Annotated in this window: 37 protein-coding genes and 1 tRNA gene; 21 read left to right on the top strand and 17 right to left on the bottom strand. The window is 66.7% G+C overall.

From position 1 onward, the window contains the following. Nucleotides 1-115: 115 nt before the first annotated feature. Entirely contained in the window at nt 116-625 is a 510-nt protein-coding gene (locus ACFFN1_RS12215; RefSeq protein ID WP_446680477.1) for a heme-binding beta-barrel domain-containing protein, read from the top strand. Between the two features lie 26 nt (nt 626-651). On the opposite strand, the gene ACFFN1_RS12220 is transcribed toward ACFFN1_RS12215, so the two are convergent. From ACFFN1_RS12220 to ACFFN1_RS12250, 7 genes are all read right to left on the bottom strand, one after another. Continuing rightward, nucleotides 652-2,634: an oxidoreductase gene (locus tag ACFFN1_RS12220; RefSeq protein WP_376841057.1), complete on the bottom strand. Its 1,983-nt coding sequence runs from the start codon at nt 2,632-2,634 to the stop codon at nt 652-654. Between the two features lie 26 nt (nt 2,635-2,660). Next, entirely contained in the window at nt 2,661-4,268 is a 1,608-nt protein-coding gene (locus ACFFN1_RS12225; protein WP_376841058.1) for a sodium:solute symporter family protein, read from the bottom strand. Between the two features lie 222 nt (nt 4,269-4,490). Further along, complete coding sequence (locus ACFFN1_RS12230) at nt 4,491-5,123, bottom strand: TetR/AcrR family transcriptional regulator (protein ID WP_376841059.1); 633 nt, start codon at nt 5,121-5,123, stop codon at nt 4,491-4,493. 155 nt (nt 5,124-5,278) lie between these two features. Next, the gene (locus tag ACFFN1_RS12235; RefSeq protein ID WP_376841060.1) at nt 5,279-5,971 is read right to left on the bottom strand and encodes an MBL fold metallo-hydrolase; all 693 of its coding nucleotides are present in this window, start codon (nt 5,969-5,971) and stop codon (nt 5,279-5,281) included. Beyond that, nucleotides 5,968-7,062 carry an S-(hydroxymethyl)mycothiol dehydrogenase gene (locus tag ACFFN1_RS12240; RefSeq protein ID WP_376841062.1) on the bottom strand — a complete coding sequence of 365 codons (1,095 nt, stop codon included), beginning with the start codon at nt 7,060-7,062 and terminating at the stop codon, nt 5,968-5,970. The genes ACFFN1_RS12235 and ACFFN1_RS12240 overlap by 4 nt, the downstream gene beginning before the upstream one ends. Nucleotides 7,063-7,305: 243 nt before the next feature. Then, a complete protein-coding gene (locus ACFFN1_RS12245) occupies nt 7,306-7,428 on the bottom strand; it encodes a methionine/alanine import family NSS transporter small subunit (protein ID WP_376841063.1) in 123 nt (40 codons plus the stop codon). After that, entirely contained in the window at nt 7,425-9,065 is a 1,641-nt protein-coding gene (locus ACFFN1_RS12250; protein WP_376841064.1) for a sodium-dependent transporter, read from the bottom strand. The genes ACFFN1_RS12245 and ACFFN1_RS12250 overlap by 4 nt, the downstream gene beginning before the upstream one ends. A gap of 315 nt (nt 9,066-9,380) precedes the next feature. On the opposite strand from ACFFN1_RS12250, the gene cysS reads away from it, so the two are divergent. Further along, nucleotides 9,381-10,835, top strand: coding sequence for a cysteine--tRNA ligase (gene cysS / locus ACFFN1_RS12255; RefSeq protein WP_376841065.1), 1,455 nt, complete (start codon nt 9,381-9,383; stop codon nt 10,833-10,835). A 28-nt stretch (nt 10,836-10,863) separates the two neighbouring features. After that, entirely contained in the window at nt 10,864-11,796 is a 933-nt protein-coding gene (gene rlmB / locus ACFFN1_RS12260; protein WP_376841066.1) for a 23S rRNA (guanosine(2251)-2'-O)-methyltransferase RlmB, read from the top strand. A 464-nt stretch (nt 11,797-12,260) separates the two neighbouring features. Here rlmB and ACFFN1_RS12265 read toward each other — a convergent pair whose 3' ends face one another. The 3 genes from ACFFN1_RS12265 to ACFFN1_RS12275 form a co-directional block, all read right to left on the bottom strand. Further along, on the bottom strand, nt 12,261-13,667 hold the full coding sequence (locus ACFFN1_RS12265; RefSeq protein WP_376841068.1) for an MFS transporter: 1,407 nt from the start codon (nt 13,665-13,667) through the stop codon (nt 12,261-12,263). A gap of 179 nt (nt 13,668-13,846) precedes the next feature. Then, nucleotides 13,847-14,641: an SDR family NAD(P)-dependent oxidoreductase gene (locus ACFFN1_RS12270; protein ID WP_376841069.1), complete on the bottom strand. Its 795-nt coding sequence runs from the start codon at nt 14,639-14,641 to the stop codon at nt 13,847-13,849. Further along, nucleotides 14,638-16,023 (bottom strand): DUF4032 domain-containing protein, encoded by a 1,386-nt coding sequence (locus ACFFN1_RS12275; protein WP_376841070.1) that lies wholly within the window; start codon nt 16,021-16,023, stop codon nt 14,638-14,640. The genes ACFFN1_RS12270 and ACFFN1_RS12275 overlap by 4 nt, the downstream gene beginning before the upstream one ends. A 97-nt stretch (nt 16,024-16,120) precedes the next feature. Here ACFFN1_RS12275 and ACFFN1_RS12280 point away from each other — a divergent pair, with 97 nt between their 5' ends. Next, nucleotides 16,121-17,167, top strand: coding sequence for a LacI family DNA-binding transcriptional regulator (locus ACFFN1_RS12280; protein ID WP_376841071.1), 1,047 nt, complete (start codon nt 16,121-16,123; stop codon nt 17,165-17,167). Then, entirely contained in the window at nt 17,167-18,225 is a 1,059-nt protein-coding gene (locus ACFFN1_RS12285) for a substrate-binding domain-containing protein (protein ID WP_376841072.1), read from the top strand. Before ACFFN1_RS12280 ends, ACFFN1_RS12285 begins: the two co-directional genes overlap by 1 nt. Nucleotides 18,226-18,293: 68 nt before the next feature. Here the strand turns inward: ACFFN1_RS12285 and ACFFN1_RS12290 are convergent, their stop codons facing one another. Continuing rightward, on the bottom strand, nt 18,294-20,750 hold the full coding sequence (locus ACFFN1_RS12290; RefSeq protein ID WP_376841073.1) for a trehalose-6-phosphate synthase: 2,457 nt from the start codon (nt 20,748-20,750) through the stop codon (nt 18,294-18,296). A 162-nt stretch (nt 20,751-20,912) separates the two neighbouring features. Between ACFFN1_RS12290 and ACFFN1_RS12295 the strand changes: the two genes are divergently transcribed. The 5 genes from ACFFN1_RS12295 (at nt 20,913) to ACFFN1_RS12315 (ending at nt 26,289) form a co-directional block, all read left to right on the top strand. Then, on the top strand, nt 20,913-22,883 hold the full coding sequence (locus tag ACFFN1_RS12295) for a serine/threonine-protein kinase (RefSeq protein ID WP_376841074.1): 1,971 nt from the start codon (nt 20,913-20,915) through the stop codon (nt 22,881-22,883). A gap of 183 nt (nt 22,884-23,066) precedes the next feature. Continuing rightward, a complete protein-coding gene (locus ACFFN1_RS12300) occupies nt 23,067-23,948 on the top strand; it encodes a DsbA family protein (RefSeq protein ID WP_376841075.1) in 882 nt (293 codons plus the stop codon). 160 nt (nt 23,949-24,108) lie between these two features. Beyond that, nucleotides 24,109-24,181 (top strand) — tRNA-Thr (locus ACFFN1_RS12305). A 483-nt stretch (nt 24,182-24,664) separates the two neighbouring features. After that, nucleotides 24,665-25,588, top strand: coding sequence for a hypothetical protein (locus ACFFN1_RS12310; RefSeq protein WP_376841076.1), 924 nt, complete (start codon nt 24,665-24,667; stop codon nt 25,586-25,588). A gap of 92 nt (nt 25,589-25,680) precedes the next feature. Then, nucleotides 25,681-26,289 carry a hypothetical protein gene (locus ACFFN1_RS12315; protein ID WP_376841077.1) on the top strand — a complete coding sequence of 203 codons (609 nt, stop codon included), beginning with the start codon at nt 25,681-25,683 and terminating at the stop codon, nt 26,287-26,289. Between the two features lie 52 nt (nt 26,290-26,341). Here ACFFN1_RS12315 and ACFFN1_RS12320 read toward each other — a convergent pair whose 3' ends face one another. Then, on the bottom strand, nt 26,342-27,673 hold the full coding sequence (locus ACFFN1_RS12320; protein ID WP_376841078.1) for an ISL3 family transposase: 1,332 nt from the start codon (nt 27,671-27,673) through the stop codon (nt 26,342-26,344). Between the two features lie 1,018 nt (nt 27,674-28,691). Then, the gene (locus ACFFN1_RS12325; protein ID WP_376841079.1) at nt 28,692-30,062 is read right to left on the bottom strand and encodes a PTS transporter subunit EIIC; all 1,371 of its coding nucleotides are present in this window, start codon (nt 30,060-30,062) and stop codon (nt 28,692-28,694) included. A 154-nt stretch (nt 30,063-30,216) separates the two neighbouring features. On the opposite strand from ACFFN1_RS12325, the gene ACFFN1_RS12330 reads away from it, so the two are divergent. Continuing rightward, the gene (locus ACFFN1_RS12330; RefSeq protein ID WP_376841080.1) at nt 30,217-30,480 is read left to right on the top strand and encodes a PTS sugar transporter subunit IIB; all 264 of its coding nucleotides are present in this window, start codon (nt 30,217-30,219) and stop codon (nt 30,478-30,480) included. A gap of 49 nt (nt 30,481-30,529) precedes the next feature. Here the strand turns inward: ACFFN1_RS12330 and ptsP are convergent, their stop codons facing one another. Continuing rightward, nucleotides 30,530-32,569: a phosphoenolpyruvate--protein phosphotransferase gene (gene ptsP, locus ACFFN1_RS12335; protein ID WP_376841081.1), complete on the bottom strand. Its 2,040-nt coding sequence runs from the start codon at nt 32,567-32,569 to the stop codon at nt 30,530-30,532. 184 nt (nt 32,570-32,753) lie between these two features. On the opposite strand from ptsP, the gene ACFFN1_RS12340 reads away from it, so the two are divergent. Genes ACFFN1_RS12340 through ACFFN1_RS12370 form a run of 7 tightly spaced genes read left to right on the top strand, consistent with a single transcriptional unit; the run spans nt 32,754 to nt 39,347 of the window. Then, entirely contained in the window at nt 32,754-33,680 is a 927-nt protein-coding gene (locus ACFFN1_RS12340; protein WP_376841082.1) for a MurR/RpiR family transcriptional regulator, read from the top strand. Next, nucleotides 33,677-34,633, top strand: a complete 957-nt coding sequence (murQ, locus tag ACFFN1_RS12345) for an N-acetylmuramic acid 6-phosphate etherase (protein ID WP_376841083.1) — start codon at nt 33,677-33,679, stop codon at nt 34,631-34,633. The genes ACFFN1_RS12340 and murQ overlap by 4 nt, the downstream gene beginning before the upstream one ends. Beyond that, the gene (locus tag ACFFN1_RS12350; RefSeq protein WP_376841084.1) at nt 34,630-36,216 is read left to right on the top strand and encodes a PTS transporter subunit EIIC; all 1,587 of its coding nucleotides are present in this window, start codon (nt 34,630-34,632) and stop codon (nt 36,214-36,216) included. The genes murQ and ACFFN1_RS12350 overlap by 4 nt, the downstream gene beginning before the upstream one ends. Continuing rightward, the gene (locus ACFFN1_RS12355; protein WP_376841085.1) at nt 36,213-36,665 is read left to right on the top strand and encodes a PTS sugar transporter subunit IIA; all 453 of its coding nucleotides are present in this window, start codon (nt 36,213-36,215) and stop codon (nt 36,663-36,665) included. The genes ACFFN1_RS12350 and ACFFN1_RS12355 overlap by 4 nt, the downstream gene beginning before the upstream one ends. Next, nucleotides 36,662-37,936 (top strand): N-acetylglucosamine-6-phosphate deacetylase, encoded by a 1,275-nt coding sequence (gene nagA, locus ACFFN1_RS12360; protein WP_376841086.1) that lies wholly within the window; start codon nt 36,662-36,664, stop codon nt 37,934-37,936. Before ACFFN1_RS12355 ends, nagA begins: the two co-directional genes overlap by 4 nt. Continuing rightward, a complete protein-coding gene (locus tag ACFFN1_RS12365) occupies nt 37,924-38,670 on the top strand; it encodes a glucosamine-6-phosphate deaminase (protein WP_376841087.1) in 747 nt (248 codons plus the stop codon). Before nagA ends, ACFFN1_RS12365 begins: the two co-directional genes overlap by 13 nt. 23 nt (nt 38,671-38,693) lie before the next feature. Continuing rightward, on the top strand, nt 38,694-39,347 hold the full coding sequence (locus tag ACFFN1_RS12370; RefSeq protein WP_376841088.1) for an HAD-IA family hydrolase: 654 nt from the start codon (nt 38,694-38,696) through the stop codon (nt 39,345-39,347). Nucleotides 39,348-39,403: 56 nt separating this feature from the next. Here ACFFN1_RS12370 and ACFFN1_RS12375 read toward each other — a convergent pair whose 3' ends face one another. From ACFFN1_RS12375 to ACFFN1_RS12385, 3 genes are all read right to left on the bottom strand, one after another. Beyond that, entirely contained in the window at nt 39,404-40,225 is an 822-nt protein-coding gene (locus ACFFN1_RS12375; RefSeq protein ID WP_376841089.1) for a pirin family protein, read from the bottom strand. Between the two features lie 80 nt (nt 40,226-40,305). After that, nucleotides 40,306-40,443: a hypothetical protein gene (locus tag ACFFN1_RS12380; RefSeq protein ID WP_376841090.1), complete on the bottom strand. Its 138-nt coding sequence runs from the start codon at nt 40,441-40,443 to the stop codon at nt 40,306-40,308. Between the two features lie 154 nt (nt 40,444-40,597). After that, complete coding sequence (locus ACFFN1_RS12385) at nt 40,598-41,137, bottom strand: YceI family protein (protein WP_376841091.1); 540 nt, start codon at nt 41,135-41,137, stop codon at nt 40,598-40,600. A 332-nt stretch (nt 41,138-41,469) separates the two neighbouring features. Between ACFFN1_RS12385 and ACFFN1_RS12390 the strand changes: the two genes are divergently transcribed. The 3 genes from ACFFN1_RS12390 (at nt 41,470) to fabG (ending at nt 43,461) form a co-directional block, all read left to right on the top strand. Beyond that, nucleotides 41,470-42,102 (top strand): fluoride efflux transporter FluC, encoded by a 633-nt coding sequence (locus ACFFN1_RS12390; protein ID WP_376841092.1) that lies wholly within the window; start codon nt 41,470-41,472, stop codon nt 42,100-42,102. Beyond that, a complete protein-coding gene (locus tag ACFFN1_RS12395; protein ID WP_376841093.1) occupies nt 42,099-42,476 on the top strand; it encodes a fluoride efflux transporter FluC in 378 nt (125 codons plus the stop codon). Before ACFFN1_RS12390 ends, ACFFN1_RS12395 begins: the two co-directional genes overlap by 4 nt. A 223-nt stretch (nt 42,477-42,699) precedes the next feature. After that, nucleotides 42,700-43,461 carry a 3-oxoacyl-ACP reductase FabG gene (fabG, locus tag ACFFN1_RS12400; protein WP_376841094.1) on the top strand — a complete coding sequence of 254 codons (762 nt, stop codon included), beginning with the start codon at nt 42,700-42,702 and terminating at the stop codon, nt 43,459-43,461. Nucleotides 43,462-43,727: the final 266 nt, after the last annotated feature.

The raw sequence follows: 43,727 nt of genomic DNA on the forward strand, positions 1-43,727 counted from the left end.
ACCCCAACCACCCGATTAGTCAGGAATTCCAGCACTTCACAACCCAAACCCGCAGGTCATAGTGTCAATATGATCTACATCACACCAATTTGAGCCAAGTCAGGACGATTCAGCTATGACCTCACACCCCGCCTTCGAACGGATCGCCGGCACCTGGAGCGGCAGCGGCTTCGGCGAGTACCCGACGATCGACGACTTCGAGTACCGCGAGGAGACAGAGTTCCGTGACATCGGCAAACCGTTTCTCGTCTACTCACAGCGCACCTGGTCACCAGATGGGAAGCCGATGCACGTCGAGACCGGCTACCTGCGGTTCATCGGCGACTCGGCGGAGTTCACCATCGCCCAGCCGACCGGTCAGACAGAGCTGCTCGAAGGCCGGCTCGACGCTACCGACGAGCGCATCGTGGTGCAGCTGACCGGGCAGGTGCTCAACACCTCGACAGCCAAAAAACGTCGAGGCGACCAAACGCCGCTTCGTCTTCGTCGGCAACGACCTGGCCGTCAACTTCTCTATGGCCGCCGTCGGCTGCGAGATGACCCGTCACCTAACCGCGCAGCTCATGCGCAGCCAGCCGGGGCAGGGTGGTCAGCCGCACGGCTAACACCCAGATCAGATCGGTGAGGACGAATAGTGGCGAATGATCGAGTTCACGCGCTCTCTGCCAATGCCTCGTCTCGAACGAACCTAGTCGCAGCTGTCAGCCCTTCATAGACGGCCTCCTCCACTGTGCGCGGCGCTTTGCAGTCTCCGATACGGATAACCGGACAAGCCCCGAAGTCAACCGGAGGCACAACGGACCTAGGAGCAAAGCTGACGATCGTTGTAGAGACGTTGTCGACAGTGAGAACCTCGTAACTCAACGTTGACTGAAGGTAAGCGGAATCTGCATCGAGACCTACCAAGCGAACATCATTGATAAATGTGACACCGCGTCGGATTGCCTCGCCCATCATTGCGGTGCGCGTGTACTGCTGCATCGCTGCTCCTGGGAAGCTTGCTGCAGTCGCGAGAGTGACCTTCCGCTTCTCAGCGATCTTTACGGCTGTACCGAGACCAGCCCAGTCGCCTTTCCAATCGAAGACGAGGACTCCACCGCGTTCGAGGTTTGGCTCACCCGACAAATAGCTCCGCGCCGTGAAGATGGTCGGGTCATCCACGAGCTCCAGCGCCATCTCCCGGTCCTGTGATCCGGTGGCAAGAATCACAGACTCAGGCGCGAAGTCATCGACAATTTCGGTACTGATTCCTGTATTCGTCATAATCTGCACACCAGACCTACGTGCCTCACCCTCCAAGTTGGTCGCGGCTCCGCCGAACTCGGCTCGGAAGGGAAGCTTCTCCGCAAGATGTACTTGACCGCCGACGCGCTTTTCCTTCTCGACAAGCAGTACTGCAGCTCCCGCGTCAGCGGCAACTGCAGCAGCCTTGAGACCCGCAGGACCTCCACCGACAACGAGCAGACGCCGTGGTGTTCTCACGCGCGGTTGCGGCAGGAACACTGTTTCGCGACCGGACTCGGGGTACTGAATGCACGAGATTCCAACTCCCTGCTGAAAATGACCGATGCAAGCCTGATTGCACCCGATGCATGCGCGTATCGAGTCGAGGTCGCCGCGCGCAGCTTTGTTTGCAACTTCAGGATCACAGATCATGGCTCTCGTCATGATGCACAGATCAGTTTTGCCTTGGGCTAGGATCATTTCTGCTTCCTGCGGCTGGTTGATTCGACCAGCAACCATGACCGGCAGATCTGTCACCTTCTTGGCTGCAGCCGATAAGTCGGAGACGTAAGCAGCGCCGTACTGCATAGAAGGAACGATGTGCTGAGCACCTTGGAGCGTGGACGAATCCCCCGCAGTTACCGATATGTAGTCGGCATACCCTTGTGCGTCGACAGCTTTGATGATCTCCATGAACTCAGATTCGATCATGCCGTCCGCAGTCAGGTCGTCACCCGAAATGCGTAGACCGACAACGCAACCTGGGGCCACAGATTCGCGGGCAGCCTGGATGGACTCCAGGAGGAACCGCATACGATTAGCAGCAGAACCGCCGTACTCGTCCTGTCGATCGTTGATCCGGGGGTTGCAGAATTGGATGGGGAGGTATCCGTGACTCGCAACGATTTCGACCCCGTCTATCCCGGCCTGGGTGACGCGAGCTGCTGAGTCGCCGTAACCCTTGATGATTTCTTTAATTGTCGAGGTTGAAAGTCGCTGGGGCACCACATGGAATCGCTCCTGTGGGCTGTCAGATGGAGCAACAGCTTGTGGCGCCATGCCCCCTTCTCCATCCATGACCTCGCGACCGGGGTGAAACAGCTGGGCGATGATCTTGCAGTCATAGGCGTGTACCGCCTCGGCGACCGCGGAATAACCGGAAGTCGTCGAATCATCGGTGGCCATAAGGACATGGTTCGTATACCGGGCTGTTTCATGGACTCCCGATACTTGAAGAACGATGAGCCCGGCACCGCCCGCGGCTCGTGCTTTGTGATACGCCACGAGTTCGGGCCCGATGTGCCCGTCCTCAGCGAGCATTGTGTCGTGGCCGGATGAGACGATTCGGTTCTTGAGTTCAAGCGAGCCGAGCTTCATCGGGCTGAAGAGGTTCGGAAATGTCGTGGACAATGGAGATCTTCCTTCCTACTCGCAGATCAGAAAGTTGGGAGGGCGTAGAAGACAAGCATCAACGCGCTGCAAAGTATGAGCGTCGCAACCGTGACAATGACCCATATTCCGGTTCGGCGAGTTTCCAAGCGAGACTTATTCTCAGGTGGCACCTCGCGCAATGAGTGGAGGAACGCCACCACCTTCGGGTCGTGAGGCTGGCCGACGTTGCCGAGGATGATCGCGATGATGCTCGCTGAGATGCCAAGAAGAACGGGATTTGCGAGTGTCGGCAGTGTGATGCCCCCGAACTTCTGAATGCCTTCGAGGAATCCGACGGCCAGAAAGCCGACGATGATGCCCCACGTGGCGCCCCTACGGGTGATCTTCGAACTCTGAATTGACCACAGCGCCACTGGCCCCCAGCTTGCGGCGAAGAGCGTTGCGGCAAAGTATCCGATTGTCAGCACTGCAGGCGGCGCCACCAGCGTAATGAGCAGAACTGCGACTGCAACTGATGCCATGGCGATCCGCGTGAGGCGGATGCCGCCGTGCTTTGGTTGAACCGCTGGCCGGCGCGAAGCGATCCACGGCATGACATCGTTGTCGAGGCTGAACCCGATCAGGGAGAGGAACGCCGCGGCCGACGAGAGCCCGGCCGCGACGATGCCAGTCACAGCGATAACCCCCAAGACCGGCGGCATGAGATTTTGAGCTGCCCAGATGAATGCCACTTCGGAAGGTTCGATACCGGGGTTGAATAGGCTGATCGCAAGACCTCCGAATGTGAGGAAGACATAGATCAACGCAAGGGAAGCGGTTGCCATGAGACCAGAGCGAAGTGATACGTGTTCGTTCTTGGCCATGAGATACCGGCTGGATTGCCACGGGCTGATCGCGACGACAAGCATCCAGACGATGCCCAGCGTGATCGCGTAGATGAAAACCTGTAGCGGGGAGCCCATATAAGCGTCGGGGCCTGTGAGCCCATGCCATGTGAGTGCATCTGGCCTGTCAGGTAGGGACCACATCTTCTCGACCGCAGCGCTGGGACCGCCTGCACGGTAGAAAATCCAGGACATTCCTCCGACAGCAGCTGCGGTAAAGAAGAAATACATGATTGTGTCGTTGATGAGGATGCCTCGCGCCCCAGACATCATCGTGAAGATTGTGTAACCGGCCCAGACCAGCAGGAGCGACTGCCACTCGTTCAGGCCGGTCAACTGCCCGATGATGAGCATGAGCCCCTGGGTGACAGCGATGAGGTAGAAGCCGATACCGATGATCACCGTCAGACCGGCGATGGCCTGGATGCCTTTTGAGTTGAAGCGGAGGCCGAAGAACTCTGGCACGGTGAGTGCCTGTGAGCGTCGGAGGTAGCGGCCGAAAAGGGCTACTCCGATGACGTATCCGCAGATATTAATGGGAGTTAGCACGAGCATGACCGTTGCATACCCGTCGTAGGAGAATCCCAGCTCTCCCATGAATGAAACGGTCGAGAGGAACGAGGCAACCAGAGTGCCCCCGACGAGAACAGTCGGTGCGTTGCGCCCTGAGACGTAGTAGTCGTCCTTGTTCTTAATGGTTCGGCTGACAACTGCGCCGATGACGAGGTAGAGCAGGAACGAGCCGAGAATCGCGAGTGAGAAGATCATGAGTCGTCCTCTCGGTACTGCTTGCGGATGGCGAACCAGCTGGTGACGACGACGGCAGCGGGGAGTACGCCGTAGTAGATGCTGAGGATGAGGACGCTGACCACAGTAACTCCTTTGTTGTGAGGTGCGACACTCAATATACAATACATAGGTATTATTAATAAACCCCCAGTTCGCTGCTCACGGCCATTCGGTGCTGGACGGGAGGTTGGCTGACGGCGGTCAGTCGCGTGGTCCCAACAGCGCGCGGGTGTGCAGCTCGAGTCGACGACGCACGGTAGCAACGGAGAGCTCATTGCCTTTGATCGTGACAGCTGCTTCGAAGCCATCGATGAGTGCGATGAGACCTGCCACCACATCGTCGATTCTGCCGGCCAGCCTGAACTCACCTGCAGTGACGCCGTCTGAGACGACTTCGGTCAAGACTGTTGTCCAGTTGTCGAAGACGGTTCTGACCTCGCGTGCAAGGAGTGGATCTCGTGTGCCAGCTGCGATGAACTCCATCCACAGAAGAGAGCGAGACGGCACTTTTTCGTAGTCGACAAAACTCCACATGACGTGAAGGACACGGGCCCAGTGAGAAGCTTCCTTCGGCGCGCGAAGTCGTTCGACGACGTTCGTCGAGTGTTCGATGAGTGCTTGCCGGACAAGATCGTCGCGCTTGCGGAAGTAGTGCTGGATCGCGCCCACCGAGATACCGGCTCGTTTGCTGATCTGCTTGAGACTCACGTTGTCCGCGCCGACTTCTATGATGAGCTCGAGCGTTGCGGAGAAAATCTGCTCGCGGCGCTGATCGACCTGAGCGTCCGAATAGGCCGGGCGGCCCGGTCCAGCTGATCCGTTCTCGCGTGTCATTATGGCTTCATCATACTGACGCAACGTGAAAGCTGTGCCCAGACCAGCCAGTCCTGAGCGCACAGACGTCTGAGGGCGGACGTGTCCGAACACGTCCGCCCTCGGCGTCTGCTGGTGCGAGCCCGCTGCCTCAGCTCAGGGCGCGGGCTCGCGGATCACTCGCCGCGGTCGATCCACTCCTGCAGATGCGGCTTCTCCAGCCCGATCGCCGTGGCCGGCCCGTGACCGGTGAGCACGACGGTCTCGGCCGGCAGCTGGAACAGCCGGGTCGAGATCGAGTCGATGATCGTCTCGAAGCTCGAATACGACCGGCCCGTCGCGCCCGGTCCGCCCTGGAACAGGGTGTCACCGGAGATGAGGATCGGGTTCGTGGCACCGGCCCCGACCTTCCCGGCGGCCTCAGCGGCCACCTCGGGAACGGCGACCCCGTCAGCGATGTAGAAGCACGTCGAGCCGGGAGAGTGGCCCGGGGTGTGGATCGCCGTCAGGGTGATGCTGCCGGCGGTGATCGTCCCACCGTCTTCGAGGTCCTCATCGGGCTTCCGGTCCGGGTAGACCATGTTCCACAGCACCATGTCATCAGGGTTGAGGTGCACCGGCGGATCGCCGAGCAGCCCCTGGGTCTCAGCCACGGCGCGGATGTGGTCATCGTGCCCGTGGGTCAGCAGGATCGCCCTGACCTCCCGGTCGCCGACAGCCTTGACGATCTCAGCCGGCGAATGGGCCGGGTCGATGACGACGACCTCGGAGTCATCGCCGACGATCCAGACGTTGTTGTCGACATCCCAGGTGCCTCCGTCGAGGGAGAACGTGCCGGATGTCTCGATGTGATCAATGCGTGCGCTCATGAAAACTCCACTACCGATCGAAGGACTTCTCCTCGTCCCATCTTGTCAAAGGCCTCCTCGACCTGGTCAACGGTGATCCGTTCTGAGACGAACTTCTCCAGCGGCAGGCGGCCCTGCTTGTACAGCTCGGTGAGCATCGGGAAGTCGCGCTCCGGCAGGCAGTCGCCGTACCAGGAGGACGTGAGCTTGCCGCCGCGGCCGAACACATCGAGCAGCGGAACAGTGAGCTCCATCTCCGGGGTCGGCACGCCCACGAGCACGACCGCGCCGGCCAGATCGCGGGCGTAGAAGGCCTGCCGCCAGGTCTCGGGACGGCCGACGGCGTCGATGACAACATCGGCGCCGAATCCGCCGGTGAGCTTCTGCACGGCAGCGACGACTTCGTCTTCGCTCATGCCCTTTGAGCAGATCGTGTCAGTCGCGCCGAGCTCACGTGCGGCATCGAGCTTGCGCTCATCGAAGTCGATGGCGATGATCGGGCTGGCTCCAGCCAGGTTGGCACCGGCGACGGCTGCCGAGCCGACGCCGCCGCAGCCGATGACGGCCACCGAGTCGCCGCGGGTGACCTCGCCGGTGTTGATGGCTGCGCCGATGCCGGTCATGATGCCGCAGCCGAGCAGCCCGACGACAGCCGGATCGGCCTCATCGACCTTGGTGCACTGGCCGGCGGCCACGAGCGTCTTCTCGGCAAACGACCCGATTCCCAAGGCGGCCTCGAGTTCGGTGCCGTCGGCCAGGGTCATCTTCTGGGAGGCATTGTGGGTGTCGAAGCAGTACCACGGTTCGCCGCGCTTGCAGGCCCGGCACTCACCGCAGATCGCCCGCCAGTTGAGGATGACGAAGTCGCCGACCTCGACGTTGGTGACACCCTCGCCGACCTCGGAGACGATGCCGGCGGACTCGTGACCGAGCAGGTACGGGAAGTCATCGCCGATCCCGCCTTCGCGGTAGTGGAAGTCAGTGTGGCAGACACCGCAGGACTTCACATCGACGATCACCTCGCCGGGGCCGGGATCGGGGATGACGATGTCGGTCAGCTCGACCGGCTGTCCCTTGGCCATGGCGACGATTCCCTTGACGGTGGTGGGCATGATGCCTCCTTCTCAGCAGAGATCAACACGTGCTCATGCGTACATCCGTCAGTCTACGGAACCCGTCTGCGGCACGCAGGAATATCCGCGTGCGTTCTCACCTGGCAGGAAACCCCTGTCCACGCCCGAGGCGCCGGGAACCATGGCAGGAACCCCTGTCCACGCCCGAGGCGCCGGGAACCATGGCAGGTTCCCGGCGCCTCGGCAGCGGTGGCGGCTGGTGCCGCGCTCAGGGTGTGCGGATCAGATGATGTCGTCGTGGCCCATCTCGTCCGGGTGTCCCTTGAGGTGGACGAAGGAGGCGACGAGGCCGCCCCAGACGATGAACAGGGCCAGGACCATCATGATGATTGCTTCAGGTGTCATCGGTTGTCTCCTTCCGTGCGGCGGGCCGCATCGGCACTGGTGGTGCCGGTGGTGGGGTTGTCGTCGAAACCGGTCATATGCGCAGGCGTGTACAGCTCCGGGTGCGCCTTGGTGTCAGCATCGTTGGCCTCCACGGCCCGGTCGGTGAACTCCTGCGAGGCGCGCGGCCACGGCAGCACGGAGAGCACCACCGCTGCGATGATGAGGACGGCGATGATCACCCAGCCGATGATGTCGGCTGAGGTCTCGGTGTAGCCGGTCGTCGCGTAGGTCCAGATCTGCTGGACGAGCATGAAGCCCAACACGATCGGTGTGATGATCGTCAGCGCGATCGTCCACATCTTGCCGATGCGGAATGAGGAGATCGCGTTGAGGTGATCGCGCAGCAGCGGGGTGGACCGCTTGATCCAGGCCACGGCGATGATCGCCAGCAGCGCACCGCCGACGATGCCGATGTTGTTGGCGAAGGCGTCAGCGACATCGAGCACGGTCAGACCGGTGGCCGTCGGCATGGTCAGCAGCGAGACGAGCGCCATGCCGCCGCCGACGATCGCCAGCGAGGTGCGGTTGGAGATGCCCAGTTTCTCCGCGACCGCCTGCACCGGCACCTGGATGATCGAGATGAGCGATGACAGGCCGGCGAAGACGAGGCTGAGGAAGAACAGCACACCGAAGATCGGCCCGCCGGGCATCTGCGAGATCAGCGTCGGGAAGCCGACGAAGGCCAGTCCGACACCGCCGGCTGCGACTTCATCGACACCGGTGCCGGCAGCGTGGGCCATGAAGCCCAGCGCTGCGAAGACGCCGACGCCGGCGAGGATCTCGAAGCTGGAGTTCGAGAACGCCACGATGAGGCCCGAACCGGTGAGGTTCGTGCGACGGCGCAGGTAGGCGGCGTAGGTGATCATGATGCCGAAGCCGACCGAGAGCGAGAGGAAGATCTGACCGTAGGCGGCCACCCACACATCGGCCTTCGCCAGAGCGGAGAAGTCCGGGGTGAAGAGGGCGTTGAGGCCGTCGACGGCACCGGGCAGGAACAGCGAGCGGACGACGAGGGCGAGGAACAGCACGACGAGCACCGGGATGAAGATCTTCGAGAACCGCGCGATGCCGCCCTGCACGCCCAGGAACAGCACGCCGAGCACGATCACCCACACGATGATGAGCGGGATGAGGATGCCGGGCACGAAGCTGAAGGCATTGCCCAGCGACAGCTCACCGGCGTGCAGGTAGGTCGCCTCGAAGAAGGTGCCGGCATCATCGCCCCACGCCTCGGTGATCGAGAACACCGTGTAGCTCAGCGCCCAGCCGATGATGACGGCGTAGTAGATGCCGATGACCGTGGCGACACCGGTCTGGAACCAGCCCAGCGGCTCGAAAGACTTCGACACGACCCGGAACGACATCGGTGCCGAGGACCGCGAGCGGTGGCCGAGCACGTAGTCGAAGAACAGGATCGGGATACCTGCCGTCAGAAGCGCGACGAGGTATGGGATGAGGAAGGCTCCGCCTCCGTTTTCGAAGGCGACGTATGGAAAGCGCCAGATGTTTCCCAGGCCGATGGCAGAACCGATGGCTGCCAGGATGAACGCCATCCGTGTCGGGAAGACTTCGCGCTGCAGCGACTTAGTCGACATGATGTCCTTTCGGATCCAGGTGAGGGGCACGGCAGTGTGCACTCGGGGGCCTCATGTCAGGCATGACCCTCACAGTCCAGAAGTTCGTAGGGATCCCCGCGAAACTCACAGCTGAGATTGACCTCACACTAAAGGTAGTCCGCAGGCGTGGTGCTTGTCACCTCTGGAGCCTGGGCACAGCTCCTTTGGTCCCGAAAAGTTATAACCGGAGGTCAGCCCGACCAACACCGGACCGGGGAGCGCCGCCTCGTGGCCAGGGCATGCGCTGTGGGCGGCCGTGGCCGCCGCTTGCGGCCAATCGCTAGACTGAGCCCTGTGACCATACAGCTCTTCAACACCGCCACGCGCCGCCTCGAACCCTTCGCACCCGTCTCCGCCGGTCAGGCCAGCCTCTACGTCTGTGGTGCCACCGTGCAGGGATCTCCGCACCTGGGCCACATGCGCACTGCGGTCGTGTTCGACCAGCTGCGCCGCTGGCTGCTCTACCGCGGCTACGAGGTCACCTTCGTCCGCAACATCACCGACATCGACGACAAGATCCTGGCGAAGTCGGTCGAGGAGTCCCGCCCCTGGTGGGCGCACGCCTACCACTACTCGCAGGAATTCACCGCCGCCTATGACGCCCTCGGCGTGCTGCGGCCCACCTATGAGCCGCTGGCCACCGGGCACATGACGGAGATGATCGAGCTCATTGAGCGCCTCATCGCCGCCGGCCACGCCTATCAGGCCCTCGACGGCTCCGCTGATGTCTACTTCGATGCGCGGTCCTGGCCGGACTACGGTTCGCTGACGAACCAACAGCTCGACGATATGGCCGCCGCCGATGACGCCCCGCTGCGCGGCAAGAAGGATCCCCGGGACTTCGCGCTGTGGAAGGCACGCAAGGACGGCGATCCGCTCACCGCCTCGTGGCCGTCGCCGTGGGGACGCGGCCGGCCCGGCTGGCACATCGAATGCTCGGCGATGTCGACGAAGTACCTCGGGGCTGAGTTCGACATCCACGGCGGCGGACTCGACCTGCGCTTCCCCCATCACGAGAACGAGCGCGCCCAGTCGAATGCCGCCGGCGACCCCTTCGCCCGCATCTGGATGCACTCCGGGCTGCTCAACGTCGGCGGGGACAAGATGTCGAAGTCACTGGGCAACTCGATCTTCGCCCGCGATCTGCTGAGCGCCTTCGACCCGATCGTGATCCGCTATGCGCTCTCGACGGCCCACTACCGTTCGGTGCTGGAGTTCTCCGAGTCGCTCGTGACCGCCCAGGCGACGGCGCTGGAGCGCTTCGAGAACTTCCTCACCCGGGCCCGGGAGATCCTCGGCGAGGATGCTCCTGCCGCGCCCGAGGTGGCAGACGGCTACCGTGACCGCGTCGCCGAGGTGCCCGCGGACTTCGCTGCGGCGATGGACGATGACCTGTCGGTGCCCAAGGCGCTGTCGGTGGCGTTCAGCACTGTCGGCGAGGGCTACCGGCAGCTGGAGGCCGGAAGCGTCGACCGCACCCAGCTGGCCCGCACCGTCGCCGAGCTCGAACTCATGCTCGATGTGCTGGGAATCAACCCGCTGGCCGGCAGCTGGGCGACCGCCTCGGGAGCGGACAGCGGTGCCGAGGCCGGGCTGCGCGCGCTCGTCGAGGAGCTCGCCACCGAGCGCCTGGCCGCCAAGCAGGCCAAGGACTACGGCCGTGCTGATGAGATCCGCGATCTGCTCAGCCGCGCCGGCGTGCAGCTGGAGGACACCCCCGGCGGCTACCGCTACAGCCTCAAGGGCTGAGCGGCCGAACCGAACGTAAGGAGTCGCAATGGCGACGAAGAAGGGCCCGACGAAGGGCACCGGCGGCCACGGCCGCCGCAGACTGGCTGGCAAGGGGCCGACCCCCAAGGCCGAGGACCGCGTCTACCACAAGGCGTACAAGGCCAAGCAGGCCCGGCTCCGCCGTGAGGCCGCGCAGCCCAAGCGCCGCCGCAGGGACCCGGGCTCCGATGTCATCGCCGGACGCAACTCCGTCGTCGAGGCGCTGCGCGAGGCGGTGCCGGCCACCGCGCTGTACATCTCGCACAAGGCCGATTCCGATGACCGGGTGCGCGAGGCGATCGCGCTGGCAGCCGACCGCGGCATCCCGATGCTCGAAGCCGGCAAGATGGATCTCGACCGGCTCACCGACGGTGCCGTCCACCAGGGCATCGCCCTGCAGGTGCCGCCCTATGAGTACGCCCACCCCGATGACCTCATGGAGGCAGCCGCCGAGGCTGTCGAGACGCCGCTGCTCGTCGCCCTGGACGGGATCACCGATCCGCGCAACCTCGGCGCCATCGTGCGCTCAACCGCGGCCTTCGGCGGCCACGGGGTGATCATCCCCGAACGTCGATCTGCCGGCATGACCGCCTCGGCGTGGAAGACCGCCGCCGGTGCCGCCGGCCGCATCCGGGTCGCCCAGGTCGTCAACCTCGCCCGTGCGCTGCAGGAGCTGAAGAAGCAGGGCGTGTTCGTCCTCGGCCTCGACATGGACGGCGACGTCGAACTGCCCGAGGTGACACTCGCCCAAGAGCCGGTGTGCATCGTCGTCGGGTCCGAGGGCAAGGGACTCTCCCGGCTCATCAGCGACATCTGCGATCAGATCGTCTCGATCCCGATGGCCGGGCAGATGGAGTCCCTCAACGCCGGCATCGCCGCGGCCGTGAGCCTCTACGAGGTCGCCCGCGCCCGCCGGACCGAGGGGCTCGCCGGGGGGTAACGCCGACGGCTTGACCTGCACGGTGACGTGAGTGTGTCGTTCGTGTGGAACCGACGCCTCTCGAGTCGACACGAAATGCACGGGTTCGGCGCTTGGAGCGTGCTTCTCGTGTGGAATCGACGGTGCTCGAGTCGACACGAACTGCACACTCACGTACTGTGCCGGCCGGGGCTTGAGCGTCCGCCATTTCAGCGGATCGCGTTGAGTGCTGAACCGACGACACTCGATATGGCACTCAACGACTATGAAATGGCCGAAACATAGTCGTTGAGTGCAGAATCCACGATCGAGGATTCTGCACTCAACGACTGTCGGTCCGATCGCACGGACCAGAGCCATCATGGGTGGGCTGGCCAGCGCCGGCCGTCAGCCAGCGCCGGCCGTCAGCCAGCGCCGGCCGTCAGCCAGCGCCGGCCGTCAGCCAGCCACGGCGCACCGCCGACGATCCCCAGCCCGCCGACAGCTCAGCTGACGTCGACGTGGCGCGGGTCGACCGCCGGCTGCGTGCGACCAGTCGAACTCTTCGGCAGCGCCCCGAGGGAGATCGTGATGCTCGCAGCGATGACCATCGCCACGCTGATCGCCCACATGCCGGCAGACTGCGAACCGGTCGTGTCGGCGAGGAAGCCGGTGATGTAGGGGGCGAAGAAGCCGGACATATTGCCGATCGAGTTGATCAGGGCGACACCGGCAGCTGCGGCGGCACCGGAGAGGAACGCGGTGGGCAGCGGCCAGAAGGTCGCGAGGGCGCACATCACGCCGCAGGCGAAGATCGACACGCACAGCATCGCCAGGAACGGCGAGTTGACGAACGAGGTCACCGGGATGACGGCGGCGGCCACGAGGGTCGGCAGGGCGACGTGCCAGACGCGCTCGCCGGTCTTGTCGCCGTGGCGGGCCCAGAAGATCATCGCGACAGCAGCGAAGGCGAACGGCACGGCGGTGAGCAGGCCGCGCTCCATGAGCGAGTACTCCACCCCGAAGCGCTCCTGGAAGCCGCTGATGATCGTCGGCAGGAAGAAGCTGATGGCGTACAGGCCGTAGACCACACCGAAGTACACGAACGCCAGCGCCCACACCCGGCCGCTCGTCAGCGAGGTACGCAGCGGCACGTGGTAGGTCGTCGCGGTCTCCTCTTCCTCGCGGTCCATCTCGGCCTTGAGCCAGGCGCGTTCGTCATCGGCCAGCCACTTCGCATCGTGCGGGCGGTCGGTGAGGAAGAACCAGCAGATGAAGCCGAGCAGCACTGCCGGCAGGCCTTCGATGAGGAACATGAACCGCCAGCCGGTCATGCCCCACAGCAGGCCCTCGCCGTGCTCGATGAGCCAGGCCGACAGTGGCGCGCCGAGCACCGAGGAGGCGGGGATGGCGAGCATGAAGAACGAGATCGCCTTCGCCCGCTCCCGCTTGGGGAACCAGAAGGTCAGGTACAGGATGATGCCGGGGAAGAACCCGGCCTCGGCGATGCCGAGCAGCACCCGCAGGATGACAAGCCACCACTCACCGCCGATGCCCAGCCAGGTGCCGGCCGGGATGAACGCCATGAGGGCTGCGATGATGCCCCAGGTGACGAGGATGCGGGCGATCCAGCGCCGGGCCCCGAACTTGTGCAGCGCGAGGTTCGAGGGGATCTCCAGCAGCAGGTAACCGATGAAGAACACGCCGGAGGCCAGGCCGAACATCGTCTGCGTCAGGCCGAGTTCGTCGTTCATCCCGTTGGGTCCAGCGAAGCCGATGTTCGTCCGGTCGAGGTAGTTAATGAAGTACAGCAGCCCGAGGAACGGGGTGAGCCGGAGGGCGACTTTGCGCAGGGTTCGCCTGCGCAGCTCGGCGTGGGCTGCGGTCGGTGCGGGGTGGTGGGACGTCGTCATCGCGGGCGGTCCTTGTCGGCAGAAGTGCGCGGCCCGGCGGTGAGTGCAGATCGTGCCCTCGCCCGCCGTCCGCGGTGGCTTCGGTCAGGTATATCGCCGCCGGCTTCCTGCCGCCGCCCGTGTCCCATTAAATGAGACGTGGGTCATAGTCGCCGGTCGCACTCACCGGTCCCGAGGTGTCACACGCGTGGGGTGAAGCGTCCGTCCTGGGCCATCCAGCCGCCGTCGACGAGCAGTGAGTGCCCGGTGACGTAGCTGGAGGCATCCGAGGCGAGGAACAGCACCGGTCCTGCGATCTCGTGCAGCAGACCCCAGCGGCCGAGCGCGGCCTTCTGTGCGTAGGCGTCCCACCACTCCTCATCGGATTTGATCTGCTCGGTCAGCGGAGTCTCGAACGGTCCGGGCAGGATCGAGTTGACCCGCACGCCTGCGGTGCCGAGCTCGCTGGCCAGCGTCTTCGTCAGCTGCACGACTCCGGCCTTGGCGGCGGCGTAGATCCCCTGTCCGGGTTCGACGACGATCGCGCGGAAAGAGGCGAATGTGATGATTGAACCGCGCTGCTGGCTGGCCATCTCACGGCCGAAACTGCGCATGAGCCGGTACGTGCCCTTGAGGTTGATGTCGATGACCCGGTCGAATTCGTCATCGGTCGTCTCGGTCATCCTCTTGCGCACATTCATGCCCGGGGTCATGACGAGCACCTCGGCAGCGGGGAAGCGCTCAACGAGGGCGTCGACGGCTGCAGTCGAGGTGATATCGAGTTCGACTGCCGTGGCCGCACTCCCGGTGCGCTGCTCGATGACCGTGGCGGTCGCCTTGGCGCCGGTGAGGTCGAGGTCAGCGCACACGACGTGGGCACCGGCATCGGCCAGCCCGAACGCCGATGCCTGCCCTAGGCCCGAGGCGGCGCCGACGACAACGGCGGTGCGCCCGGCCAGGTCGAACAGGTCGGGAATGCGGGGAGATGCGCTCATCGGGGTCCTTCTCTCGTCTCATCCGCCGCAGCCGGCGGTTCCGGTGTCTCCGGTTGCATATGCCCGGACTCTGCCGGTTCAGGGTCTGCCGGTTCAGGGCCGGCCTGCGCTGGTTCTGCCAGCTCAGGGTCTGCTTGCGACAATTCTGCCTCCGCCAGCTCCCGGAGCACCGCGGTGTCCGGATCGCGGAGCAGATGCGCCTCCCGCGGATAGTGGGCGAGCTTCTCATCTCGATAGGCGGCCACCGTCTCGGGCGTGGTGACGTCCCGGCCGGCCGCCGCCGACATCTCCGCCCGGTGGTCGAGGAACTCATGGAAGATCTGCGGGAGCTCGAGCCGGTCGCTGTACTCATCGGTGATCGCCTCGAGCACCGGCCGGTAGACATCGGCCAGCCAGCGCTCGGCGACGACCGACTCGTCCTCGCCTTCGAGCCCCTTGGCCGCCCGGTAGACATCGAGGTCGTTGAGCATCCGGCGCGCCTGCTGCTTCTCCGCCTCGATTCCGGTCAGCCGCCTGAGCCGGCGCTGGAAGTGCCCCGGTGCCACGACTTTGGGTTCGATGCGGGTGGTGACGCCGTCGAGGTCGGTCGTGACCGTCAGTTCGCCTAAGTCGAAGCCGAGCTCGTTGAGCCGCTCGATGCGCTGGTCGATGCGCCAGCGCTCGTACATGTTGAACGCCTCAGCAGCAGTGAGCTCGGCCCACAGCTCGTCATAGCGCTCGCACAGCCGGTCGCTCTTGGCCATCGGATCGACATCCGGGTCGGCCAGGCCGCCGGCCTGCAGGTCGAGGAACTCCCCGGCGATGTTCGTGCGCGCCAGCTCCAGATCATGGCTGCGCTGCCCGTCGGAGAGCGCATCGTGCAGCTCCCCGGTCTCCGCATCGACGAGATAGGCGGCCAGCTCATCGGCATCGCGGCGGAACAGCGTGTTCGACAGCGACACATCGCCCCAGAAGAACCCGACGAGGTGCAGCCGGACGATGAGCACCGCCAGCGCATCGACGAGCAGATCGGCCATATGCGGAGGCACCGACGTGCCGCACAGATCGCGGAACGGCAGCGAATACGACAGATGTGGAGTCAGCAGCGCGCCGGGCAGCCGCCGCCCCTGCTCATCGGTGCGGCCGGTGACATAGCCCAGCGGCCGCACCGCCGGGGCATCGAGATCGGCCAGCGCGGTGAGCAGCTCGTATTCGCGCACCGCGATCGGATCCTCGGTCTCCTTGACTGCCAGGATCGTGCCCTCGAACTCCACGAAGCGCACCACATGCCGGGAGATGCCGCGCGGCAGCCCGATGAGCAGCTCCGGACCCCACAGCCGCAGGGGTGTGTGCCACGGCAGCGTCTCGACGAGTTCGGCGAAGCGGTCGACATGGATCCTCATGTGTCCTCCTTCGGGGGCCGCACCGCCGGCGGCACACCGACGCGGCGGCCGTTCCATCGTAGCGGAGCACCGGCGCGCACAGCCGTAGACTGCGGGTATGAGAGTTCGGCTGGAGGACGTCGCCGCGGCGGCAGGCGTGTCGGTGACGACCGTCTCGCGGGTGCTCGGCGGCCGCGGCACCGTCGCCGAGGCGACCCGCAGCCGCGTGCTCGACGCGGTGCGCGCCCTCGGCTACGACCGTTCGACGCTGCTGCACCGGCAGGCGGCCCGGCTCGTCGCCGTGTGCGCCCCTGCCCATCCGGAGCACTGGCAGATCGAGGTGTGCCGCTCCGTGGCGATGCAGCTGCAGGCCGCCGGCGTCATCGCCGCCACCCCGTTTCTCGGCGCGGACCTCGCGGAGGTCCGCTCCTGCATCGACGCCGGTGCCGCCGTCATCGTCACCCCCACCTTCACCCCGCTCGACGTCGACGTCCCGGTCGTCCGGTTCGCCGAGGCGACCGCCGCCTGGCCGCCGGAGGCCGCTGCCGAGGCGGGCCCCGCCGCGGGCACGGAAGCCGCCCCCGAGGTGAGCCCCGCCTCGGCGGTGGGGGCGGAGCGGATCGCTGCCCGCGTCGACCTGGCCGGCGGCATGAGCCTGGCCTTCGAGCACCTCCATGCACTCGGCCACCGGCGCATCGGGCTCGTGTGCAATGAGTCCGGTGCGCTCGCCGAACAGCTCAAGCACCGGTTCCGCCGCGAGCACCCGATGCGCGATGTCACCGACCGGCTCGATGAGTGGATCGCCCCGGTGCCCAAGTCCTATTCCGGTGGCATCGCCGCGGCGATCCAGCTGCGCGACGCCACCTGCACCGCGGTCATCGTGCAGTCGGCGCTGCAGCTGCACGGCGTCTATGCGGCGGTCAACCGCCGGCGGCTCGTGATTCCGCGCGATCTGTCGGTGGTGGGCTTCGGTGACTTCTCGACGATGCGCTACACCAATCCGCCGGCCACGGTGCTGCGGCTCGACAACCAGGATCTCGCCGCCTTCCTCGCCGCCGGTGTGCGCAGCGTCCTCGACCTGCCCGGCCGGCAGCTTGCCTCAGTGCCCCCGACGCTGCGGCTCCGGCTCGTGGCGCGGCAGTCGACAGCGGCGGCGAGGACCTGATGCGCTCGGACATCACGCTCAAGCAGATCGCCGCCGCCTCCGGGCTGTCGGTCTCCACGGTCTCCCGGGTGCTGCGCGAACAGCCGGGCACCTCGGCTGCCGCCCGCCGGGCCGTCGAGGTGGCGCTCGGCACGCTGGGCGTGCGGCATGAGGACGAGGCCCGCACCTCCGGCACGGTCATCGCTGTCGTCCACGCCGCGCCGATCGCCGGCGACGTCGACCCCTTCGAGAGCCTCCACCTGGAGATCGTCGAGCGGATCTTCGCCCTCGGCTGGGTGGCCGTGTGTGTGCAGACCGGCCCGGACCTCGCCTCGGCCGCCGAGGTGCTCGAGTCCTTCGGCGTCGCCGGCGCGGTGGTGCTCGGCGGCGGTTCGGCCGGGCCCGAGGCCGAACGCCTGGCCGCGCTCGGCGTGCCGGTCATCCGCGTCTCGAACGCCGGGCACGCCGGGTTCGCGCAGCTCGTGCTCGACTCCAGGGAGGGCATCCGGCTGGCCGTCCGCCACCTCATCCACCTCGGCCACCGGCGCATCGGGCTCGTCGTGCCGGAGGACTCCGCGGCCTCAACGCGGGTAGGTGCCTTCCGCCGGGCGATGGCCGAGGTGCTGCACATCCCCGCCACCCGCGACCAGGCCCCGGTCGTCGTCGCTGGGCCGGGGATCCTGGCCGGTTCGCAGGCCGCTGATGAGCTGCTGGAGGCGCAGTGCTCAGCGGCGATCAGCTGCGCGCCCTCGATCACCTTCGGGTTCCTCGAATCGACCCGCCGGCTGCGGCTGTCGGTGCCGCAGGACCTCTCGCTGCTGACGGTCGGGGACATGCCCGATGCCGAGCTGGTCCACCCGCCGATGTCACAGGTGACCTTCGACTGGGCTGCCCTGGCGGAGGCGGCGCTGCGGGAGCTGGAGCGGCTCATGCGCGCCGACAGCCGCGGACAGCAGACCGGCGGAGGCAGCAGCGGGAGCACTGGTGAGAGCAGGGGCCGCAGCCCGCAGCTGCCGGACTACAAGGTCAGCCCCGATCTGGTGCTGCGGGCCTCCGAACGCGCCCTCGACCGCCGCTGAGCCAGCGGCTCAGTGCCGCGCAGCGGCAGGCGGTTCAGCGCGTCAGCCAGCCAGCGGCGGTCAGCGGCTCAGTGCCGTGCGTTGCGGGCGGCGGCGAGGCGACCGAGGAACACGGCGACATCCTCCGGGGAGTGGAGGCGCACCTCGGCGGCGGTGCCGGCGGGCCCGACCTTGATCGACAGGTGCGGGAACTCCTCCGGATAGGTGCGCAGCTTCTTGAACGCGTCCTCATCGGTGCGGTCATCGCCGATGTAGAGCGCGGCCGTTGCGCCGGTCCGGCGGATCATATGCTCCAGCCCATTGCCCTTCGTCTGATGCCGCAGCGCGAACTCGAAGGTGTCGTGGCCGGTGAGGAACCGCAGCTGGCCGAGCCGCTTGGCCAGCGCCTCGAGCTCGGTGGCGTAGAAGGCGGTGCGGTCCTCGCTGCAGCCGCGGGTGTGGAAGGTGCGTCCGAGCGGCTTGCGCTCGATGCGCAGCAGCCCATGCCCGGCCGACGGGGTGCGGGTGCGGATATCCGTGTAGGCGGCGTCGAGCTCATCGAGCAGCGCCTGCTCCTCAGCGCTCGGGCCGCTCGCGTAGGTGCCCGGGCCGTGGTCTGCGCCGGTCGCCTCCGCCGAGGTGCCGGCTGCCGCCGCCGAGGTGCCGGTCGCCGGGGCGATCTCCTCGCCGCCGACAGCGGTGAAGTCGGTCTCCACGCCGTGGGAGCCGATGAACACGGTGCCCTCCGGGGCGGCGGAGAGCTGCTTGAGGACCGCGAGATTCCGGCCGGAGATATAGCCGACGACCGTGTTCGGCTCGCCTGCCAGCGCCTCGACCGCAGCGGCCGAGGCCGGCAGGGGAGCGGCATCCATCGGATTGTCGACGAGCGGAGCGATGACCCCGTCGAAGTCGAGGCCGACGAGCAGCCGGTCCGCAGCTGCCAGCGCCGTGATGTCGACGTCCTCCGAGCTGGAGTAGTCAGGAGCCGAATCCGGCTGCGCATCAGCATCGGTCGGGTGCGCATCCGAGCGCATCGTCGCCGCCGCTGCGACGCGGCCCTGCAGATCGGTCTGCTGCAGCCGTGAGAGGAACGCATCCGACCAGGCGCGCACATCCTCCTCCGCCAGGCTTTCGCGCATCTTCCGCATGCGGCTGCGCCGCTCATCCGGATCCATCGCCACGGCCGCGGCGATGCGGGATTTGAGGCCGGCGATGTCATGCGGATTCACCATCACCGCCTGGGTCAGCTGTTCGGCAGCGCCGGTGAACTCCGAGAGCACGAGCACGCCATCGTCATCGGCCTGGCAGGCGACGTACTCCTTGGCGACGAGGTTCATGCCATCGCGCAGGGCGGTCACGAGCATGACATCGGCGGCCAGATACAGCGCCGTCATCTCATCGCGCGGATAGGAGTGGTGGAAGTAGTGGATGACCGGATGCCCCAGATCGGAGTGCTCGCCGTTGATCCGGCCGACGGCCAGCTCCACATCGGTGCGGATCTGCTGATACTGGTCGATGCGTTCGCGGCTCGGGGTCGCGATCTGCACAAGGGTCACCGTGCCGGGGTCGAGCACCCCGTCGTCGAACAGCTCGCCATAGGCCTTGAGCCGGTGGCGGATGCCCTTGGTGTAGTCCATCCGGTCGACGCCGAGCAGGATCGTGTCCGGGTTGCCGAGCTCGGCGCGAATCTCCTTGGCACGGGCGCAGATCTGCGGGTCGCGGGCAAGCTCAGCCAGATGCTCGGTGTCGATCGAGATGGGGAAGGCGCTCGCCTCGGCGGTGCGGGTGATCGTCATCGTATCGCCCAGCTCGCTGGCCGGGTCCTCGGCAGCCGGGATCTTCACGAGGTTGCCCGAGCTCGGCAGGCCCAGGCAGATGCGCACGGCACGGCGGAAGTTCTGGGCATCGGCCGGACGCTGGAAGCCGATGAGGTCGGCACCGAGCAGCCCGCGCAGGATCTGCGCACGCCACGGCAGCTGCGCGAAGATCTCCCACGGCGGGAACGGGATGTGGTTGAAGAAGCCGATCCGCACGTCCGGGCGCATGCCGCGCAGCAGATAGGGCACCAGCTGCAGCTGGTAGTCGTGCACCCACACCGTCGCCGCTTCCGAGGCGGTGCGCGCCACCGCCTCGGCGAAGCGCCGGTTGACCGTCCGGTAGCTGTTCCACCAGGTGCGGTGGAACTCCGGGGGCACGATGACATCGTGGTAGAGCGGCCACAGCGTGGCATTGGAGAAGCCTTCGTAGTAGCGGCGGACTTCCTCCGAGCTCAGCGGCACCGGCACGAGGTGCATGCCGTCGATGTCGAACGGATCGAATTCCTCATCTGCCACTCCGGCCCAGCCGATCCAGGCACCCTTGTGGGTCTGCATGACCGGGGCCACGCCGGTCACCAGACCTCCTGGTGAGGTGCGCCAGCAGGGGGTCTCTCCGGAGGTGTCGCGGTCGACGGGCAGGCGGTTGGCGACAACGACGAAGTCGGCGCCATCAGCAGGTGGGGCGACCGGAGTTGAACGAGCTTCCAATGGTGCAGAGGTGTGAATCACGGTACTCCTAATTCAGCACGCGGTCCTCACGAAGCACTCTACCGTCTCAGCCGGCCGACGGTGAGCGACAGCACTGTCCTCGGCTGCTGTCTCGACCGCTCTGCAGCCTGTCAGCACGTGACTCTCATGAGAAACTCCACCGCCTCCGCTAACCTGGGTTGAGTGGCAGTACAGGAACTCGGCGGCTATCGGCTGCTGAACGAACTCGGTTCCGGCGGCATGGGTGTCGTCCACCTCGGCGTGGATGCGGAGAACAACCCAGTCGCCGTCAAAGTGCTGCACCCGCACATCGCCAATGACGAGACCGCGCGCAAGCGCCTCGCACGTGAGGTGCGGACGCTCAGGCGGATCCAGCATCCGCGGATCGCTGCGGTCCTCGACGCAGAGCTCGACTCCGCTCAGCCGTTCATCATCACCGAATTCGTCGACGGGCAGACGCTGTCCGACGATGTGCGCGACAACGGCCCGTTCGCAGAGGACGAGCTCGTCCACTTCGGCCATGCGCTGCTCGATGCCCTCAACGCCGTCCACGCCGCCGGCGTCATCCACCGCGACCTCAAACCGGCCAATGTCATGATCATGGACGGCGAGCCGATGGTCATCGACTTCGGCATCGCGCAGGCCGCCGATGAGGTCAAAGTCACCGCCACCGGCCTCGTCATGGGCACCCCCGGCTACCTCAGCCCCGAGATCGCCGATGGCCGTGAGGCCAGTGAGAAGACCGACTGGTGGGGCTGGGCTGCGACGATGGCCTTCGCTGCCACCGGCCGCAACCCGTACGGCTCCGGCCCGCTGGAGGCGGTGCTCGGGCGGGTGGCCACCGGCCGGTACAACCTCGAAGGAGCTCCCGAGCTCTTCGTGCCGCTGCTGCAGGCCTGCCTCGACCCGAAGCCCGAACGCCGGCCCTCGGGCGCGATGATCCTCGATGCTCTCGTCGACATCGAATCCGGGCAGCTGCCGGCGCTGGGCAGCCCGCGCCATGCCGCAGCCCCCGGCGGCCCGGGCGAGACCGGCGGCACCCGCGTCGACATGCCTGCCGCCGGCGGCGGACATGATCCGCTCGCTCCGCCCACCGGCCCGCTGGGCCGCAGCGGCACCGCAGCCTTCGGGCAGCCGGCCGGCTACCAGTCCGGCGGCTTCGCCGACCACCGACCCGACCAGCACGGCGTGCCCCGCCACGGCAATGCGCCCGGCGGCCGACCGCAGCCTCCCGTGCCCTCACCGGGAGCTCCCGGCGGCAGCACCTACGGCGGAGCCGCCTATGCCGGCGGATACGGTACCGCCGGACAGCCGGGACAGATGATCGGCAGTCAGCCCGCCCACCTGCCCGTTGGGCCGCCCGGCCACCAGTACGGCAGCCAGCCTGCCGCCTCGGGCCCGGCCCGCGCAGCGGTCGGCTCCCCGCCGTCCTACGGTCCGCTCGGCATCGATCCGCGCCCGCAGCAGCAGGTGCAGCCCTATCAGCACGGCGGCGCCCCGGTCCCGGCCGAAAGGCCCTGGCAGCCGCAGCAGCTGCAGCCGCCGGGCGAACCGCGCCCGCCGCGCCTGGGCGGTGCATGGCCGCTGCTCATGCTCAACCTGCTGGCGATCACCCTCGTCGCACTCGGGCCGGTCATCATGGTCATCGCCTCCTACCTGTGGCAGGTCGCCGCCCGCACCACCGGCTCGATGGCCCAGGTGCGCAACTGGCGGCAGTTCAATGACGGCCCGGCCGGCGTCTCGGTGTGGTCGTCGATCGCCAGCCTGCCCGGAGCGCTGTTCCGTTCGGTGTTCACCTCAGCGTTCTCGATGATCCTGCCGGCCATCGCCTTCGTCGCTGTGGCCGTGCTCATGCGCTTGGACATCGCCGGGATCATTCCGGCGGGCAAGTCCTTCGAGTGGACGCTGTGGGTCGCCGGTCTGTCCTATGCGCTCGTGCTGTGGTTCGGGCCCGGTTCGCTCAACCTGCGGATGGGTTCGCGGGCGGCGCTGACGACGATGGCGCGCAGCCGGCGCGGCGAATGGATCATGGTCGGGGTGCTCGGCGTGCTGTTCGTGCTGGCCGTCGGCGCCACGCTCTCTCCTGCCGGCATCACCTGGTGGCCGCTGACCTTCAACCCCCTCGAACTCATCCCGCAGGCCGCCGAGCTGTGAGACGTGCCCGAGGCGGCTGCGGCCGACGGCAGCTGCCGCTGGGAGCCAGCCGGCGCCTCGGGAGCGGAAGCAGGTCTGAGCAGCAGGTGAGATGCGATGCGGTGCAGACGCTCTAAGATGGCACTCGGAACAGAATCACCGCGCTCCGGCACGGGCGCGGAGAACGACACCACGTGAGGAATCATGGCGAAGAATTCATCGGCTGCTGACCGGCGGAAGGCGGCACGGGAGAAGGCCCGGCAGATCGCGGAAAACGACGCGAAGCGCGAGAAGAAGGCCAGGACCATCCTGTTCGGCTCGGTGGGCGTGGTCGTCATCGCCTTCGCCGCTGTCGTCGGATTCCTCATCTTCCAGAGCCTGCAGCCGGTCGCCGGCCCGCGCAACTACGCCGAGGGCACGCTGACCGTGGCCAAGGACGGCGACGAGCTCAAGGCCTACACCGCACCCGGCATCGAGGATCCCGGCGAGAACCCGCCGCCGCCGATCGCTGAGTCCCCGCTCGGCTCCGACGCCGCCGTGGTGACCGTCTACTTCGACTTCCAGTGCCCGGCCTGCAAGGCCTTCGAGGACACCCACGGCACGACGCTGAACAAGCTCGTCGAGGACGGCAAGATCGCCCTGCAGTACGCGCCGGTCGCATTCCTCGACAACGCCTCAGGCGGCAACAAGTTCTCCACGCGCGCCGCCAACGCTGCCGCCTGCATCGCCGACTCCGGCCAGGTCGACGCCTATCGGGAGTTCGTCGTCTCGATGTTCGCCCAGCAGCCGGAAGAAGGCGGCGAGGGCATGGAGGACGACCAGCTCATCTCGATCGCCGAGGAAGCCGGCGTCGATGTCAGCGCTGCAGTGGCTCCCGAGGACTCGGACGCCTCGGACGTGCGCAGCTGCATCACCGAACAGGCTTTCGCCAAGTCGGTGGAGAAGGAGACCCAGACGGCGTTCGACGATCGCGGCCTGTCCGGCACCCCGCGCGTGCTCATCAACGGCCAGGAGACCGAGTCCTACCGTGAGGAAGATCCGGAGGCCTTCCCGCTGGAGCTGCTGCGCGCCATCGGCGAGAAGTGATCCGCCGATAGCCTCAGCTGGCAGACGCCCGCCAGGTCACGGATTCCGTGCCCGGCGGGCGTCTGTCGTTGGGTGCGGCAGCACCGGCGAACAGACAGGGCGTGCGTGGCGCGCGGCAGGCCGATGTTCTACACTGTCTTAGGCTCACCGCGGTGAGCACGCCTCCTTAGCTCAGTTGGTAGAGCACCGCTCTTGTAAAGCGAAGGTCGTCAGTTCGAGCCTGACAGGGGGCTCTTCTCATACAGCGTCACCGACGCCTGCCTCGTGGTGGCCATCGGGAGTGTCTGCTGTAGGCCCAACGCCGGTTTGAACGACTTCTCGAGTCGTTGCTAGCCACAATTTGGGTAAGCACGGGCTGGAACGCCAGCGTCTGAGGTGGCTGGATCCCACCCTGTGCAAACAAGGCTGAGGGTAGCTTCTGACGGTGTAGTCCTATGCTGGACGCATGTGCCTGCTCTTCGCGCTTGACCGAGTAGCGCACGCGTCGTCATCGAGCGTGCTGTGAGCGCCGACGTCTTCCGAGACGGTGGTTTCTGCGATTTCCGCCCGAAAACCCTCAACGAGGCACTGCGCCGCCGCCGGGCCCCTGACCAGTCCACGCTCAGCTGCCTGTCGAACATCGATACGAAAGTACCTTAAGTTCAGACGTGAGTCTGTGCCGCCGTAGCGCTAACTCTAGTTCCATGAGAAGGGAAACTGCTGATGAGGAGGAAATCATGGAACGGTACTTACTATTCGACACGACATGCGATACCTGTTCACGTACAGCGGAAACGGTCGAATCTATTAGCGGCGGTTGGCTCCGTGCCCGTAGTCTCCGCGATCCAGAAATAGTGGAGCTTTTGGATCGCAACATCCCGGGATGGTCTTATCGTCCGATGCTGATGGAGGTCAACGGTGCAGCGATTCGCGTCAAGGCCGGGTTGGGCATGTCGTTGGCGTTGCTTCGCGGTCTAGGTCCGAGTCGATCTCGACAGGTGCTCACTGCCGTTGCTGAGAAGCTTGCGCCCGACCCTGGAATCGGGCGTCGCTCTGTGCTTGTAGGCGCAGGCGCTCTCGGGCTGGTGGCATTGGGTATGACTGTGCGCTATTCACCGGCTATTGCCGGCGCAGGCGGCGCTGTAGTTCTGTCAGGATCTGCGCTCGCTGATGCGACCGCACGTGCTCACGCAGCTCCCGAAATAGCCGAAGCGCGGGATCTCCTGACGGCGGAACAGTATGACACTGAGCAGGAGCAGGTGGTCGCGATCTCTGATGAGGCCGGATCCACGCTCTTGATGCTCTTCTATCCGCATCGCACGAGGTCAGTATCCGACGCTGCGATAATCTCCTGTGAACTCGACGATCCGAACAGCAAGCCCATTGTCGAGAGGATTAGTGCAGATCGCAATGAGATGTTTGCTGGCGACAGACTTCAACCGGAAGCACTGACAGTCACGGCCCTCGGCGACGGTAAGATCAGGCCGCAGGGCGCGGGGCAGTACTTCACTTGTATTGCAGGTTGCGTAGGAGTAAACTGCGCAGTTAAGGCGAGTCGATGCAGATACCTTGGCCATTTAGCTGCTGTACTTGCCTGTATGGCCGCCGTCTGCGGCCCGAAGGTACGAACGTGCCACCGTGTTTGCAAGTCGAAGTGGTGACAGCTGTGACTCCTGACGGAATAGTAGGCCTCGCTCGCGCGATGCTTGATGGTGGACCCTATAGCGTTCGTGAGTTCCTCACTGGAACTCACATGGACGGTGACACTGTAATAGAGGTCTCGTCCCGCGCCGCAGCCTACGCGGATCCTCGCGCGGAACTGGTGATGAGCACTGCGACGTTCGATTTGGGTGACGACACTGTGGTTCCTCCAACGGTGAGCCTGTATGCAGATGGGCACATCTACCAGCAGGATTCGGAATCCGGGCAATGGATCGCACTCGATGTGGGTGGACTCGTGTCTACGGTTCTGCTGCCCTTGGTGATGCTCACCGGCACCACTGGTGTCATTGGCCATGGACCGCGGTATCGATGTACCGCATCACCTCGTGTGCTCACCCAGCGAGCGAAGGAGGCGCGACGACGCGCTCTCGACAAGGCGCTGAGTGCAATGAGCTACGACCTGGTCGACGATGTTGAGCTGGTCGTGGACCTCCACGAGAGTTTCATCTCTCGAGTAGAGCTGCGTGCAACGTGGATTCCTGGATCGCGAGGAGACGGAGTCATCTCAACTCGAAGCGTGATCGAGCTTGAGGGCACGCAACCTCAAGCTGTTGACATTCCCGACCCAGCGGAATTCATGGACGCGGAGATGTACTTGATGGATCAGCTTGATCCTGAGAGCTATCAACAGCGGCCCTGATGCCAAGCACTGGCCGGAAGGGGATAGCGGGCTCTTCTGACTTGAGTGTGGGTTAGAGGTTCAGGCCGCCGCCGACCAGGAGCATTCTGAGGTGATAGTTCTCGGGGCTGCGGAAGTCTCTGGCTACGCGCCGTGCGAGTTCGATCACGCCGTTGATCGCTTCGGTGCCACCGTTGTTCGCGCCGTCAGTGGTGAAGTAGCCGAGGAACGGTTCTCGCCACCGCTTGTGCGTGCGGCCCAGTCTGGCGATTTCTGGGATTGGGCAGGTTGGGAACGCGTCCAGCACCTTGATCGCGATTCGTCGACCAGCCACGGGATGGGGCTGGCGATACACCGACCGTAACTGTTGGGCACAGTGCCAGGCGACCTCGACTTCCACATGCCGCTCGTCAGCAAGGAAGGCGTTCTCGAGTCGGGCGTGCTGTCGCGGGGTGAGGTGTTCTTTACCCGCGCGCAGAAGGTTCCGGATCCGGTAGAGCGGATCGTTTTTGCGGCCGCGATGCCCGTGAATGTCTTGCTGTACCCGGCGACGAACTTCATCGACCGCGGCGGTGCCGAGTTTCACGACATGGAACGCGTCCAGCACCGCGGTCGAGTCTTCGAGTTGGTCATCGATCGCGTTCTTGTAGCCATGGAACGGATCCAGAGTCGCGACCTTGACCTGTGCCCGGAACGCTTCGCCACGATCGTGGAGCCAGGTCTTGTGCACCTTGCCTGAACGCCCCGGCGCCAAATCCAGCAGTCGGGCCCGAACCCTGCCGGTGGAATCACGGGTCAGATCGACCATGCCGGTGAACTCTTTCGGGCCTCGACCGCCGGTGCCGACCGGTCGGGTGGACACGTGATGCCAGATGTGTTCATCCACGCCCAACACGGTGACACCAGCGAACCGGGACTCGTCCTCGCTGGCGGCTTGCAGCACTGGCTTCACCGCACGCCACAACGTTTTCCACGTACACCCCAACTGGCGCGCCAGACCCTGTATCGACGCGTTCTCCGAGCGGAGTTGTTGAATCGCCCACCGAGTGGCGCGTACCGTGAGCAGTGCCCGGGCGGCTGCTACCTGCGGGTTCTGTTCCGTGAACGAGGTCACCGTGCAGTCGGGGTCAAGACAGCGCCAGCGGCGTTTGCGCCACTGCACCCGGATCGGTGCGGTGAAACAGGGCGCGTCGATCAACTCGACCGGCATCCGCCCATGCCCTTGCACCACTACCCCGCAGCCGGGACATCCCATCACCGACGGGCGGGCTGGCTCGACCACGATTCGCAGTCCGGCCTGGTGACGGTCGACCTTGACCACGTGGAGTCCGGGCAGGTCGACCAGCAGGTTGCAGTGGTGGCAGTAGTCACCTGTGGTGCGGCAGCAGACAGTAGAATCAGACATCGTCAAGGTCCTTGGAATCGATGGTTGTGGTAACCCTGATTCTCAAGGGCCTCGACGCTGCTTAGCGCACGGACACGCCCACCACGAAACCAGACCTCACCCCACACTCAAGTCAGAAGAGCCTTTAATGCACTACCGTTTCTAACTGCTGTGGCTCTAGTCTTGGCGCTTGCTGGTGCTGCATTTGCTGTTCCGGCAAATGCGAGCACGGAACGCTCGGACTCTCGCTACTGAGTCCGAAACTTTACGGATTGCTGAAAAGCTGGGTATCGGATCTGAGGTGCTGGCTGAGCAAATAGTCCAGGATCTCGGTACTAGCGCTGCTAACGAGTTGTACCAATACGTGTCTACCCATGCGATCGACGTGGACGCGAACCTCAACGAAGTTGAGAATTTGAATGGAGCGGATTTCTCAACGGCGGGATTCAAATGCGGTAAGGCTCGGACCGCTGCCTACCTATTTGGGATCTGGGGCACCGCGATCTGTGGTGCAGCTGCGGCGTCGAGTGTAGGCGCCCTCGGTGTCCCATGCACTATTCTTTTGACGATCGGCTCGAATGAACTCGATTGGAATCGCGTCTGCAAGAAGTAGGGAGTGATGTGGAGATGTCTGAGCGTAGGAATTTCGCAAAACGGTTCTTTACATCCAAGCCGGAAACAGGATGGGATTTCGTGGCGATCTGGGCATCGATAGTTGGCACTGCAGTCGTCGTCCAGCTGGTGTATCTTTTCATTAGTGACGAGCCAGGTGCTCTTGCAGCCGGGTTCATTCCGATGATTGCTGCGGCATCCGTTGTGCTTGCCATCGTGCTCGCCGTGATATTTCTTCGTCGTAGGTCAAAGAGTCGACGTTAAGAGTATCAAGTTAAAGACGGGGCTTGCGAGGCGGTTATTAACCTCGCAAGCCCCGTTCGTTACGATTCCTCTTCCGGTTTGTAACTTAGTCGGTGGCAGTTAGCGGTGCTCCATGCGCTGCTGGTCCACAGTAGCCATGTCACGCGCAGTCAGTCACGAAGGACTACTGCCTGCCCTCCTTCTGTGCGCGCTTCTTGCCGGTTGACTCAGCGGCAGCTTCCTGTGCCTCGTCGAAGACCGAGGGAGCGCCCTCACCGGCGTCGCCCTCCTCTTCACGGCCAGGCGTGTGCAGGTTGAACTTGATGATCGCCCAGCGGAACAGGAAGTAGTAGATCGCCGCGTACACCAGGCCGATGACGATGAGCAGCAGCACCTTGCCGATCCCGCCGGAGAGCTCCGCAGCCCGCCCGAGGTTGAGCAGATAGTCGATCGCACCGGCGGAGAACCCGAACCCGGATTTGATGCCGAGCGCATTCACCAGCGCCAGCGACGTGCCGGTGAGCACCGCGTGCACCGCGTAGAGCGGGAACGCGACGTAGGCGAAGGCGTACTCCAGCGGCTCGGTGATGCCGGTGACGAAAGCGGTCAGCGCCACCGAGAGCATGATGCCGCCCACGAGCTTGCGGCGCGACGGGTGCGCGGTGTGGTAGATCGCCAGCGCCGCGGCCGGCAGCGCGAACATCATGATCGGGAAGAACCCGGTCATGAACGAACCGGTCCAGTCGGCGGTCCCGTCGACACCGCTGTAGAAGCAGGTGATGTCGCCGTGCAGGGTCTCACCGGCGGAGTTCGTGCACGAGCCGAGCTGGAACCACGGCAGGTTGTTGAGCAGGTGGTGCAGGCCGAAGGGGATGAGCAGACGGTTGATGGTGCCGAAGATGAACCCGGTGGCCGGATTCGAGCCGTGCTCCATGAGGAATCCGCCCACACCCTTGTTGATGAGTGCGTCGAAGACCGGGTAGATGATCGCCATGATGACACCGGTGACCATCGCGGCCACCGCGGTGACGATCGGCACGAAGCGGCGCCCGCCGAAGAACCCGAGGTAGTCCGGCAGCTTGATCCGGTAGTAGCGCTGGTAGAGCACGGCGGCGATGATGCCGATGATGATGCCGGCGAGCACACCGTAGTTGATGACCTTCTCACCGTCCCCGCCATCGGAGCCGAAGTACGGGGCCAGGGCCTTGAAGACATTGGTGAGGACAAGGTAGCCGACCACGCCGGCCAGTGCCGTCGATCCGTCGGCCCTCTTCGCGAACCCGATCGCCACACCGACGGCGAAGATGAGCGCCAGGTTGTCGAACAGGGCGCTGCCGGCGGCAGCGAACACCTCGGCGACCGGCTGCAGCCACGACGCGTACTGCGCCAGACCGTCGGCACCGAGCATATCGGGCTGGCCGAAGCGCATGAGCAGGGCGGCAGCAGGCAGCACGGCGATCGGCAGCATGAGGGAGCGGCCGACGCGCTGCAGCTGCACGAAGCCGGGTATGCCGCGCTTCTTCTTAGTCGCGTCGGCGGTGGTGGGGGTAGACATCGCTGTCCTTCCTGATGGATGGGATGCGCGTCCTGCGGCCGGCAGGGCGCGGGGCTGAAGAGCTGTCCTCCGCTGTGGCTGCGCTCACCGGCGGTGTGCCGGCCGGCGGCCGTAGACTGGTGGACATGAGTGCCGCGGAGGCGACCGTCCCGCCATGCACACCCGAACGACAGAGGAGTCACAGATGGACAGAGCTGAGCAGATCCTCGCCGGGCTCGGCGGCGCAGACAACATTGAGGACATCGAGGCCTGCATCACGCGCCTGCGCGTCGAGATCACTGACGGCAGCCAGGTCGACGAGGCCGCACTCAAGGCCGCCGGTGCCTTCGGCGTCGTCGCGCAGGGCGAGATCGTCCAGGTCGTCGTCGGTCCCGAGGCCGACATCCTCGTCGACGACATCAAGGACCTGCTTCCCTGATCACTGTCCGTTCCCTTCTCTGAGCCGGCGCTGGAATCTCAGCGCCGGCTCATGCGTCTCCGGTGGCTGCGGCTTCGACTGCGGCGAGGGCCTCGGCGGCGGCCGGTCCGGTGGCGTGGACCTCGATCGCGTCGCCGGGATCGGCGCCGAGCGCCATCATCTCCATGACGCTGGCCCCATCGGCTGTCGCGCCGCTGCCGGCGTGCGTGATCTGGACGCTCGCGTCGAGTGCCTTGAGCGCCTTGGCGAGCACCGCGGCCGGGCGGGCGTGCAGTCCCGTCGGTGCGGTCACCTCGATCGTGCGGCGCACGTCTGTCTCTCCCGCGCCCGAGGTGGTGGGCGCCTGGGTCTCCTCCGCTCCCGAGGCGGTGGGCGGCTGGGCATCAGCCGTGCCGTCGGCAGGGGAGTCCTGGGCGGTGACGGCGGCCGTCACGACCGAGCCGCTCAGCGCTTCGGCGGCGGTCGTGCGTGCCTCGGCGAGGGTGACCTCGGCGAGTTTCGCCGCGACCCGGCCCAGCGCTGGGGCTGACATCGACAGCGAGGTGACGCCGAGGCCGGCGAGGATGACGGCCAGGTCCGGATCGGCTGCGGCCTCACCGCAGACCCCGACGGTGCGCTGCTTCCCGTCACCGGTCTGCGCATCGGCCTGTTCGGCGCCGCGGACGGTCGCGCCGATGAGGCTGAGCACGGCCGGGTGGCCAGAGGACTGCAGTCCGCCGTAATCGGGCAGCTCGCGGTCGAAGGCGAGCGTGTACTGCGTCAGGTCGTTCGTGCCGATCGAGGCGAAAGCCACCGGCGCCAGCGTCGCGGCCGCGCAGAGGGCCGCCGCCGGAGTCTCGACCATTATCCCGGCAGTCTGCAGCCCGGCTGCGGTGACGAGTTCGGCGAAGCGGGCTGCCTCGTCGGCGGTCGTGATCATCGGGGCCATGACCTTCACCTCGGCCTCGGATTCCTGGGCGGCCTGGGCGATGGCCCGCAGCTGGCGTTCGAGGACGGCCGGGGCGAAGGAGTGGGTGCGGAACCCGCGCATCCCCAGTGCCGGGTTCGGCTCACTCACCTGGGCGCCCTCGCTGCGCTGGGCTGCGGTGATGAAGGGCATCGGCTTGTCTGAACCGGCATCAAGGGTGCGGATGACAACCGGTTTGTGGGGGAAGTGGGCGAAGATCGCGGCGTACACCTCGGCCTGCTCGTCGACGCTGGGCTCATTGGCCCGGTCGAGGAAGAGGAACTCGGTGCGCAGCAGCCCGACACCCTCCGCACCGGCCTTCGCGGCTGCCTCGGCATCGGCAGCTGAGCCGATGTTGGCCAGCAGCTGCACCCGGTGACCGCAGGCCAGTTCGCCGCGGCCGGAGAACGCGGCAGCCTGCGTGCGTGCGGCCTGCCACTGCGCGGCCCGGTCCTTCTCCTCCTCACCTGGCTCGGTGCTGATGGTGCCCTCGGTTCCGTCGACGAACACCTCGGTGCCGACAGCGATCTGGGTGATGGCCGGTTCGGTGCCGACGACGGCGGGGATGCCGAGCGCGCGGGCGAGGATCGCCGAATGGGACTGCGGCCCGCCCTGCACGGTGACGAGCGCGAGGACGAGTGCGGTGTCGAGATCGGCGGTGTCGGCAGGGGAGAGGGACTCGGCGACGAGCACGAACGGCTCATCGGGAGACTCCAGGCTCCTCTCCTCGCCGCGCAGCGAGGCGATGATCCGGTCGCGGACATCGGCGACATCGGCCGCCCGCTCCCCGAGGTAGCCGCCGAGGTTCTCGAGCTTCTCGCGCAGCTGCCCGGCTGCCACCCAGGCGGCGCGCTCGGCGGTGAGGTTCTCGTCGCGGATGAGCCTGCTGGCCGATTCGGCCAGGGTAGGGTCGGAGGCCATCTGGGCGGTGGCCGAGAGGATCTCGGCAGCCTCACCCGAGGCGTTCGAGGCGGCGGTCTCCAGGGCTGCCGTCACGGCGTCGGCGGCTTCGGTGAAGCGGGTGACCTCAGCTGTGGGGTCGGATCCGGATGGCCGCGGGTCTGCCGCTGGTTCGGCGAGGCTGCGATCGACGTGGTGGACCGGCCCGAGGGCACAGCCCTCACTGGCTCCGATGCCTCGCATATGTCTGTCTCCTTCTGCTCTCGCGCCCGATTGTGCTCGCGCATCCGATGTGCGCGCCTGCTGGCTGCCCCGCTCATCCCAGCAAAGCGGAGCCCGCTGCAGCGGAAGCCGAAGCGATGGAATGAAGCTGTGACCTTTGACATAGCATAGATCAGGTGGAAAACTTCAGTCTATGCCGAATCTGATGGAGAAAAACTCCTCAAAGCGGGGGCAGGCCCAGCCACCCACCCCGGAGGCGCTGCTGGCGCGCCTGCGTTCGCTCGTGCCGACGCTGAGCCGCGGCCCGGCACAAGTCGGCCGGGCGGTGCTCGCCGACCCGCAGGCGATCGTGCCGATGACGATGCGGCAGCTGGCCGCCCACACCGAGACAAGCGACGCCTCGGTCACCCGGCTCGCCCAGGCGATCGGCTGCTCCGGCTACCGTGAGTTCCGGGCCCTGCTCGCCGCCTCGACCGCGGTGCAGACCGCAGCGGCAGGCCGGGCCGGCACCGGCCGGCTGCCCGCCGACATCGAACTCGACGACGCCCCCGCCGAGGTCGTGGCCAAGCTGCTGGCCGAAGAGCAGCAGGCGCTCGCCGACTCGGCTGCCGCCCTCGACATCGCAGCCCTGACCACCTCGGCGGAGGCGATCTGCACTGCCCGGCGTGTCGTCGTCACCGGCATCGGCGCCTCGGGCATCGTCGCCCGCGACCTGTCCGCCAAGCTCGAGCGCATCGGCATCATCAGCCAGCCGATCACCGAAGGCCACCACGCGCTCACCGCCGCTGCCGTCATGGAACCGGCCGATCTGCTCATCGTCATCAGCGCCTCCGGTGAGACCGCCGACATCCTCGAACCCCTCGACGCGGCCCGAGCTTCAGGCGTGCAGACCGTGGCGATCACCGTGCGCCCGCGCTCGCGGATCACCGCAGCCGACCACGTCCTCATCGCCGTCGCCGCCCGCGAAAGCGGGATGCGCCCGGCGGCCATGAGCTCACGGACCGGCCAGCTGTTCATCGTCGACTCACTCTTCGCCCTTGTCTACCAGCGCCGCGCCGAGCAGGCCGGCGCTGCCGTCACCACCTCCCACCAGATGCTCGCCCCGCGCCGGCGCCGAAAGGACCCCTCATGACCCACGAGACCACCCCCGCATCCCCGGCCGGCTCGACGCCGACTTCCACGACGGAGACGATCGACTCCCGGTTCGCACACATCGACACGCTTTCGACGGTCGAGCTGGCCGGAGTGATGAACAACGAAGACGCCCGCGTCGCACCATCCGTCGGCGCGCATCTGGCAGAGATCGCCCAAGCGGTCGACGGGATCACCGAGCGGATGCGCCGCGGCGGCCGGCTCATCTACGCAGGCGCCGGCACCGCCGGGCGGCTCGGCGTGCTCGATGCCTCCGAATGCCCGCCGACCTTCAGCACCGACCCGAGCCTCGTCATCGGGCTCATCGCCGGTGGCCGGGATGCGCTCATCACCGCCGTCGAAGGCGCAGAAGACGACACCGTTTTAGGCCGGGCCGACATCGCAGCCCAGGGAGTCGGGCCCGATGACGCCGTCGTCGGCATCGCCGCATCCGGTGCGACCCCGTACACGGTCGCCGCCGTCACTGCCGCCCGGGAGGCAGGCGCGTTCACCGCAGGGATCTCCTGCAACGCAGACTCCGCCCTGGGGGCTGCCGCCGAGGTGCCGATCGAGGTCGTCGTCGGCGCTGAGCTCATCGCCGGCTCCACCCGCCTCAAAGCCGGCACCGCCCAGAAGCTCGTGCTCAACATGCTCTCGACGATGACGATGATCCGCCTGGGCAAGACCTACGGCAACCTCATGGTCGACGTCGACGCCACCAACCACAAGCTCACTACCCGCGTGCACCGCATCGTCACCGAAGCCACCGGCGCCGACCACGACACCGTCACCGCCGCCGTCGAAGCAGCCGGCGGGAAGGCCAAGACCGCGATCCTCATGATCCTCGCAGGCCTAGACGCACCCGCAGCCGAAGACGCACTCGCCGCAGCCGGCGGCGTCCTGCGTGAAGCCCTCACCACCCACACCCCGACACCCCCGAAGGAGCAGTCATGACCGCATCCCCGCAGACCATCGCTCAGGAGGTGCTCGCAGCCCTCGGCGGTGTCGGCAATGTCGACTCCGTCGAGAACTGCATCACCCGCCTGCGCCTGCCCGTTCGCGACCAGGACCGCGTCGACACGGCCGGCCTCAAGGCCATCGACGGGGTCCTCGGCGTCGTCGAGGACCAGACGATGCAGGTGATCCTCGGACCCGGCCTCGTCGACGAAGTCGCCGATGAGATCGAGCGGACCCTCGCCTCGGGACCGGCAGACGATCAGGCGACCGGAACCTCGGGAACGGACACCTCGGGAACGGACACCTCGGGAACGGGCGCCGCAGCCGGAAGCACGGCCGCCAGCGCTGGCGCGGCTGCCGGAACCGCGGCAACCGAGTCTGACACGGCCGGGCGGCTGCAACAGCGCGGCTCGGAGATGAAGGCCGCGCAGAAGGAGCGCAACCGCACCCCGGTCAAGGCGTTCCTGCGCCGGGTGGCCAACATCTTCCTGCCGCTCATCCCTGCGCTCATCGCCTGCGGAATCATCGCCGGATTCAACGGCCTGCTCACCAACCTCGTGCAGAACGGCACCTGGACGTGGGCGGCCGGGCTCACCCCGATCCTCACGGCGATCGCGAGCAGCTTCATGAGCCTCATCGCTGTGTTCGTCGGCATGAACGCGGCCAAGGAGTTCGGCGGCACCCCGGTCATCGGCGGTGCGGTCGCGGCCATCATCCCCTTCGCCGGGGTCGCCGATGTGCAGATCTTCGGCACCGAGCTCGCACCCGGCCAGGGCGGGGTCATCGGCGCGCTGCTGGCCGCTGTGCTCGCCGCCTACGTCGAACGCTGGACCCGCACGTGGGCGCCGCGCTCGCTCAGCATGCTCATCGTGCCGACCTTCACCGTCCTCGTCGTCGGCGTGCTCACGCTGTTCCCGCTCATGACGGTCTCCGGCTGGATCGCCGACGGCATCGGCGTGCTCGCCAATCAGCTGCTGCAGGTCGGCGGCGGCATCGCCGGGTTCGTCCTCGCCGGCCTGTTCCTGCCGCTCGTGATGTTCGGCCTGCACCAGGCGCTCATCCCCATCCACGCCACCCTCATCGAACAGGCCGGATTCACCGTGCTGCTGCCGATCCTCGCGATGGCCGGCGGCGGGCAGGTGGGTGCGGCCGTCGCCGTGTTCCTCAAGGTCAAGGACGCCAGCATCCGCCGGACCATCAAGTCCGCGCTGCCGGCCGGTGTGCTCGGTGTCGGTGAGCCGCTCATCTACGGCGTCACCCTGCCGCTGGGCCGCCCGTTCATCACCGCCTGCGTCGGCGGTGCCTTCGGCGGAGCGTTCATCGGCCTGTTCAACCAGCTGGGCACGAGCGTCGGCTCCACTGCGATCGGCCCGAGCGGCTGGGCGCTGTTCCCGCTCACCACCGGCAACCAGGGGATCGGGCCGGCCGTGGCGATCTACGGATTCGGTCTGCTCGTGTCCTATGTGGCAGGCTTTCTGGCAACATACTTCTTCGGGTTCTCCAAGCAGAGCCTGGCAGAGCTCAACCGGCCCGAGGCTGAGCATCCCGTCACCGACTCAGAGCAGGGAGCAGCGCTATGACCACACCCATCACCGCCCCGATCGCCGGCACCGTCATCCCGCTGTCGGAGGTCCCCGATCCGGTGTTCGCTGAGGAGATCGTCGGCCTCGGTGCGGCCATCGACCCCGGTGACGCGGCGACGCTGATCGCAGTCGCCCCGGTCGCCGGGACGCTCACGAGCCTCAAGCCGCATGCCTTCGTCGTCTCCACCTCTGACGGCCGCGGCGTGCTCGTCCACCTCGGCATCGACACCGTCGAACTCTCCGGTGCCGGATTCGAACTCCATGCCGAGGCCGGCAGCATCGTCACCGCCGGGCAGAACCTCATCACCTGGGACACCGCCCCGGCACGCGAGGCCGGCAAGTCGCTCGTCGTCCCGGTCATCGTGCTCGAAGCCGAGGCCGGCGACCTCAAGGTCACCCCCGCCGTCGAGGTGGCCGCAGGCGACGGCCTCATCGAACTCGCATGAGCGAAGCCGCCGACCAGCAGGCCAGCACGCAGCCGGGTGCGGGCACGCTGCTCATCCACGATGTCCGCATCGTCGACGCCGAGACCGACATCGCCCGCGGCTGGCTGCTCGCCGATGCCAGCGGGATCCTCCGCCTCGGCGAGGGCCCCGCGCCCGAGGTGCCGGTTGGCTGCCAGCGGGTGTGCGGCGGTGGGCGGCTGCTCACCCCGGGGCTCATCGACATGCACAGCCACGGCGGAGGCGGCGGGTCGTTCAGCGGTGGGCCGGCTGAGATCGCCACGGCCCTGGCCGCCACCGCCGCCCACGGTGTGACCCGCTCGATGCTCAGCCTCGTCACGAGCTCGGCCGAGACGATTGTGTCCGAGCTTCAGGAGATCGCAGCGCTGGCAGAGGCCGACAGCGCGGCCGGTGCGGGCACCGGCGGTCCGGGCGCCGGCGAGGGTACCGCCGCCGGGAAGGTGAGCGGCGCCGGGATCCTCGGCGTGCACCTTGAAGGCCCCTTCATCAGCCCTGAGAAGGCCGGCGCCCACGATTCGGAGCTCATGCAGCACCCCACTCCGGAGCTCATCGACCGCTTCGCCGACGCCGGGGCCGGCTGGCTGCGCTGTTTCACCATCGCGCCCGAGCTGCCCGGCGCTCTCGACTCGATCTCCCATGCCGTCGAGCGCGGGATCCGCATGGCCGTCGGCCACACCACCGCCGACTACGCCACTACCCGGGAGGCCTTCGACGCCGGTGCGACGATCCTTACGCATGCCTTCAACGCGATGCCCGGCATCCACCACCGGGCACCGGGGCCCATCATCGCCGCGCTCGAGGACGAGCGGGTGTGCGTCGAGCTCATCCTCGACGGCATGCACGTCCTCGGGCCGGTCGCCGCGCAGCTGTGGCGCAGCTGCCCGGGCCGGCTGGCCCTCATCACCGATGCGATGTCCGCCGCCGGCTTCCGCGACGGCGAGTACGTGCTCGGCGCGCTGCCGGTGACGGTCACGGACGGCCTCGCGACCCTCACCGGTACCCAGACGATCGCCGGTTCGACGCTGACGCTCGACGCCGCCGTGCGCCGCGCCCTGACCCTGGGCATCGGGCTGCAGGAAGCAGTCGCAGCCGCCACCTCGGTCCCGGCAGCTGGCGTGGGAATCAGCGCACGACACGGCTCATGTGCACCGGGTCAGGCAGCTGACTTCGTACTATGGGACGACGACATGCACGTGAGCGGCGTCTGGAGAGACGCCTGCGAAATCAGGAGAGAAACAGAATGCGCATCGTGACCGGCGACGAGATCCCAGATCTCATCTCCCAGGCAGCAGACCAAGTCGAGCAGCTCGTGCGCGCCAACCCGCAGGCGGTCATCGGGATCGCCACCGGATCGAGCCCGGAGCCGCTCTACGTGGAGCTGACCAGGCGTGCGCAGGCAGGGCTCGACCTGTCCCAGCTGCGGATCACCTGCCTCGATGAGTACATCGGGCTGCCGGCCGAACACGTCCAGAGCTACCGGCACTACATCACCGAGCAGATCCTCACGCCCTGGAACATCGACCCGGCCCACGCGGTGCTGCCCGAAGGCGACGCCGCCGACCCGGATGCCGCCGCTGCCGCCTTTGAGGAGGGCATCGGGGGACTCGGCGGGATCGACCTGCAGATCCTGGGCATCGGGCCCAATGGCCACATCGCCTTCAACGAGCCCGGCTCGCCCTTTGACTCCCGCACCCGCGTCGTCGACCTGACCGCCGACACCCGCGAGGCGAACTCCCGGTTCTTCGACTCCATCGACGAGGTGCCGCGCCAGGCGCTCACCCAGGGGATCGGCACGATCCTCGAATCGCGCTCTGCCATCATGCTCGCCTTCGGCGAGGCCAAAGCCGAGGCGGTCGCGGCGATGATCGATGGTCCCGTTGACGAGAACGTGCCCGCCAGCGCCCTGCAGCGGCACCCCGCGCTCGAGGTGTTCCTCGACGCGGCAGCTGCCTCCCGCCTCGGGAACGGTGGACTGCGGCCCAGCTGAACTGAGGCGGCCGAGAGGAGACGATGCACATGCAGCTGACCTGTCAGGCGATTCTGTTCGACATCGACGGCACCCTGGTCGACTCGACTTCGGCGATCGAGCGGATCTGGCGCACCTGGGCCGATGAGTACGGCCTCCGCGCCGACGAGATCCTCGCCACGAGTCACGGCCGGCGCAGCGAAGAGGTGCTGCGCGAGCACCTGCCGGCCGGGCAGATCCCGGCTGCGCACGCCCGCCTGTTAGAGATCGAACGCAGCGCTGCCGGCGAGACCCGCGCGCTGCCCGGCACCTGCGAGCTGCTCGGCCAGCTGCTGGACGGGACCTGGGCGACTGTGACCTCGGGGAAGCGGGCGGTGATGGAGTCCCGGCTGCATGTCGCCGGCCTGCCCGTTCCCGAGGTGTTCGTCGCCGCCGACGACGTGACCGTCGGCAAGCCCGACCCCGAGGGGTACCTCGCCGCGGCTCGTGCGCTCGGTGTCGACCCGCGTGCGTGTCTCGTGATCGAAGACGCCCCGGCCGGGGTCCGCGCGGGTCTGGCCGCCGGCGCCCACGTGCTGGCCGTCGGAACCTCGCACCCGCTCAGCGCACTCGGCGAAGCGCATGCCTGTGTTCCGGACCTCACGGCGTGCTCCATGACCGTCGGTGACGCCGGGATCACGGTCGAGATTCGCAGCTGAGCTGGGTCGGCTGAGCCAGGTCGGCTGAGCCGCCGAACTCAGGTGCGCGGGCGCAGTCAGGCGTTGGGCAGGCGCGGGGCCGGCAGCGCCTCAGGTGTGCCTGCCGGGAACGGCCCGAAATCCATCTCCGCAGCCTCGGCCGGCATGACGAACTCCGCCTCGACGTCCTCAGCGGAGCCGTTGCCGCCCTCAGCTGCGCGGCCGATCTCCGCCTGCCAGGCCTTGCGGAAGGCGACGATCTCGTCGTGGCTGCGGGCGACGAAGTTCCACCACATGACGATCTGCTCCTCCAGCGGTGCGCCGCCGATGAGCACGGCGCGGACGTCCTCGTTCCCGGTAGCAGCGATGCTCAGGGTGCGGCATCCCGGTGCCACATAGGTCAGCTCGCGGGCAGCGACTGCGGTGCCGCCCGCCTCGGGCGAGGTGGTGGTGCCCACGCGTGCCTGACCGGAGTCGACGAGCACGCCCAGCTCATAGTCGTCCGGCACGTCGAGAGTCACCTGCTGACCCGTCTCCACCTGCACCTGCGCGGCCAGCACCGACACACAGGTGTCAACCGGTGAACGCATGCCGGCGCACGCTCCCAGGTAGGTCCACACCCGACCGCCGGGCACCGTCTGGCTGTCAGCGACGTGATGCTGTGAGCCCGGCTGACCGAAGCGCAGCGCATCCGGCAGCGCATACCACAGCTGCACGCCGTGCAGCACGCGCGAGGCCGGCTGCGAGAACTCCGAATGGGAGACCCCAGAACCGGCGATCATGAGGTTGACCTCGGCCGGCTTGATGGTGTTGGAGAAGCCCGTGGAATCGATGTGGTCGATCTTCCCGGCGAAGAGGAGGGTGACGGTCGCCAGCCCGGTGTGCGGTTGGCGCGGCACCTCCATCCCGCGGTGGCGGTGACATTATCGGGATCGAAGTGATCGACAAAGCACCACGGCCCGATGATGGAGCGTCGGCGCTACGGGAGCGTGCGATGGACGGTCATCGCGCGCGGGCCGCCCAACGGCACCTCGCGGGCGGTGAGGATCTCAACCGCAGCCATCGCCTCGGCGGCGGTGCAGACCTGTTCTGACGGGTGGCGTTCTGTGTTGCTCATGCTGGTCCTCTCGTGGGCATCAGTCTAGGAGACGACTGCGGCCCCGGAACAGAGGTGTTCCGGGGCCGCAGGGCACGATGTGCGGGGCTCGGCCGGTGGGGCTTGGCCCCGTTGTGGGCAGGTGCGCGGCTCGGTCCGCGGAGGGCCGGCCGGATCAGTCGGCGGCGAGGACGAACGCTGCGTCGACGGTGATGGTGACGGTGTCGCTCACGAGCACACCGCCGGTCTCCAGGGCAGCGTTCCAGGTGATGCCGAACTCCTTGCGGGAGATCTTGGTGGTGGCTTCGAAGCCTGCGCGGGTGGCGCCGAACGGATCGACAGCCGCGCCGCCGAACTCGACATCGAAGGTCACCGGGCGCGTGGTGCCCTTGATCGTCAGGTCGCCGGTGAGCTTGAAATCCGCGCCATCGCCTTCGATGCCGGTGGCGACGAAGCTGAGGTTCGGGTGGTTCTCCGAGTCGAAGAAGTCAGGGCCGACGACGTGGGCGTCGCGGGTGGCATCGCCGGAGTCGAAGGAAGCGGCCTTGGCGCTGGCCTCGACGCGGGAATCGGCGAAGGTCTCGGCTGCGGTCAGACGGCCTTCGACGTCGGTGAACACGCCGCGGACCTTGCTGATGCCGGCGTGGCGGACGGTGAAGCCGACGCGGCTGTGGGCGTTGTCGAGGTTCCAGGTTCCGGGGGTCAGGGTGGTCATGATGCTCCTTTGATGGGATCGGAAACTCTCGGCGGCACGGGGTTGCCGGCGGTGGCTGGTTGCCGGCGGCGCAGGAACTCTGTGCCGCAGACTTTCGGTGCCGCAGGAACTGCCGGTGAGAACCCGGCGCCGACCGAACACACTCCTACGGTAGGCCCAATGTAGTTTAACATTCAACTAAATCTCATGTGTGATGTGTCACATGTGGTCTGTTGGTGTCTCGGATACGCTGAGGCGGTCGCACGCCATCGCGCATCGCTCCTGAGCCGAGTGGGGTGAAGGTGGTGCGGAACAGACCTGAGACGAGGGGAGGAGCCGCGATGGGGAGCCGGATGCACACGCTGCAGCTGCTCCTTGCGGTCTTCATCGGCACGGCCGTCGGCAGTCTCGCCCGCTGGGGTATCGGCGAGTGGATTCCCGCCGGCGACGGCAGGGTGGCCGTGCTGATCGTGAATCTGCTCGGCAGCTTCCTCCTAGGGCTGCTGCTGGAATCGCTGCAGCTGCGTCAGGGGTATGCGGCGGACCGGCGGCTGCAGCTGCTGCAGCGCGGCCTCGGGACTGGGGTGCTCGGCGGGTTCACCACCTACAGTGCCTTCACCGTCGATGCCGTGGCCCCGCTCATCGCCGGAGCGGCTGAGGGGATGGGTGCTTCTGCGTCGGGAGCCTCCGGGGTCGGCGGCGTCCTCGGAAGGGCCGCCGGGGCGCTCGGCTGGGGCCTCGGCAGTGTGCTGGCCACCCTCATCGGCGGCGTGCTCGCCGCCGCATTCGGCATTGCAAGTGCCCGCCGCCTCGGGCCCGGGGAACCCGTGCGGGACGATAGCTGGCAGGGTGAGGGGACGCAGGGTGCGCCGGGCGATGGTACGCAGGCTGCGCAGGGCGAGGAGGCGCAGGGTGCGCCGGGCGCGTCTGAGTGGGGGAGGCGGGATGCGCAAGGCGAGACTGAGCGGGCGAGGCGGGAGCTGTGACCGCGCTGCTGTTCGCGCTCGCCGCCGGCTGCGGGGGAGTGCTCCGCTACGCGCTCGACCTCGCCCTCACTCGGCTGCGGCTGGCCCGCGTGTCCTTGGCCACCGCCGTCATCAACACCTCGGGCTCGTTCCTCCTCGGTCTGCTCACCGGGCTCGCCTTCGCCGCCGCCGAGGCGTCCCGCCCCGACTGGCTGCTCGTCGCCGGCACGGGCTTCCTTGGTGGGTACACGACCCTGAGCACGGCCAGCGTCGAGACCGCGCGGCTGCTGCGCGCCGGTCGTGTGCGCGCCGGGATCGTCTACGGCTGCGGGATGCTGCTGGCGGCGGCGCTCGGAGTGCTCCTCGGCCTCATCGGTGGCCAGGGCATGCGCTGAGTCCCAGTGTGGCGCGGCCGCGCGCGTTGCTGGGTGGGGCGGTGCCGGGACTGGTGTCCCGCCTCGGGAGGGGAGCGGCGTTGGGACTGGCGGCTCGCCTCGGGAGGGGAGCGGCGCTGGGACTGGTGGCCCGCCTCGAGAGGGGAAGGCGTCTCGGCGGCGGGAGGGGTCTCGATAGACTGAAGGCGCCGACACACCCCACTCGAAAGGCGGCTCGCACATCATGGCAGGACTGCTCGAAGGACGCACAGCACTCGTCACCGGAGGCACGCTGGGCATCGGTCGCGGCATCGCCGACACCCTCGCAGAACACGGCGCCACCGTCGCCGTCACCGGCGTGACCGAAGACGAAGTCAACACCGCTCGCGAGGAGGGTCTCAGTGCCTACCTCCTCGACGTCCGCTCCCGCGACAACTGCGAAGAGGTCATCGCAGCCGTCGTCGCCGACCTCGGCGGACTCGATCTGCTCTCCTCCAACGCCGGCGTCTACCCGCAGGCGCGCATCGACGAGATGACCGATGAGGATATCGAGTCGATCTTCGCGATCAACACCTTCGGCACCATCCACATCGTGCAGGCTGCGCTGCCGGCGCTGCGCAAGTCGAAGGCCGGCCGCGTCGTCGTCACCTCCTCGATCACTGGCAACTACACCGGCTTTCCGGCCTGGTCGCACTACGGTGCGACGAAGGCCGCGCAGATGGGCTTTGTCCGCTCAGCGGCGATCGAGCTGGCCAAGGACGGTATCACCGTCAATGCCGTGCTGCCCGGCAACGTTATGACCCCGGGGCTCAAGGATATGGGCGAGGGCTACCTCAAGCAGATGGCCGCCGCCGTGCCGCTCGGCTACCTCGGCGACCCCGCCGATATCGGCCACACCGTCGCCTTCCTCGGCTCCGATGGCGCCCGCTACATCACCGGCCAGGGCATCGTCGTCGACGGTGGCCAGATCCTCCCCGAAAGCCCCGAGGCGCTCGCCGAGGCGTGAGGCGCTGGGCCGGGGGTGGCTGGGTTCCCCTGGGGTGGCCGTGGCTGGGTTCCCCTGAGGTAGCAGCTGGCTTCCCCTGATTGCGTTCGCGCTCTGATCGTGACCGCCTCCTGTTCGTGACCGGCCTCGTCGTTTCGACGGGGCCGGTTGCGTTTATTTAGCCTTGATCCACCGATCTGCTTGATGTCCGGGGGTTCACTCGGATTCGAGCGCGGACGCGATGAGTGGGCAGGAGGTAGTGTCCCGGCCTTTCACCGGTCTCTTCC

It is taken from the genome of Brevibacterium otitidis (genome assembly GCF_042429315.1).
GTDB classification, from domain to species: Bacteria; Actinomycetota; Actinomycetes; order Actinomycetales; family Brevibacteriaceae; genus Brevibacterium; species Brevibacterium otitidis.

Bases quoted from the DNA above. Each gene is read 5' to 3' on its own strand.
- ACFFN1_RS12215 (WP_446680477.1), top strand. From the start codon at position 116: ATGACCTCACACCCCGCCTTCGAACGGATCGCCGGCACCTGGAGCGGC.
- ACFFN1_RS12225 (WP_376841058.1), bottom strand. From the start codon at position 4,268: ATGATCTTCTCACTCGCGATTCTCGGCTCGTTCCTGCTCTACCTCGTC.
- ACFFN1_RS12230 (WP_376841059.1), bottom strand. From the start codon at position 5,123: ATGACACGCGAGAACGGATCAGCTGGACCGGGCCGCCCGGCCTATTCG.
- ACFFN1_RS12235 (WP_376841060.1), bottom strand. From the start codon at position 5,971: ATGAGCGCACGCATTGATCACATCGAGACATCCGGCACGTTCTCCCTC.
- ACFFN1_RS12240 (WP_376841062.1), bottom strand. From the start codon at position 7,062: ATGCCCACCACCGTCAAGGGAATCGTCGCCATGGCCAAGGGACAGCCG.
- ACFFN1_RS12245 (WP_376841063.1), bottom strand. From the start codon at position 7,428: ATGACACCTGAAGCAATCATCATGATGGTCCTGGCCCTGTTCATCGTC.
- ACFFN1_RS12250 (WP_376841064.1), bottom strand. From the start codon at position 9,065: ATGTCGACTAAGTCGCTGCAGCGCGAAGTCTTCCCGACACGGATGGCG.
- rlmB (WP_376841066.1), top strand. From the start codon at position 10,864: ATGGCGACGAAGAAGGGCCCGACGAAGGGCACCGGCGGCCACGGCCGC.
- ACFFN1_RS12265 (WP_376841068.1), bottom strand. From the start codon at position 13,667: ATGACGACGTCCCACCACCCCGCACCGACCGCAGCCCACGCCGAGCTG.
- ACFFN1_RS12270 (WP_376841069.1), bottom strand. From the start codon at position 14,641: ATGAGCGCATCTCCCCGCATTCCCGACCTGTTCGACCTGGCCGGGCGC.
- ACFFN1_RS12275 (WP_376841070.1), bottom strand. From the start codon at position 16,023: ATGAGGATCCATGTCGACCGCTTCGCCGAACTCGTCGAGACGCTGCCG.
- ACFFN1_RS12280 (WP_376841071.1), top strand. From the start codon at position 16,121: ATGAGAGTTCGGCTGGAGGACGTCGCCGCGGCGGCAGGCGTGTCGGTG.
- ACFFN1_RS12285 (WP_376841072.1), top strand. From the start codon at position 17,167: ATGCGCTCGGACATCACGCTCAAGCAGATCGCCGCCGCCTCCGGGCTG.
- ACFFN1_RS12300 (WP_376841075.1), top strand. From the start codon at position 23,067: ATGGCGAAGAATTCATCGGCTGCTGACCGGCGGAAGGCGGCACGGGAG.
- ACFFN1_RS12310 (WP_376841076.1), top strand. From the start codon at position 24,665: ATGGAACGGTACTTACTATTCGACACGACATGCGATACCTGTTCACGT.
- ACFFN1_RS12315 (WP_376841077.1), top strand. From the start codon at position 25,681: ATGGACGGTGACACTGTAATAGAGGTCTCGTCCCGCGCCGCAGCCTAC.
- ACFFN1_RS12320 (WP_376841078.1), bottom strand. From the start codon at position 27,673: ATGTCTGATTCTACTGTCTGCTGCCGCACCACAGGTGACTACTGCCAC.
- ACFFN1_RS12325 (WP_376841079.1), bottom strand. From the start codon at position 30,062: ATGTCTACCCCCACCACCGCCGACGCGACTAAGAAGAAGCGCGGCATA.
- ACFFN1_RS12330 (WP_376841080.1), top strand. From the start codon at position 30,217: ATGCACACCCGAACGACAGAGGAGTCACAGATGGACAGAGCTGAGCAG.
- ptsP (WP_376841081.1), bottom strand. From the start codon at position 32,569: ATGCGAGGCATCGGAGCCAGTGAGGGCTGTGCCCTCGGGCCGGTCCAC.
- ACFFN1_RS12340 (WP_376841082.1), top strand. From the start codon at position 32,754: ATGGAGAAAAACTCCTCAAAGCGGGGGCAGGCCCAGCCACCCACCCCG.
- murQ (WP_376841083.1), top strand. From the start codon at position 33,677: ATGACCCACGAGACCACCCCCGCATCCCCGGCCGGCTCGACGCCGACT.
- ACFFN1_RS12350 (WP_376841084.1), top strand. From the start codon at position 34,630: ATGACCGCATCCCCGCAGACCATCGCTCAGGAGGTGCTCGCAGCCCTC.
- ACFFN1_RS12355 (WP_376841085.1), top strand. From the start codon at position 36,213: ATGACCACACCCATCACCGCCCCGATCGCCGGCACCGTCATCCCGCTG.
- nagA (WP_376841086.1), top strand. From the start codon at position 36,662: ATGAGCGAAGCCGCCGACCAGCAGGCCAGCACGCAGCCGGGTGCGGGC.
- ACFFN1_RS12365 (WP_376841087.1), top strand. From the start codon at position 37,924: ATGCGCATCGTGACCGGCGACGAGATCCCAGATCTCATCTCCCAGGCA.
- ACFFN1_RS12370 (WP_376841088.1), top strand. From the start codon at position 38,694: ATGCACATGCAGCTGACCTGTCAGGCGATTCTGTTCGACATCGACGGC.
- ACFFN1_RS12380 (WP_376841090.1), bottom strand. From the start codon at position 40,443: ATGAGCAACACAGAACGCCACCCGTCAGAACAGGTCTGCACCGCCGCC.
- ACFFN1_RS12385 (WP_376841091.1), bottom strand. From the start codon at position 41,137: ATGACCACCCTGACCCCCGGAACCTGGAACCTCGACAACGCCCACAGC.
- ACFFN1_RS12390 (WP_376841092.1), top strand. From the start codon at position 41,470: ATGCACACGCTGCAGCTGCTCCTTGCGGTCTTCATCGGCACGGCCGTC.
- fabG (WP_376841094.1), top strand. From the start codon at position 42,700: ATGGCAGGACTGCTCGAAGGACGCACAGCACTCGTCACCGGAGGCACG.